We start from the raw sequence: 56,651 nt of genomic DNA, 5'->3' as shown, positions 1-56,651 counted from the left end.
TGAAGTCCTTGCCGCCGCCGAGCGTGCCCAGGGCCATCCCGCTCGTGTAGTCGACGAGGGCGACACCCGTGGTGCCCTCGATCGAGCTCATCGCTTCCTTCAGTGACGCTTCGGTGTTCGCCATGGAGGCTCGTTTCCTTTCCGTGGCCGGTCGCGGTGACCGGGTCCGTTTCCGCGTGAGTGGCATGGGTGTGGTGGGTGGTCGTGGTGCGTGCGTGTGGGGGAGGAGCGGTTACGTGGGGCGCTGCGGGAGCGTGCGGTTCTGGGTGGTGCGCGCCGGGGCGGTACGGGGCATGGGGGGCGTGCGCTCGACGCGTTCCAGGGCGGAGTCGACGAGTTCGCCGATGCGGGCGCCCGCGCGGCGGCCCTCCAGATGGAGCCTGCCGACGTTGATGCGGTCCTCGGCCAGCAGGGTCAGGACGGCGGAGGAGCCGGCGGCGTAGGTGGCGATGTAGCCGCTCTCGCCGCGGACCAGGAGTTCCCGGAAGCCGCCGCGGCCGGTGGCCTCCGTCATCCGGATCGCGACGCCGAGCGCGGCGGCGGTGAGGGCGGCGACGCCCTCGGCCTCGATGCCCGGGGTGTCGTGGGCCAGGACCAGGCCGTCGGTGGAGGCGGCCAGCGCCCCGGAGAGCAGGGGGACCCGGGCCCGTAACCGCTGCAGCTCGTCGAGGACACTCCGCGTCTCGGCCTCGGGAACCATCAGCTGTCTCCTCCCGGCACGCTGTCTGAGCGCGCGTATCACAGGGCCTCCAATGCGTCTCGGAGCCGGCGCAGCAGGGCGATGTCGGGGTCGGCCGTCACCTCGGGGAGCGTGATCCGGCCGGCCGTCGTGGCGGTGGCGGGCAGCGGCTGTTCGCGGACCGCCTCCACCAGGCCGGCCGCGGCGAGCCGCCGCAGGTCGACCAGGATGTGGAACGCCGAACGGCCCAGGGCCTGGGCGATGTCGGAGGCCGTACGGACGCCGTCGGCCAGCTCCAGGACCGCGCGCTGGCGGTACGGCACGGGGCCGGCGCCCGGGTGGGCCGGTCTCCGCAGGACGGGGGCGCCGTCGCAGGCGGCGTCGGGCCAGATCCGGTCCAGCAGCTCCCGCCGGCGCAGGGTCTCGCGCTGGACGGCGGCCACCGGGACCGGCCGCACCGGTCCGATCCAGTGGGACACCCCGTAGCGGAAGCGGGCGGGGGTGCCGGTCGGGGCGAGGGCGAAGAACGCGGCGTCGTACAGCGCGCCCAGGTGGCACAGCTCCAGCGCGCCGCCGGGCACATGGCCGCTGTCGACGAGATAGCGGCCGACCCGCTGTCCGGCCCCGGCCTGCGCCACCGCGTCCCACCAGCCCTCGTGGCGCAGGGTGCCGCCGGTGGTGAGGAGCACGTCGATGCCGGGGGTGGCGGGGCTCTCAGCGTGGACCACCTGGCCCTCCGCGAGGTAGAGCGTGCCGCGGTCGCGCATCAGGGCGCCGGTGGCCCGTTCGGCGGCGAGGCGCTGGAGCATCGGGGAGAGGACCGGGAGCCGGTCCGTCTCGGCGCCGGGGTCGGCGGCTATCGCGCTCACGCCAGCACCAGCCGCTCGGCCAGCTCGCCCAGGCGTAACCGGGCGAGCGCGAGATTGCCCTCGGAGCGGTTCAGCCAGAGGTGGAGGAAGACGCTGCTGTCGAAAGCCGTCTCGACGAAGCGGAGCATGTGGTAACCGTCTTGGGTGGTCACGATGACGTCCTCGACGGCGGTGCCCGGCGCTTCCCCGGAGCCGTCGGCGGAGCCTCCTGCCACCAGGCGGGCGAAGGCGGGCTGTTCGGCGGTCATCCGGGCGACCTCCGCGGTCTCGGCCGCCGTCGCCTCGTGGTCGCCGTTGGGGGACTCGCCGATGGTGCCGAGCGCGAGGCCGCTCGTCCAGTCGACCACCGAGGCGCCACGGGCACCGGGCAGCCTCATGACTTCGAGCAGGCACTCGTCGATTCCGGGCACGCGGATTCCCCTCCCGACGCGGCGTACGGCTGTGACCCTGAGGCTACGCAACGTGCTCACGGCAGGTGGAGGTTCTGGCATTTTCCTTTGGTACATGCTCCGCAGGGTGTAAAGGAGCGGCTGAAACGCATTGGCCGGGAAGTGGGGTGACGGATCTTCGGCCCACCAGGGCCCTGCCCGGCGCGGGCGGCAGGACGTGCTCGTCCGCGCTGCCGTAGCAGAACGGGGAGGCCGCCCATCGGATCGATCAAGGCCGGGTCGGTGACCCCGAACAGGGCGATCGGGCCGAAGGCATTCGGCGGAAAATCGACGCCGCCCGCCTGGGCCGCCTCCATTAGCGGACTGCTGGATTCCGCCGGGGTGCGGGAGTCGGTCGGGGCCGAGGGGGGCAGGGGCGCCGGGGTGGCCAGGGTGTGGATCGTGCCGGGGTGCCGGGGTGCCGGGGTGCCGGGGCGGCCAGGATCTGGATCGTGCCGGGGTGGAGAGGCCGAAGGCGCCGGGGTGGAGGGTGAGGCGGGAGCGCTCGGTGGTGCCTCATGGGCGGGCTGCGGCGGCACCCGGGCGGCTTTCCCCGACGTGGCGCGGGCCGCACCTGTTGACTACGACTATTCAGCGCCTCAGGATGTGAATATCTAGTCATCGTCGCGAGGAGGCACCGCCATGTCAGGACCCCGCCCCGTACGAGCGCCGCGCGGCAGCGCCCTCAGCGCCCTGGGATGGCAGCAGGAAGCCGCCCTGCGCATGCTCCAGAACAACCTGGACCCCGAGGTCGCCGAGCACCCCGACAAGCTCGTCGTCTACGGCGGTACGGGCAAGGCGGCCCGTGACTGGCGCTCGTTCGACGCGATGGTCCGCACCCTGCAGACGCTCAAGCAGGACGAGACGATGCTCGTCCAGTCCGGGCGGCCGGTCGGTGTCATGCAGACCCACGAGTGGGCGCCGCGCGTCCTCATCGCCAACTCCAACCTGGTGGGCGACTGGGCCAACTGGGAGGAGTTCCGCCGCCTGGAGCAGCTGGGCCTGACGATGTACGGCCAGATGACCGCCGGGTCCTGGATCTACATCGGCACCCAGGGCATCCTCCAGGGCACCTACGAGACCTTCGCCGCCGTCGCCGCCAAGAAGTTCGGCGGCACGCTGGCCGGGACGATCACCCTGACCGCCGGGCTCGGCGGCATGGGCGGCGCCCAGCCGCTCGCCGTCACCATGAACGACGGCGTCGCCATCTGTATCGACTGCGACCCGCGCGCCATCGACCGCCGCATCGAACACCGCTACCTGGACGTGAAGGCCGACAGCCTGGAGCACGCCCTCCAGCTCGCCGTCGAGGCCCGCGACGCCCGCCGCCCCCTCTCCATCGGCCTCCTCGGCAACGCGGCGGAGCTGCTGCCCCGGATGCTCGCCGAGGGCGCGCCGGTCGACATCGTCACCGACCAGACCAGCGCCCACGACCCGCTGGCCTACCTCCCGCTCGGCGTCGACTTCGACGACATGGCCACCCTCGCCGCCGAGAAGCCCGCCGACTTCACCCAGCGCGCCCGCGAGTCGATGGCCCGTCACGTCGAGGCCATGGTCGGCTTCATGGACGCCGGGGCCGAGGTCTTCGACTACGGCAACTCCATCCGCGGCGAGGCCCGGCTCGCCGGGTACGACCGTGCCTTCGACTTCCCCGGCTTCGTCCCCGCCTACATCCGCCCCCTCTTCTGCGAGGGCAAGGGCCCCTTCCGCTGGGCCGCCCTCTCCGGCGAGGCGTCCGACATCCACAAGACGGACAAGGCGATCCTGGACCTCTTCCCGGAGAACGAGTCCCTGCACCGCTGGATCACCATGGCCGGCGAACGGGTCCACTTCCAGGGCCTGCCCGCCCGCATCTGCTGGCTCGGCTACGGCGAGCGCGACAAGGCCGGCGAGCGCTTCAACGACATGGTCGCGAGCGGCGAACTGGCCGCCCCGCTCGCCATCGGCCGCGACCACCTGGACTGCGGCTCGGTCGCCTCCCCGTACCGCGAGACCGAGGCCATGCTCGACGGCTCCGACGCCATCGCGGACTGGCCGCTGCTCAACGCCATGGTCAACGTCGCCTCCGGCGCCTCCTGGGTCTCCCTCCACCACGGCGGCGGCGTCGGCATGGGCCGCTCCATCCACGCGGGCCAGGTCACCGTCGCGGACGGCACGGAGCTCGCGGGCGAGAAGATCCGCCGCGTCCTGACGAACGACCCCGGCATGGGCGTCATCCGCCATGTCGACGCGGGCTACGACATCGCGGAGTCGGTCGCCGCGGAGAAGGGCGTACGCGTCCCGATGACGGAGGACCACTGATGCCGACGGGCACGCCGGGGGACCTGCCCGGGACCGGCGGTACGTCGCGGGGCACGGCCGCCCCGCCGGACGGCAGGGGCCAGGGCACGCCCCGGAGCACCACGCAGGGCGCTCCCGCCCCGGGTACGCCGTCGAGTGCCCCCGCCTCCCCGACGGCGCACCCGGGCACATCGTCGAGTGCCCCCGCCTCCCTGGGGACGCACCCCGGCACACCGTCGGGTGCGGCCGGGCCCGGCCCGGCGGCGGGCTCGTCCCGGGGGGCCGCCGTGCCCTCCGGGGGGCCGGCGCCCCAGTGGCGTACGGGCGACTCCTTCCTCTCCATGTGGCGCGAGCTGGCCCCCGTCGGCCGCCACCCCGGCAGCGGCGGCTACCGCCGCTACGCCTGGTCGGCGGCGGACCTGGAGTGCCGGGCCTGGTTCCGGGCGCAGGCCGAGGCGCGCGGGCTCACCTACGAGACCGACCGCAACGGCAACCAGTGGGCCTGGCTCGGTGACCCCCTGGCCGGGGACGCCGTCGTCACCGGCTCGCACCTGGACTCCGTCCCCGACGGCGGTGCCTTCGACGGGCCGCTGGGCGTGGTCTCCTCCTTCGCCGCGCTCGACGAACTCCGCTCCCGGGGCGTGGCGTTCACCCGCCCCCTCGCCGTCACCAACTTCGGTGACGAGGAGGGCGCCCGCTTCGGCCTCGCCTGCGTCGGGTCCCGGCTCGCCGCCGGACAGCTCACCGTCGCCGACGCCCACCGCCTCGAGGACGCCGACGGGGTCGCCCTGCCCGCCGCCATGGAGAGCGCCGGATACGACCCCGGGACCATCGGCCCCGACCCCGAACGGCTCGCCCGGATCGGCGCGTTCGTCGAACTCCACGTCGAGCAGGGCCGCGCCCTCGACCTGACCGGCGACCCCGTCGGCATCGCCTCCGCCATCTGGCCGCACGGCCGCTGGCGGTTCGACTTCCGGGGCGAGGCCAACCACGCGGGCACCACCCGCCTCGTCGACCGCCGCGACCCCATGCTCACGTACGCCGAGACCGTGCTCGCCGCCCGCCGCGAGGCCGAACTCACCGGCGCCCTCGCCACCTTCGGCAAGATCGCCGTCGAGCCCAACGGCGTCAACGCCATCCCCTCCCTCGTCCGGGGCTGGCTCGACTCCCGCGCCGCCGACCAGGCCACCCTGGACGCCGTCGTCACCGGCATCGAGCGCGCCGCCCGGGAGTACGCCGACCGGGCCGGGATCGATCTCGACGTCGTACGGGAGTCGTTCACGCCCGTGGTCGAGTTCGAGCACGCCCTGCGGGACGAGCTGGCCAAGATCCTGCGGGGGAGCGGCGACACGGGGCGCCCCGTCCCCGTGCTCGGCACCGGCGCGGGCCACGACGCGGGTATTTTGTCCGCCTCGGTGCCCACCGCCATGCTCTTCGTACGGAACCCCACCGGCATCTCGCACTCCCCGGCCGAACACGCCGCCGAGGACGACTGCGTGGCCGGGGTGCGGGCACTCGCCGACGTACTGGAAGGTCTCGCGTGCAGCTGACGAACCGGACCGCCGAGACGGCACAGGCCGCGGAGAGGGCACAGGCCGCCGAGCCGGCAGGCACCGCGGAAAGGGCAGGCACCGCGGAGAGGGCAGGCACCGCGGAGAGGGCAGGCACCGCGGAGGCGCCGCGGAGCGCGGAGGCGGCCGGGACGGCCGACGGGCCCGTCACCGCGACGTACTGGGCGGACCACGCCTGGCTCGGGACCCATGTGGAGCCCGATGTGACCGTGGAGGTCGCCGGAGGCCGGATCGCCGGGGTCAGGACCGGGGTGCGGACGCCCCCGCCCGGCGCCACCGTGCTGCGCGGCCTGACCCTCCCCGGCCTCGCCAACACCCACTCCCACGCCTTCCACCGGGCCCTGCGCGCCACCGTCCAGGTGGGCACCGGGACCTTCTGGACCTGGCGCGAGCTGATGTACCAGGTGGCCGCCCGGCTCACCCCGGACAGCTACTTCGACCTGGCCCGTGCCGCGTACGCCGAAATGGCCCTGGCCGGGATCACCGCCGTCGGGGAGTTCCACTATCTGCACCACGCGCCCGGCGGAACGCCCTACGCCGACCCCAATGCCATGGGGGAGGCCCTCGTCGCCGCGGCGGCCGAGGCGGGCATCCGGATCACCCTGCTGGACACCGCCTACCTCGCGGCCGGCTTCGGCGAGCCCCCCAACCGGCACCAGCTCCGCTTCTCCGACACCACCGCCGACGCCTGGGCCGAGCGCGCCTCCCTCCTCAAGGGCGGCGGCCACGCCCTGATCGGCGCCGCCATCCACTCCGTCCGGGCGGTCCCGGCCGACCAACTGGCCACCGTGGCGCGGTGGGCCGAGGAGCGGGAGGCCCCCCTCCACGTCCACCTCTCCGAACAGCTCGCGGAGAACGACGCCTGCCTGGCCGCCCACGGCCGCACCCCGACCCGGCTGCTGGCCGACCACGGGGTGCTGGGCCCCCGCACCACGGGCGTCCACAACACGCACCTCACCCAGGAGGACATCGCGCTGCTCGGCGCCTCCTCCACCGGCACCTGCATGTGCCCGACCACCGAACGCGACCTGGCGGACGGCATCGGGCCCGCCGTGGCCCTCCAGAAGGCGGGTTCGCCGCTCTCCCTGGGCAGCGACAGCCACGCCGTCGTCGACCTCTTCGAGGAGGCGCGCGCGATGGAGCTGAACGAGCGGCTGCGCACCCACACCCGGGGCCACTGGACGGCCGCCGCCCTGCTCCGGGCCGCCTCCGCCGACGGGCACGCCGCACTCGGCCGCCCCGACGCGGGCGTCCTGGAACCGGGCGCCCCCGCCGACCTGACGACCATCGCCCTGGACTCCGTCAGAACGGCGGGACCGGTGCCCCGGCTGGCAGCGGAGACCGCCGTATTCGCCGCCTCCGCCGCCGATGTGCGGCACACGGTCGTGGCAGGGCGTCATATCGTCCGCGACGGCCGCCACACGCTGGTCGAGGACGTGCCCGGAGCCCTCGCGGCAGCCGTGTCCGCCCTGCACGGCTGACCGGCGGCCGTCGCACGCCCCTCACCCGAGCCCTCCCGGAACGCAAGGAGAACACTCTCCAGATGACGACCACCGCCGTCACCCACATCGCCAGCCTGGTCACCAATGACCCCTCCCTCGGCAACGGGACCCCCCTGGGCCTGATCCAGGACGCGGCCGTCGTCATCGACGGCGACCGCATCGTCTGGACCGGTGAATCAAGCAAAGCACCCGCCACTGACAACGTCCTCGACGCGGCGGGCCGGGCCATGATCCCGGGCTTCGTCGACTCCCACTCCCACCTGGTCTTCGCGGGCGACCGCACCCAGGAGTTCAACGCCCGGATGTCCGGGCAGCCCTACACCGCGGGCGGCATCCGCACCACGGTCGCCGCCACCCGCGAGGCCTCCGACGAGCAGCTCTCCGACAACGTCGCCCACTACCTCGCGGAGGCCCTGCGGCAGGGCACCACCACCCTGGAGACCAAGTCCGGCTACGGCCTCTCGGTCGAGGACGAGGCCCGCGCCCTGCGCATCGCCTCCCGCCACACCGACGAGGTCACCTACCTCGGCGCCCACGTCGTCCCCCCGGACTACGCCGACGACCCGGCCGGCTACGTCGACCTGGTCACCGGCCCGATGCTGGACGCCTGCGCCCCGCACGCCCGCTGGGTCGACGTCTTCTGCGAGCGCGGCGCCTTCGACGGCGACCAGGCCCGCGCCATCCTCACCGCGGGCCGCGCCAAGGGGCTCCACCCCCGTATCCACGCCAACCAGCTGACGTACGGCCCCGGCGTCCAGCTCGCCGTGGAGCTCGACGCCGCATCGGCCGACCACTGCACCCATCTCACCGACGCCGATGTCGACGCGCTGGGCCAGGGGGACACGGTCGCCACCCTCCTCCCCGGAGCCGAGTTCTCCACCCGCGCCACCTGGCCCGACGCCCGCCGCCTGCTCGACGCGGGGGCCACGGTCGCGCTCTCCACGGACTGCAATCCCGGCTCGTCGTTCACCTCGTCCATGCCGTTCTGCATCGCCCTGGCCGTACGGGACATGGGGATGACCCCCGACGAGGCCCTCTGGTCCGCCACCGCGGGCGGCGCCGCCGCCCTCCGCCGCACCGACATCGGCCGCATCACCCCCGGCGCCCGTGCCGACCTGGTGCTCCTGGACGCCCCCAGCCACGTCCACCTCGCCTACCGCCCGGGTGTCCCGCTGGTCAGCGCGGTGTGGCGGGGCGGGGCGCGGGTGGAGTAGCCGGTACGCACGGAAGGGCCCGCCCCGGTACGCCGTCGTGCGACGTACGTACCGGGGCGGGCCCTTCCGCCGGGAGCGCGGGCCGCTACTCCTCCACGGTCAGCCCCTTGCGGAGCTTGACCAGCGTCCGGGAGAGCAGGCGGGAGACGTGCATCTGGGAGATGCCCAGCTCCTCCCCGATCTCCGACTGCGTCATGTTGCTGACGAAGCGGAGCGAGAGGATCATGCGGTCCCGCGAGGGCAGCGCGGCGATCAGCGGCTTCAGGGACTCGACGTACTCGATGCCCTCGAGCCCATGGTCCTCGTAGCCGATGCGGTCCGCGAGGGCGCCCTCGCCGTCGCCCTCCTCGGGCTTGGCGTCCAGCGAGCTGGCGGTGTACGCGTTGCTCGCGGACATGCCCTCGACGACCTCGTCCGGGGTGATGCCCAGGCGCTCGGACAGCTCCGCCACGGTGGGCGCGCGGTCCAGCTGCTGGGAGAGTTCGTCCCCGGCCTTGGCCAGGTCGAGCCGGAGTTCCTGGAGCCGGCGCGGAACGCGCACGGACCAGCTGGTGTCACGGAAGAATCGTTTGATCTCACCGACGATGGTCGGCATGGCGAACGTCGGGAACTCGACACCGCGGCTCAGCTCGAACCGGTCGATCGCCTTGATCAGACCGATGGTGCCGACCTGGACGATGTCCTCCATCGGCTCGCTCCGCGAGCGGAACCGGGAGGCGGCGAACTTGACGAGCGCGAGGTTCAGCTCGACGAGGGTGTTGCGGACGTACGCGTACTCGTGTGTGCCCTCTTCGAGGGTTTCGAGGCGCTCGAAGAGCGTCTTCGACAGGGCCCTGGCGTCCATGGCCCCCACTTCGGCGTAGGGCGGGATCTCGGGAAGTCCTTCGAGCCCCGTGAAGCCATCGAACTCCTCGCCGTGAGATTCGGGGGTGGTGCTGGTGGTGCCGGCGCGCGGGCCCGGGAGGGCGCTCGCGGCGGGGGAGTCGGAATTGGTCGGTCCCTGAGGACATGCCGACGACGCGTCGCGGGTACGCGCTTCGTCGAGCCGGGGTGACATGGTTCTCCTCCATCGTTCTCGGCATATGGCTGCCGATGCCCATACGTGTTCCTGCGGTGAAGCGGCGCCTCCGAAGCCGGTCGTGATTTCAGGTGTCCCTCTACCCTTACCCGGTTACCGCTGACAGTTACAAGCGCCAATTCACCGCATATGTCCGGTTTGTTGAGGTCTCCGACTACCGCGCGGCCTACGGAACGCGTACTGTTTTACGCAGGTCGGCGGCGACTCTGCATATGGCCGCACGGGCAGTGAGGCGCACAGTGACGGACGGCGAAGAGGTACGGGGCATGGACCGCGGGACGGTCGGCAGTGCGAACCGGGGTCGGCTTCAGGTCGAGGCCCGGACCGAGGGGCGCAGCGAGGTCGTGACGCCGGTGGGTGAGCTGGATCACCACACCGCCGATCTGCTGCGGGAGCCCCTGGAGAGCGCGGTCGAGCAGGGGCGGTCACGCCTGGTGGTCGACTGCTCACGGCTCGACTTCTGCGACTCCACCGGACTGAACGTGCTGCTCGGCGCCCGCCTCAAGGCGGAGGCGGCCGGGGGCGGCGTTCACCTGACCGGCATGCTGCCGGTGGTGGCGAGAGTCTTCGAGATCACCGGCGCCGATGCGGTCTTCACCGTCCACGCCACCCTCGAAGACGCCCTGAACACCTAGATCGGGTGCGGCGCGCCCCGCGCTGTGCCCGATGATGGCCGTGTTACGCGATCCACTGCCTGAAGTGGGTGTTGTAGCGGAGCGGCCGGGCAGGAGACACCCCGTCGGCATCCCCTGGGGATCAGGGATCCGGCAGACTCGGTAACTGATCATTTCTGTTCAATGCGACATGGCGACATGGCGAACGACATGGCGAATCGGTGAGGTGAAGCGCTGATGAGCACCACCCGGCAGCATCCGCCGGGCGACCTCGGTCGCGAGCCGGAGGGAGCGGGCGCAGTCTCGCCCGCCCCGGCCGAGCGGCAGTGGCGCACGCTCTCACTCGGGCAGGCCAGCGGGATCGTCCCGATGGCCCGTGACTTCGCCCGGCAGGCCCTGCACGACTGGGGGTGGCTCCCGGCGTCCAGCGCGGACCGCCGGGCCGCCGCCGAGGACGTCCTGCTGGTGGTCTCCGAGCTGGTGACCAACGCCTGCCTGCACGCGGGGGGCCCCGAGGAGTTGCGGATCGGCTGTACGCCCAAGGCGCTGCGCGTCGAGGTCGTCGACCGGGGAGCCGGCCAGCCCGCACCCCGTACCCCGCACCGCGTCGGCCGCCCCGGCGGGCACGGCATGTTCATCGTGCAGCGCCTCTGCCTGGACTGGGGCGTGCAGCGTACGGCGGACCGGCCGGGCAAGACCGTCTGGGCGGAGCTGGCCGCCCCCGCGTGACCCCGGAGCGACCGTGCCCCCGGAGCGACCGTGACCGTGGAGTGCGGGTGACCGCAGAGCGCACGTGATCGCGGGGTGACCCCGTACAACCGCATACGCCGAAGAGCGCGCCGATCCGGCGCGCTCTTTGTCTTCCCTCCATCAGGCCCCGGGCGTACCTTGAGCGACCGATCTGATGTGCCGTCAGCACAGCGTGCCCGCACCGGCCGTGGCGCGCGGCGGCGTCCGGCATGAGGGGAACACGAGGTGTCGAACCAGAAGCGGACAGCTCTCGCGCTGACGGCCGCACTCACGACCGCGCTGGCGGGCTCGGTGGTCGTGATGGCCGCGCCCGCCGCCCACGCCGAGGTCGTGGACGTCAACTACCAGTGCGAGACGCCCATCGGGCCCAAAGGAGCCGTCTCTCCCATCGATATCAAGAGCACCGCGAGCGGTGGCGGATACAAGCTGACCATGTCCTTCCGGAAGGGCGTCTCCTCCAGCCCGGTCGAGCTGGGCAAGGGCGCCATGAATCCGAGCGCCGTGATCGAGGTGGGCGGTGCTGAGACGGGGAAGGTCCAGGTCTCGGGCCCGGCGAACGAAGAGGCCATTCCGGCCAACACCCCCATCAAGATCAGTGACTTGTCGGGGACGTACACGCCCAGGAAGAGCGGCAAGGTCACCTTCACCGCCGGCGTGCTCACGATCAAGGCGCTCGGCACGGTGACGACCTGTACGCCGAAGAACAGCCCCGGGCCCTCCCTGACGCTCGACGTCGAAGGAGCGGGGGGCGGCTCGGGAGGGCCGACCGGTTCGGGAGGCTCGGGAGGGGCGTCGAGCGGAGGCGGATCGACCGGTTCGGCGGGTGCCACGGGCGGGGGCGAGCTGCCCAGGACCGGGCCGCTCGACTCGGTGGCGGCGCTCGGCACCCTCGGGGGGACGGTCCTGCTCACCGGGGCGGCCGGGGTGCTCTGGCTGACCCGGCGAGGGCAGCGCCCCACGGGCTGAAGGCCGGACACGCCAGCGCGAGGGAGCCGCCCATGCCGTCCGCACCGCCTCTTCTTTCCCCGCCGTCTCCGCCGTCTCCGCCGTCTCCGGCGTCTCCGCCGTCTCCGCCGTCCCCGGCGTCCGTCCTGCCGGTCCGGTTCGGAGCGTCGCCCGGGCCGTCCGGGCCGCCGCCTTTCCCGTACGGGCCGTACGGACGGTCCGGACGTGGGGCCGCCGCCGTGCTGCCGATGGTGCTCGCCGTCCTTCTGCTGGCGCTGCTCCCCGCCCCCGCCGCGGCGGCCGGGGAGGACCCCGGCTGGACGGTCCGGCCTGCGGGCGGCGGGAGCGCCGGGCGGGAGACGCGGCCGTACGTGTATCTGGAGGGCGTCCCCGACTCGGTGCTCCAGGACCGGATCTCGGTCACCAACCCCGCCCGTACCCCGCTGACCGTACGGCTGCGGGGCGACGGCCGGGCCGGGCCGTGGCTCCGGTTCGGGGCGCGGACGGTGACCGTCCCGGCCCGGACCCGCGCCGACGTGCCGTTCGCCCTCGCCCTGCCGGGCAACGCGACCCCGGGCGACCTCGCGGGCGCGATCGTGGCGACGGCGGGCGGGGGGACGGAGGGGCGTGTGCAGGTACGGGTACGGGTCGGCGGCCCCACCCTGGCGGCGCTCACCGTGGAGGATGTCGAGGTGTCGGGCGGGACCGTCCGGTACGCCCTGGTCAACCGGGGCAACACGCCGCTGAGGCCGCGGCTGGCCGTGCGCGCGGACGGGGTGTTCGGGGTGCTGCTGGACCGTCCGGAGCGGCCGCTGCCCCTGGAGCTGGCCCCCGGCCGCCGGGTGGAGCTGACCGAACCCTGGCCGGACGCCCCGGCACTGGACTCCGTCACCGTACGGCTCCGGGTCACCGCGGCGGGCGGGGCACGGGGCGAGGGGACGGTCTCGGCGGCGTACGTCCCGGTGGCGCCGGTCGCCGGGGGCGGGCTGCTGCTGCTCGGCGCGCTGGCGGTGCTCGGCACGGTGGCGCACCGACGGCGCCACAGCCGAGGCGGGCAGCGAGCCCCGGACCCGGTTCCGGCGGCCCCGGCCCTTGCCGCTCCTGCCGCTGCGCCTTCGGCCGCCCTCACCCCGTCCGCCCCGGCTTCTGCCGCTGTGCCCTCGGCTGCCCCGGCTTCTGCCGCCCCTGCGGCCGCGCCTTCGGCCGCCCCGCTCCGGGCTGCTCCGGCTCCTGCCACTGTGCCCCCGGCCGCCCCGCTCCGGGCTGCTCCGGCTCCTGCCACTGTGCCCCCGGCCGCCCCGCTCCGGGCTGCTCCGGCTCCTGCCACTGTGCCCCCGGCCCTTGCCGCTCCTGCCGCTGCGCCCCCGGCCGCCCCCACCCTCGCCGCTCCTGCCGCCCCTGCGTCCGCGCCTTCGGCCACCCCGCCACCTGCCGCCCCGGCCACTCCGCCCCCGCCCTCCCCGGCCCCCGTCGGCGCGCCTACGGCAGGCCGGCCGCCCCGCGTCCCCGGCCCCCTCGCGAGAACAGGAGCGGAATCGTGAAGCGGCGGCACCAACTCCTGCGCCAACGCCGACGGCCGGGCCGTCACCACGGACAGGAAGGGGGCGTTCGGCAAGAAGCTGCCGGTGGCCGAGCCGCCCGAACCCTGCCCCTGTGTGGTGCACGTCGCCACGGTGACCGGTGAACAGGCAGTGGTCGACGCGGTGTTCACGGTGGCGGGCCACCCCACGGCCGAGCTGCCGCCCCCGGCCGACGAGGGGCGGCTCGCGGTCCTGTCCCCTCCCCGCCTGGCGGGCGAGAGCTCGCTGCTCACCTGGTTCGGGGCCCCGCCCGTACGGCAGTTGGTGGTCACCGTCGGCAATCCGGGGACCGCGCCCGTGAAGGACCCCGTCTTCGAGATCGGCACCGCGCACGGCGTCTTCGCCCCGCAGTGGGAGGAGCGCCAGTGGCGCGGCACGGTCGCCCCCGGGGGCCGGGCCCAGGTCAGGCTGCCGGTCGAACTCTCCGCCGGCGCCCACGGCGACTACCAGGTCTCCCTGCGGTACGGGACGAAGCTGCTGGCCGAGCAGCCGTGGCGGGTGAGCCGACCGTGGGGCGTCACGCTCTTCTGGGTGCTGCTCTGCCTGGTCGTCCCGGCCGCCGTCTTCCGTATCGGCATGGCCGTCGTGGACAAGGTCCGCCCCCGCCCCGCCGGCACCCCGCCGCGCCACGCCCACCGCACCCCCGCACGGCCCACGGGCACGGGCACCGGCACGGCCGCCCTGCCGTGGTTCACCCAGGACTCCGCACCGGCACAGCACCGGCGTTCCGCACCGTCGGAGAAACGACCCCCACCCACGACGAAGGGACACGTGTGGACACGCAACGGAGGATGAGCGCGGCGGCACTCGCGCTGGTGCTCGGCGGCGCGGGCATCGTCCTGGCCGCGAGCCCGGCGCAGGCAGCCGAGGTCAGTTACGCGACGGAGTGCGTTCCGCCGCCCATCTCGGGACTGCCGCCGGTCCAGGGCACCACCAAGGTGCTGCTGACCGCACCGGCCGAGGCGAAGGTCGGGGACGAGATCGAGGTCGTCTGGAAGACGGTCGAGGCCGCGTCGAGGAACCCGGACGTGCTGGACCTGGGCAAGGACACGGTGAAGCCCACCGGGACCATCACGCTGGGCGGCGCGGCGAGCGGGGAGCTGAAGCTGGAGGGGCCCCGGCAGAATCCGCCCATCCCGAAGAACAGTCCCATGCTGCTGCCCGACATGACGGCCACGTTGAAGCTGGAGAGGGCCGGGGAGATCACGCTGACCCCGGGCGCGTACGCCATCAACGTCTCCAGGCCGATCTCCACGGACACCAGGTGCGCCCCGAAGGAGACGGTCCGGCCGGGCGCCACGATCAAGGTGACGGACGGGGGCTCCGGCACGGGCGGCACCACGTCCGGAGGCGCCGACTCCGGCGGTACGAACACGGGCGGTACGACGTCGGGCGGTACGGACGCAGGAGGCGCCACGGCCTCCGGCGGCACCACCTCCGGCGCCACGACCTCCGGAGGGAACACCTCAGGCGGCACGACCACCGGCGGCACCACCTCCGGCGGTACGGCGGCAGGCGGTACGGACTCGGGCGGTAGCACCGGCGGCTCCGGAGGCGGTACCGACTTCCCCGGCAAGGAGGTCTCCGTCGCCTACGCCTGCAAGACCCCCATCGGTGACAAGGACGCCACCTCCCCGGTCCGTATCGGCGCCAGGAAGAACGGGGGCTCGTACGACCTCACGGTGAAGTTCGGCAAGTCCGTGATGGACAGCCCGATCGACATCCCGGCCGAGCAGGTCAAACCGTCCATGGCGGTCAGGCTCGGCGGGGCGGACCAGGGCACGGTCACGGTCGAGGGGCCGCTGAACAAGGAGGTCATCAAGACCGGCGCCCCGATCGAGATCCCGGACCTCACCGGCACGTACAAGCCCGGCGCGAGCGGGAAGTCGACGCTCAGCCCGGGGGTCCTCACGGTGATGGCCGCCGGTACGACGACGACCTGCACCCCGCCCGCCGATGTGGCCGTCTCCCTGGAGCTGGACACCTCGGCCCAGCCGGGCGGCGCGTCCGGCGGCTCCGGCTCCGACGGCGGAGCGGCGGCTTCCGGCGGGACCGGCGGTACGGGCTCCGGAGGCACGGACTCCGGCGGCGGCCTCGCGGCCACCGGGGCCGAGAACGACGGCGCCCTCCGCGCGCTCGGCCTGGTCGCGGGCACGGCGATCCTGCTGGGCGGCGCGGTCTTCACGTTCACCCCGTGGCGCAGGCTGCGCGGCACGCGCTGAGCACCCGACAGATCCGGCACCCGGCCAGGGCCGAGCCCACCGAACGGGCTCGACCGGACCGGCGCCCCCGGCACGCGCGGAGGGCCGTCGCACCGGAACGTTCCGGTGCGACGGCCCTCCGCCGTACGGTCCTACGAGGCGGACCTCAGGAAGCTCAGTGGACGTCGCCCATGAGCTTCTTGACCTTGTTGCGGTACATGAAGATCGCGATACCGGCGCCCACCGCGAGCGTCGCCTCCAGGGCGACCACCCCGGTGCCGTTGAGCCCCACACCGGCCAGCGAGAGCAGACCCGTGGTGCAGTCACCGGCGGTGACGGCGAGGAACCAGACACCCATCATCTGGCTCGCGTACTTCGCCGGAGCCATCTTCGTGGTGACCGACAGGCCGACCGGCGAGAGCGTCAGCTCCGCGACGGTCTGGATGAAGTAGATCGCGACCATCCACATCGCGGCGGCCTTGTGACCGTCACCCGCGATGGTCAGCGGCATCAGGAAGACGAAGAACGAGGCACCGACCAGCACCAGACCGGAGCTGAACTTCACGATCGTGCTCGGCTCCTTGCCACGCCGGTTCAGCGCCAGCCAGACGGCGGCGAAGACCGGGGCGAGCGCCATGATCAGGACCGGGTTGACCGACTGGTACCAGGAGACCGGGAAGTCCCAGCCGAAGACGCTGTTGTCGGCCGAGGACTCGGCGAAGATCGCGAGCGTCGAGCCGCCCTGGTCGTAGATCATCCAGAAGATGGCGGCGGCCACGAAGAACCAGATGTAGCCGGACATCTTCGACTGCTCGGCCTCGCTCAGCTCCTTGTCGCGCTTGATGCGCGTCAGGACCATCACGGGGATGACGAGACCGGCGATGGTGATCGGGACCAGCAGCCAGTTCAGCGTGTAGACGCCGGTGACGACCGTGCCGATGTAGAAGACGGCCGCGATGCCCAGCCAGATCATCGACTTGCGCAGGGTGGAGGCGCGCTCGTCCTTGGAGAGCGGCTTCGGGACGATCAGGCTGCGCTCGTTCAGGTGGCGGGTGCCGATGAGGAACTGGAGCACACCGAGACCCATACCGAGGGCCGCGAGGGCGAAGCCGAGGTGCCAGTTGACGTTCTCACCGACGGTGCCGATCACCAGGGGCGCCGCGAAGGCACCCATGTTGATGCCCATGTAGAAGATCGTGAAGCCGCCGTCGCGGCGCGGGTCGTCCGGGCCGTCGTAGAGGTGGCCGACCATCGTCGAGATGTTGGACTTCAGCAGACCCGATCCGATGGCCACGAGGCCCAGGCCGGCGAAGAACGTGCCCTCCCAGGGCAGGGCCAGGACCAGGTGGCCCGCCATGATGACCCCGCCGGCGATGGCGACGGTCTTGCGCGGGCCCCAGACCCGGTCGCCGAACCAGCCGCCGGGCATGGCGAGCAGGTACACCAGCGACAGGTAGACCGAGTAGATCGCGGTCGCCGTGGCGGGGTTCATGTCGAGCCCGCCGGGCGCGATCAGGTAGAGCGGGAGCAGTGCCCTCATGCCGTAATAGCTGAAGCGCTCCCACATCTCCGTCATGAAGAGTGTGGCCAGGCCGCGAGGGTGGCCGAAGAAGGTCTTCTCGCCGGAACTGGCCGAGTCCTTCGTCAGGCTGGACGCCATGGTCGATCCTTGCTGGTCGGGACGCGCGCGCCTCGTGAGCGGTGCGCGCCCGGTGGGGGGTAGCCGGCACCGGCGCGGGCACACCCCGTCCCAACGCCTGAGGAGGACTCGCCCCGGGGCCGGGCTCCGGTCGGAGCGTTCGGCGGCGGGGCGGGGGAGTACCGCGTCGGGATCCACACCCGTCGCGCGTCCTCACGCTCCGGGCCCGGCTCACAGGTCATTCACTCGATTACGGGCCGGCGCGAACCGGTCCAGCACACAGAAGGGACCCTTGGCGCTCATGGCGGCCCAAAGGTCCTTGCGTAGTGCATCAGGCGTCGGGACACCATACGACACGACACAGCACCATATGGAAGGACTTGAGACATGGATCACAGGTAAGGCTGGAACCAGGCTCCCACATTCCAAGGTTCCCGTCCGGGATATGGCGCTGACCCGCAGGCTCCGGTCCGGGCCTCACCCTGTACGTCCCGGCCGGACTACCATCAGTCCATGACCCGTGTACTGCTCGCCGAGGACGACGCGTCCATCTCGGAGCCGCTGGCCCGCGCACTGCGTCGGGAGGGTTACGAGGTCGAGGTCCGCCAGGACGGCCCTACGGCGCTCGACGCCGGACTCCAGGGCGGCATCGACCTCGTGGTCCTCGATCTGGGACTGCCCGGGATGGACGGCCTCGAAGTCGCCCGCCGCCTCCGTGCCGACGGCCACACCGTGCCGATCCTGGTGCTGACGGCCCGCGCTGACGAGGTCGACACGGTGGTCGGCCTGGACGCCGGCGCCGACGACTACGTGACCAAGCCCTTCCGCCTCGCCGAGCTGCTCGCCCGGGTCCGGGCCCTGCTCCGGCGCGGTGCCGCCGAGCCCGTCGCACAGCCCGCCACCCACGGCGTCAGGATCGACGTCGAGTCGCACCGGGCCTGGATGGGCGAGGAGGAACTCCAGCTCACCGCCAAGGAGTTCGACCTGCTGCGGGTCCTGGTCCGGGACGCCGGCCGGGTCGTCACGCGCGACCAGCTGATGCGCGAGGTCTGGGACACGACCTGGTGGTCCTCGACCAAGACGCTGGACATGCACATCTCCTGGCTCCGCAAGAAGCTCGGCGACGACGCGGCCAATCCGCGCTACATCGCCACGGTCCGGGGCGTCGGCTTCCGGTTCGAGAAGAGCTGACGTACGAAGCCCTCATGCACTTCGATGACGCGGGACGACTCGATGACGCGGGACGACGATGCGCCGCCGGCTGATCAACTCCACGCTCGCCGTGGTCCTCGTGGTCATCGCCGTCTTCGGCGTCTCCCTCGTCATCGTGGAGACGCGCACCATCAGCGCCAGCGCCCAGGAGAGCGTCGAGTCCGAGGCGCTGCGGCTGATCAGCGTGGTGGACAGCAGGCTGCTGGGCGACGAGGTGATCAACGCCGGGGTGCTCTCCGAGCAGATCGACCCCACCCGGTTCGCCCTGATCGAGATCCCCGGCCGCGAGCCCATCGCCGTGGGGGAGCGCCCCACCGGCAGCGTCCTGCGCGCCACCGAGACCGGTGAGCAGGGCGAGAAGGTCACCATCGAGGAGTCCCGCTCGGCCGTCACCCGCGAGGTCGGCCGCACGCTCCTGATCATCGGCGCGGTGGCGCTCCTCGCGATCATCTCGGCCGTGCTCCTGGCCGTACGCCAGGCCAACCGGCTCGCCTCCCCGCTCACCGACCTCGCCGAGACCGCCGAACGCCTCGGCTCCGGCGACCCCCGCCCGCGCCACAAGCGGTACGGGGTGCCCGAGCTGGACCGGGTCGCGGACGTCCTGGACGCCTCCGCCGAGCGGATCGCCCGGATGCTCACCGCCGAGCGGCGGCTCGCGGCGGACGCCTCGCACCAGCTCCGTACGCCGCTCACCGCGCTCTCCATGCGGCTGGAGGAGATCTCGGTGACCGACGACCCGGAGACGGTCAAGGAGGAGGCGAACATCGCCCTCACCCAGGTCGAGCGCCTCACCGACGTCGTCGAGCGGCTGCTGACCAACTCCCGCGACCCGCGTACGGGCTCCGCCGTCGTCTTCGACCTGGACGAGGTGATCAAGCAGCAGATCGAGGAGTGGCGCCCCGCCTACCGCTCCACCGGCCGCGCCCTGGTCTGCTCGGGCAAGCACGGGCTGCGGGCGGTCGGCACCCCGGGCGCGGTCGCCCAGGTCCTCGCGGCGCTGATCGAGAACTCGCTCATGCACGGCGGCGGCACCGTCGCCCTGCGCACCCGGGTCACCGGCAACCAGGTCGTGATCGAGGTGACCGACGAGGGCCCCGGCGTCCCGGCCGAGCTGGGCGCCCGGATCTTCGAGCGGACGATCAGCGGCCGCAACTCCACCGGCATCGGCCTGGCCGTCGCCCGGGACCTCGCGGAGGCGGACGGCGGCAGGCTGGAGCTGCTCCAGCAGCACCCGGCGGTCTTCGCGCTCTTCCTCAGCCGCATCCCGCTGGACCGCAAGGACCCCGAACGCCCGGTGCGCTGAGCGCCTTCCCGGGTCCGGGGCTCAGTTCCGTACGGGAGCGCGCTCTACCGTCTCCGCCGGCCGTCGCTGCTCCAGAAACCGCTCCGTGCCGGGCACGGCCTCCTCGTCGGCCGGGGGCGGCGCCGGAAGCGTCTTGAAGACCCAGGTCCGGTAGGACCAGAAGCGGAAGAGGGTGGCGATCCCGATGCCGAGGATCTTGAAGAAGTTGCTCTGGACCGGGCTGTTCCAGTCGAAGCCGTACGTCGCCAGATACAGCACGCCGTTCTCGATCACCGCACCCGCCGCGCTGAACAGCACGAACAGCGACAGCTCACGGGTCCGGCCGGTCTTGTCGCGCTCCCGGTAGGTCCAGTAGCGGAAGCCCACGTAGTTGCAGAGGATCGCGACGAAGGTCGCCAGCACGCTCGCCCGGACGACCTGGAGGTCGGTGGTGTGCCGGAGCAGGTTGAAGACGGCGATGTTGACCAGCAGCCCCACCGCACCGACCGCGCCGAACTTGGCGACCTCCCGGGCCAGCAGATCAAGCCGGGTCCGCAGTGCGCCCCGTTCGCTCATGGTGATCGCCCAGTCCGTCCGTTCGATGGCGTCGACGGTTCCGTCAACCCGGCCATGCTATCCAGCCCTCCCGGGTGATGGACCGGCGATGTCCGCGAGCCCGCCGGGCACGGCACCCGGACGGCGTCCGGGCGCCCCCGGCGCGCCCGATACCCTGGGGGTGTGACGTTCCCGGTAGTCGGCATGGTCGGCGGCGGTCAGCTCGCCCGCATGACCCACGAGGCGGGTATCCCCCTCGGCCTGAAATTCAAGCTCCTCAGTGACACGCCCCAGGACTCGGCGGCCCAGGTGGTCAGCGAGGTCGTCATCGGCGACTATCGCGACCTGGACACGCTCCGTGCCTTCGCCCAGGGCTGCGACGTGATCACCTTCGACCACGAGCACGTGCCCACCGAGCACCTGCGGGCCCTGGAGGCGGACGGCATCCCCGTGCGCCCCGGCCCCGATGCCCTGGTGCACGCGCAGGACAAGGGGGTGATGCGCGCCAGGCTCACGGAGATCGGCGCGCCCTGCCCCCGCCACCGCATCGTGAGCGACCCGGCCGACGCCGCCGCGTTCGCCGAGGAGGTCGGGGGCTTCCCCGTCGTCCTCAAGACCGTGCGCGGCGGGTACGACGGCAAGGGCGTGTGGGTGGTCCGCTCCGAGGCGGACGCGGCCGACCCGTTCCGCGCCGGGGTCCCGGTCCTCGCGGAGGAGAAGGTCGACTTCGTACGGGAGCTGGCGGCGAACATCGTCCGCTCGCCGCACGGCCAGGCCGTGGCCTACCCGGTGGTCGAGTCGATCCAGGTCGACGGGGTCTGCGACACGGTGATCGCCCCCGCCCCCGATCTCTCGGAGGAGCTGGCGGGCGAGGCCCAGCAGCTGGCGCTCCGTATCGCCGCGGAGCTGGGGGTCGTCGGCCACCTCGCGGTGGAGCTGTTCGAGACCCGCGACGGCCGCATCCTGGTCAACGAGCTGGCCATGCGCCCGCACAACTCGGGCCACTGGACCATGGACGGCGCGATCACCTCGCAGTTCGCCAACCACGTCCGGGCGGTCCTCGACCTCCCCCTCGGCGACCCGCGCCCGCGCGCCCCCTGGACGGTCATGTGCAACGTCCTGGGCGGCGACTTCCCGGACATGTACCAGGCGTACCTGCACTGCATGGCCCGCGACCCGCAGCTCAAGATCCACATGTACGGAAAGGACGTGAAGCCCGGCCGCAAGGTCGGCCACGTCAACACCTACGGCGACGACCTGGCGGACGTGCGGGAGCGCGCCCGGCACGCGGCCGACTACCTGCGAGGAACGATCACCGAATGACTTCCCCCGGCACCGGATCCCCCGCCCCCCTCGTCGGCATCGTCATGGGCTCCGACTCCGACTGGCCCGTCATGGAGGCCGCCGCCAAGGCGCTCGACGAGTTCGAGATCCCGTACGAGGTCGACGTCGTCTCCGCCCACCGCATGCCGCGCGAGATGATCGCGTACGGCGAGGAGGCGGCGGACCGCGGGCTGAAGGCCGTCATCGCGGGCGCGGGCGGCGCGGCCCACCTGCCCGGGATGCTCGCCTCGGTCACCCCGCTGCCGGTCATCGGCGTCCCGGTGCCGCTGAAGTACCTGGACGGCATGGACAGCCTGCTCTCCATCGTCCAGATGCCCGCCGGGGTCCCCGTCGCGACCGTCTCGGTCGGCGGCGCGCGCAACGCGGGCCTGCTCGCCGCCCGCATCCTGGCCACCCGGGACCCCGCGCTCCAGGACCGGATGCGGGAGTTCCAGCAGGAGCTGAACGCCCAGGCGACGGAGAAGGGCAAGCGCCTGCGCTCCAAGGTCCAGGGCTCCGACTCCTTCGGCTTCGGAAAGTAGGGGGCGGCCCCATGGACCACCTCGCCCGCGCCCACGAACTGCTCGCCGCCCACCCCGTCGTGGACGGCCACAACGACCTCCCCTGGGCCCTGCGCGAGCAGGTCGGCTACGACCTGGACGCCCGGGACATCGCCGCCGACCAGCGCGGCCTGCTCCACACCGACCTGGCCCGGCTGCGCGCGGGCGGGGTCGGCGGCCAGTTCTGGTCGGTGTACGTCCGCACCGACCTGACCGGCGACGCGGCGGTCAGCGCCACGCTGGAGCAGATCGACGTCGTCGCCGAGCTGATCGCCCGCTACCCCACCCACCTGCGGCGCGCGCTCACCGCCGACGACCTGGAGAAGGCCCGCGCCGAGGGCCGGATCGCCTCCCTGATGGGTGCCGAGGGCGGCCACTCCATCAACAACTCGCTGGGCACCCTGCGCGCCCTGTACGAGCTGGGCGTCCGCTACATGACGCTCACCCACAACGACAACATCGACTGGGCCGACAGCGCCACCGATCTGCGCCGCCTCGGCGGCCTCTCCGCCTTCGGCCACGAGGTCGTCCGCGAGATGAACCGCGTCGGCATGCTGGTCGACCTCAGCCACGTGGCGGACGGCGTCATGCGCGACGCGATCGCCACCAGCACCGCGCCGGTGATCTTCTCGCACTCCTCGGCCCGGTCCGTCTGCGACCACCCGCGCAACATCCCCGACGACGTGCTGGCCTCCCTCCCGGCCAACGGCGGCGTCGCGATGGCGACCTTCGTGCCGAAGTTCGTGCTGCCCGAGGCGGTCGCCTGGACCCTGGCCGCCGACCGCAACATGCGCGACCACGGGCTGCACCACCTGGACACCACCCCGCAGGCGATGCGCATCCACGAGGACTTCGAGGCCGCCCACCCGCGTCCCGAGGCCACGGTCGCCACCATCGCCGACCACCTGGACCACATGCGGGCGGTCGCGGGCATCGACCACATCGGCATCGGCGGCGACTACGACGGCACGGCGTTCACCCCGCGCGGCCTGGAGGACGTCTCCGGCTATCCGAACCTGATCGCGGAGCTGCTGCGGCGCGGCTGGTCCGAGGGCGACCTCGCCAAGCTGACCTGGCAGAACGCCGTACGGGTCCTGCGCGACGCGGAGGCCGTGGCCCGCGACGAGCAGAGCACCCGGGGCCCCTCGCACGCGACGATCGAGGAGCTGGACGGGGGACGGCTGCGGTAGGTCCGCGCCGCGCCCTGCGGGACGTTCCCCGATGCTTCCGGCGACACGGTGAATTCGGGCAATCATCCCCGTATCTGACGCAACCTCATGTTAGGGATAGCTGGCAGGAATCCCCTCAAGGAATCCCTAACAGGAGGTACGCAACGATGCGCACGAATCTTCTCCGTGTCACGACCGCGCTCGGTGCCGCGGCCGTCCTCACCCTCGGCGGCGCGGGCGTGGCCAGCGCCGGTGGCGTGGGCAGCTCGGGCATCGGGAACTCCGGCGTCGGGAGTGCGGGCGCCTTCAACGGCGGCGCCGGCAACGCGGGCATCGGCAACTGGGGCCTGGGCAACGCGGGCATCCACAACGTGGGCGTCGGCAACGCGGGCGGCTTCAACGGCGGCGTCGGCAACGCCGGTCTCGGCAACTGGGGTTGGGGCAACGCCGGTATCGGCAACACGGGCGTCGGCAGCCACGGCCACGGCAACTCGGGCCTCGGCAGCTCCGGCATCGGCAACACCGGCGTGGGCAGCTCCGGCATCGGCAACTGAACCGCGCGTCACCCCCGGCGGAAGCCGGGCGGCACCCCTGGGCCGGCCACCCGCTCCACCGGTGGCCGGCCCAGGTGCGTCCGGGCGGGGCAGCCCCCGAGGCTCCGGGCGGGGCAGCCCCCGAGGCAGGGCGCCCACCACCCACCCCCTAGGAGCCCCCTCCCACCCCCGCGGACGGCCCTCCCGGCCCTGTGAACGGCTCTCCCGCCCCCGCGGACGGCTCTCCCGCCCTCGCGAAAGGCTCTCCCGGCGCCGCGAACGGCCCTCCCGGCGCGAAGGCGTACGCCCCGAAGCGCTCGCCCATGCGGCGGTGGGCGGCGGCGTCCGGATGCAGCCGGTCGGGCAGCGGCAGCTCCGCGAAGTCGGCCTCCCCGTAGAGCACGCGGCCGTCCAGGTAGTGCAGGGCCGGGTCCTCGGCCGCCCGCTCCGCCACGATCCGGGCCAGCTCCTCCCGTACGACCCGGAGGGTCAGCTTCCCGAGCGCCGCCTCCGCCGGGTCGCCCAGGGCCGCGAACTCCACCCGCCCGTCCCGGATGTCCGGCGCGGCCGGGCCCGGGGTCTCCTCCTGGGCCGGGCAGAGGATGGGCGAGACCACCAGCAGGGGCGTGGCGGGGTGCCCCTCGCGGATGGTGTCGAGGAAGCCGTGGACGGCCGGGCCGAAGGCGCGCAGCCGCATCAGATCCCGGTTGACCACGTTGATGCCGAGTTTGACGCTGATCAGCTCGGCCGGGGTGTCCCGCAGCGTGCGCGCGGTGAACGGATCGAGCAGGGCGCTGCCGCCGAGCCCCAGATTGACCAGCTCCACGCCTCCCACGGCGGCGGCCAGGGCGGGCCAGGCGGTGGCGGAGCTGTCGGCGGCGGCCCCGTGGCTGATGGAGCTGCCGTGGTGCAGCCACACGCGCCGCCCGTCCGGCGCCACCGCGGCGACCGGGGCGTCGGTGCGCAGGCCGAACAGTTCGGCGGTCTCGGTGTACGGGAGCCAGATCTCGACGGTCTTCTCCCGCCCGGGCAGCCCGTCGAACCGGACCCGGCAGACCGGCCCGCGTACGGTCTCCCGGCCCCCCTCCGCCAGATCGACGGTCACCCGGTCGCCCCCGCTCGCGGTGGCCCGCCCGGCCGGCTCCCCGTCGACATGGAGGTCGTACGCGCCGTCCGGCGGGGCCGGGACGCCCCGGTAGCCGACGACCGTGCGCAGCACCTCCAGCTCGACGGCGGTGGCCCGGGTCCGGAACACCACCCGCACCCCGGCGGGCTGGGACTCGGCCTGTGCCACCTGCTCGTCGCCGCCGGACTGGGCGCGGGCCCGGGCGGGCAGCCGGTGGGGGAGGAGGCCGCCGCGCGCGGTGCGCTCCAGGTCGAGGGCGCCGCGCAGCAGGTCGCCGGTGACGGGGGTGGTGACCCAGGGGGCCGGCAGGGGCGCGGTGGCGGGATCGGGGCCGTACGAGTCGTCCATGCCCTCAGCCTTTCCACGGACGCCATGATCACCACGTATCCGGCACACCGCGCACCCCGGTGCGGCAGGCCTCAGTCGGCGCAGAGGCAGAACGGATGCCCGGCCGGGTCCGCGTAGACCCGGAAGGAGCGCTTCCGGTCCTCCGTGTCCAGCGGCCGGGCCCCCAGCGCCAGCACCTCGCGCTCCGCCGCGTCCAGGTCCTGCACGGTCAGGTCCAGGTGGAACTGCTGGGAGCCGTCGGCGCGGGGCCACTGCGGAGGTGCGAAGCCGGGGGCGGCCTGGAAGGCGAGCGGGGTGCCCGGGGCGCCGGTGAGGTCGACCCAGCGACCCCCTTCGTCCTCGACGGTGCCGCCGATCAGGGCGGCGTAGAAGCGGGCGAGCGCGACGGGGTCGGGGCAGTCCAGGACGACGGCGCCGAGCGTGGCGATGGGCATGAGGCATACCTCCCGGTGGGCACCGCGTTGTCGCGGCACGGGGAGAGGCCTACCCCGTACCGGCGCAGAGGTGCGCGGGCGCTCAGGCTTTCGGCCGCCCCATCGCCCGGTACGTCCACCCGGCCTCGCGCCACACGGAGCTGTCCAGGGCGTTGCGCCCGTCCAGGATGATCCGCCGGGAGACCGCCTCGCCCAGCGCCGCCGGGTCCAGCTCGCGGAACTCGCGCCACTCCGTCAGGTGCAGCACCACGTCCGCGCCGCGCACGGCCTCCAGCGCGGAGTCCGCGTAACCGAGCGTCGGGAAGAGGCGGCGGGCGTTGTCCATGCCCTTCGGGTCGAAGACGGTGACCTGGCCGCCCTGGAGGTGGATCTGCCCGGCGACGTTGAGGGCGGGGGAGTCGCGTACGTCGTCGGAGTCCGGCTTGAAGGCGGCGCCGAGGACGCCGACCCGCTTGCCGAGGAACGAGCCGCCGCCCACGGCCTCCCGGGCCAGCTCGACCATGTGGCCGCGGCGGCGCATGTTGATGGAGTCGACCTCGCGGAGGAAGGTGAGGGCCTGGTCGGCGCCCAGCTCACCGGCGCGCGCCATGAAGGCCCGGATGTCCTTGGGCAGACAGCCGCCGCCGAAGCCGATCCCGGCCCGCAGGAACTTCTTCCCGATGCGGTCGTCGTGGCCGATGGCCTCCGCCAGCTTCACGACGTCCCCGTCGGCGGCCTCGCAGACCTCGGCCATGGCATTGATGAAAGAGATCTTGGTGGCGAGGAAGGAGTTGGCGGAGGTCTTCACCAGCTCGGCGGTGGGGAAGTCGGTGACGACGAAGGGCGAGCCCTCGGCGACCGGCACGGCGTACACCTCGCGCAGCAGCTTCTCGGCCCCCTCGCTCTCCACGCCGACGACGATCCGGTCCGGGTGCAGGGTGTCGTCGACGGCGAAGCCCTCGCGCAGGAACTCCGGGTTCCAGGCCAGCTCGGCGTCGGCGCCGACGGGGGCCAGCTCCGCGAGGCGGGCGGCGAGGCGGGCGGCGGAGCCGACGGGGACGGTCGACTTGCCGACGACCAGGGTGGGCCGGGTGAGGTGCGGGGCGAGGGAGGTGAAGGCGCTGTCGACGTAGCTCATGTCACAGGCGTACTCGCCGTGCTTCTGCGGGGTGTTCACGCAGACGAAGTGCACGTCCCCGAAGTCCGCGACCTCCTCCCAGGAGGTGGTGAAGCGCAGCCGCCCGGTGGAGCCCGCGATCCCGGCGACATGGCGCTGGAGCATCTCCTCCAGCCCGGGTTCGTACATCGGCACCCGCCCGGCGGAGAGCAGCTCGATCTTCTCCGGCACGACGTCGAGCCCCAGGACCTCGAAGCCCAGCTCGGCCATGGCCGCGGCATGGGTGGCGCCGAGATAGCCGGTGCCGATCACGGTGATCCTGAGGGCCATGGGGTGCTCCTGGGAGGTACGGGCGGACGTGCGGACCGAGCATAGTCGGGGACCCGGAGGCCGGATCTCACCGCTCGATATGCCCGGTACCTCCCCCATGCCCCACCCCTGTCGGCAAGCTCACGTGCTCGTCACGTATGCCGCCGGGCGGTCGGCCCACTAAAATTGAGTTACTTAACGGTAGTTAGCATCTGGGGAGTGAGCGTCTTGGCGGGTTCGACCGATTTCGACCTGTACCGTCCGGCCGAGGAGCACGACATGCTCCGCGAGACGATCCGCGCGCTCGCCGAGTCGAAGATCGCCCCCTTCGCCGCCGCGGTCGACGAGGAGAGCCGCTTCCCGCAGGAGGCGCTGGACGCCCTGGTCTCGTCGGACCTCGCCGCCGTCCACGTCCCGGAGGAGTACGGCGGGGCCGGCGCGGACGCGCTCGCCACGGTCATCGTGATCGAGGAGGTGGCCCGCGTCTGCGCTTCCTCCTCCCTGATCCCGGCCGTGAACAAGCTCGGCTCGCTCCCGGTGATCCTCTCGGGCTCCGAGGAGCTGAAGGCCAAGTACCTGGGCCCGCTCGCCAAGGGCGACGCGATGTTCTCGTACGCCCTCTCCGAGCCGGACGCCGGCTCCGACGCGGCGGGCATGAAGACGAAGGCCGTGCGCGACGGCGACTTCTGGGTCCTCAACGGCGTGAAGCGCTGGATCACCAACGCGGGCGTCTCCGAGTACTACACGGTCATGGCGGTCACCGACCCGACCAAGCGCTCCAAGGGCATCTCGGCGTTCGTCGTGGAGAAGTCCGACGAGGGCGTCTCCTTCGGCGCCCCGGAGAAGAAGCTCGGCATCAAGGGCTCCCCGACCCGCGAGGTCTACCTCGACAACGTGCGCATCCCCGCGGACCGCATGATCGGCGAGGAGGGCACGGGCTTCGCCACCGCGATGAAGACCCTGGACCACACCCGCATCACGATCGCGGCCCAGGCCCTCGGCATCGCCCAGGGCGCGCTGGACTACGCCAAGGGCTATGTCCAGGAGCGCAAGCAGTTCGGCAAGCCGATCGCCGACTTCCAGGGCATCCAGTTCATGCTCGCGGACATGGCGATGAAGATCGAGGCGGCCCGCCAGCTCACGTACGCGGCCGCCGCCAAGTCGGAGCGGGGCGACGCCGACCTGACCTTCCAGGGCGCGGCCGCCAAGTGCTTCGCCTCGGACGTCGCGATGGAGGTCACCACGGACGCCGTCCAGCTGCTCGGCGGCTATGGCTACACGCGGGACTACCCGGTGGAGCGCATGATGCGTGACGCCAAGATCACCCAGATCTACGAGGGCACGAACCAGGTCCAGCGCATCGTGATGGCGCGCAACCTGCCGTAACGGCCTTCTGTGCGGTGGGCCGGAAACGGCTCCCGACGCGACAAGCCCCCGGAATGACTCCGGGGGCTTTGTCGTTGCCGGCGGAGGAACGGGCTTATTTCCGCGACAGCGGGGCTGAAATTCATCTTGTTGTTCAGCTTCTTTCGCCTGTCGATGTCGGACTTCACGATGCCCTCACAAATGGTGCGACATCATTCGGGCCACTTCTCCTCCTCGGTCGACCGGATCCGGGCCCCGATTCTCGATCGCTCAAATATTTGGCCGATTTTCGAATTCGTGACGCTCGGATCTATTCCGCTTCCGCCCTTCCCGTCGGGGGCCTGAAGCCCTGCCTGGGCCCGTGGCAGCCACGATGTGCCTTCCGCTTGGCGATCGAGGAGGCAATGCACTTGCGCCACTGCCGGTATGGCGAGATGGGTCGGCAGAATTCGCCTTGACAGGCCGATCGGGTGGTTGACAGGGTTTGGGTGCGAAGATCATCGGTGGCCGGAACGGGATGGAGCCGACCGTGCGGGCATATGGCCGCACGCAGGTGCGCGTACCGGTGAAGACGGGGGAGAGGCAGCAGTGAAGTTGGAGCCGTCATTATTATTCGACGTGGCCACGTGGATTCCCGATGGCCGGGAAAGCGTTGGCGAGATGGTTTCCGCCGGACGCCTGACGGCCGGTGACGCCGAGGACCTGGCACTCACGGAGGTGCCGGTCTCGGAAGACCTCTCGGCGCCCGAGATGGCTGTCCGGGCCGCCGCCCGCGTGCTCGACGGCACCGGGTGGGACCCCACCCGTATCGGACTCGTCGCGCACGGGTGGACGTATCACCAGGGGCACGACTTCTGGTCGCCGGCCCACTACATCGCCTGTCGCGTCGGTGCGCGCGCTCGTCGACGCGCTCGCCCGGGGCACGGCCCGACTCGCTGACGGCAGGCCGCTGGTGCTGGTGGGCCGGTCCACGGGCGGCTGGATCGCGCACGCGGTCGCCCCAGCGGTTGGCTGAACAGGGCACGGCCCCGCGGTCCGTCGTTCTGATCGACACCCTGGACTGCCCGCTGGACATCAGCGATCTCTCGATGGTCGCCGACCGGATGCTGGACGAGCACAGCAGCCAGTGGCTCGACGACGACCGGCTCGTGGCGATGGGCGGCTGCATCCAGCTCTTCGAGGGGCAGACTCCGCGGAAGCTGTCCGTGCCGCCCCTGCTCGTACGGGCCGAGGAGCGCACCGGTACGCACGACCGGCCGCGCTGGGCGCTCGCGGACACCACGGTGGACGTACCGGGTGACCACTTCACTGTGCCGGCGGAGCACGCGGGCACGACCGCGCACGCCGTCACCCGCTGGCTGGACCCGGTCCTGGCCGATGGCGCGGACCCGGACGGAGCACGGTCATGACCGCGCCGATCGCCACCCTCGAACGGGTGGAGAGCCATCTCCCGGACCGCCGGGTCGCCATCGAGACCCTGGCGGGGCCTCTCGGCTTGAGCCGGGCCAAGATGTCGCTGTTCCGCAAGGTCCACGGCCTGCACACCTTGCACCACGACCCCGGGGCATCGCTGTTCGACCTGCTCCTGCCGGCCGCCCGACAGGTCGTCGAGAGCCTGGAGCAGCCGCACCGGATCCGCTTCCTGATCTACGTGCACGCCATCCACGAGGTCGCGCCCGCCGGGTTCGACGCGGCGGCCGTCCTGCGCGACGCCCTGGGACCCGGCCACGCGGAGGCGTTCGCGCTGAGCCAGCAGAACTGCGCCGGAGGGCTCGGAGCCGTCGAGGTCGCGACCCGGCTCCTCGCCGACGGCGCACCGGCCGACCGGGCCCTGATGCGCGGGGCGGTGCGCGAGGCGGGCCTCGCCCTGGACGACATCGACCTGGTCGTCCCGTGCAACGTCAACATGCTGGCCTGGCGCAACACCATCGCCGAGCTGGGCGTCACCGCGGACCGGGTGTTCCTGGAGAACATCCCCCGCTACAGCCACTGTTTCGCCGCCGACCCGTTCGTCGACTGCACGACCCTGCGGACCGCGGGGCGCCTCGTCGACGGCCGGCGCGACCTGATGGCCGGCGTCGGCGCGGGCGCGACCGTCACCGCTCTGGCACTGACCCACCGGGGAGGTGCGCGGTGACAGCCACCGAGCGGAGCCGCACCGGCCTGCCCCACGAACCTGGAGAGTCCGCGATGAAGGCGTCCGTCACGACCCTGGAGGCCGTGGAATCCTTTGCACCGGAGCGGATCGTGCCCATCGGCCAACTGGCCGACCGGCTCGGTCTGCGCCGGACGGAGCTCCGTCTCTTCGAGCGCGTCCACGGGCTCAAGGAGATCCGTTTCGACCCGGACCTCGACCTGTTCGACGTGGTGCTGCCGGCGGCCCGCCGCATCACGGCGAACCCGCTGGTGCGCGCTCGGCTCACGTACGCCGTCTACGCGCACACCACACAGGCGGTGGCACCGGCCCACATCGACCCCGCCCAGGAGATCAAGGGCCGGCTGGGACTCTCCGGCGCCGAGGCCTTCGCCCTCAGCCGACAGAACTGCGCCAGCGGCATCGCGGCCGGGGACACCGTCGCGGAACTGCTCAGAGCCGAGGCGTCCGGCGAACCGGCCCTGGTCTGCCGTGCCACCGGCACCGCGGTCGTTCCGCCGGCCGCCGCACGCCGCAGCGCCACACCCACCCGAATCCTGGCCGGGACCTCACCCTCCCGCGTCTGACCAGGTACCCAGAAGACGACCGAAGGACTGTTCCTCATGACCACCCCCACATCGGCTCCGGCCCTGCCGGGCCGTGTGCTGGCCGTTGCCGTGTGCAGCGCGTTCCTCGTCGGCCTCGACTCGATGATCACGGTTCCGCTGATTCCCGAGATCGCGGCCGACACGAACACCGCCGCCCGTGCGGGCGGTCTGTTCGTCAGCGCCTACGCACTGCTCTTCGCCTTGGTGGCACCGCTGTGCGGCGCGATGTCGGACCGCCTGGGCAGGCGGCGGATCCTCTGCACCGGCCTGGTGATCTTCGCCTTGGCCAACGTGCTCACCGGCCTCGGCGGCGACTTCACCGTCATCCTGATCAGCCGTGCCGTGGCCGGACTCGGCTCGGCCATGATCATGCCGAGTGTCTACGCCATGATCGCCGAGAACTTCCCGTTCGAGAAGCGCGGCAAGATCATGGGCATCGTCGTGGCCGGACTGCTGAGCTCCACCGTGCTCGGCGTCCCGCTCGGCGCCTACCTCGCCTACCTGATGAACTGGCGCGCCGCGTTCGTCGCCGTCGCGTTCGTCGCCGCCGCCGTCTACCTGATGGTCCTGGTACGTCTCCCGGCCATGGCCCCCAAGGACCCGCAGGAGCGGGCGGGCAACCCACTGGCGAGCTACCTTGGCATGATCCGACGCGCCGTCACCACCCCCGCCCTGCTGTGCGTCCTGGGCTCGACGCTGCTGTGGAGCGCCGCCCTGTACGGCATGTTCTCCAACATCGGCGTCTTCTTCTCCGAACGCTTCGACTTCAACGAGGCCCAGACCGGATTCGCGATCATGGGGTCGGGAGCGGGCAGCATGGCCGGTGCCCTCCTCGGCGGCCGGATCGCCGACCGGCTGGGCAAGCGCCGGGTCCTGGTCGCCGCCGCGCTGGTCGCCGCGGCGGGGGTCAGCGCCGTACCGCTGATCGGCGAGCACCTCGTCCCCGTGCTCATCGTGTTCATCCTGTGGGGCACCGCCGTCGGCGTCGGCCAGCCGGTCCTCAACACCCTGGTGAGCGAGTTGCGCCCGGAGACGCGCGGCACCGCCCTGGCCCTCAACGGCTCGGCCCAGTACGCCGGAATGATGCTGGCCACCAGCATCGCGGCTGCCCTCCTCCAGAGCAGCTTCTCCTTCACCACGATCGGCATTCTCTGCGGGGTCTGCGCCCTGGCCGTCCTGCCCCTGCTGGTCGGTGTACGGGTCACCGCACCGCAGAAGGCTCCGGTCCAGCCCGCCCCCGGGACGGAGGCCTCCGCATGAGCGCCCCCGCCGTACCGGAGACGGACCACGGGAAGATCCTCTTCGAGAGGTTCGTCGGCCTGTGGAACGGCGAGGTCGACTTCGCGGACACCCCGGAGTTCATCGCCGACGCGTTCACGGTGCACAGTGCCGAACTCGCCCGCTACCTGGGCTTCCCCGACTCCAACCGGATCACCACCCGGGACGGTCTGCTCGACTGGGTCCGCGCCGTGCGCGGGCTCCTGCACGACGTGCGGTTCACCACCGACCCCGGCCCCATCCGGGACGGCGACCACGTGGCCGGCGGCTACATCGCCACCGGTACGTACGCCGGCGGAGCCCCCACCGCGACCGTCGACCCCGGCACCCCGGTCCGCTGGCGACGACCGTCCTGCGAGGGGCACGCATCGGCTGACCACCCCGTCCCGTCAGCGGACGACCTCGAAGACGTTCTTCTGGATGCCGTTGGCGTACGCCTCGTGCTCGACCAGCTTCAGCTTCTGCCGGTCCTTGTCCGTCGTGCTGAACAGCCGCTTGCCCGCGCCGAGCAGGACCGGGAAGACCAGCAGGTGGTACCGGTCGATCAGGTCGGCGTCCGCGAGGTCCCGGTTCAGCCCGGTGCTGCCGTGGACGATGATCGGGCCGCCCTCGGTCTCCTTCAGCGCGGCGACCTCGTCGAGTGACCGCAGGATGGTGGTCTCGCCCCAGTCGGACACCAGGTCGCCGTCGGTCAGCTTGGTGGAGACGACGTACTTCGGCATCGCCTTGTACCCGGTGAACTCCTCCATGCCCGGCCACACCGGGCTGAACGCCTCGTAGCTGGCCCGGCCCATCATCAGGGCCGCGGCCTCGTCCTGCTCCCGGGCCTTGAGCTCGTACGCCTCCGGCAGGAACGCGATGTCCTTGAACGTCCACCCCGAGTTCCGGTAGCCGGGCTCGCCGCCCGGGGCCTCCATGACACCGTCGAGCGAAACGAAGGCGGTGCTGATCAGGGTGCGCATCAGGTCTCCTGAGGATGTCGTGGCGGGCTTGGTGCGGCGCCCGGCGTCGCTTCTCACTCTTACGGATGTACTGACCGCGTGCCAGGCGGGAACTCATCGCTCCCGCACCCGCGAACCGCCGGACGGCTTCCCGCCCACGGGCCGGTAGCCTCCCTCCCCATGACCGAACTCGACAGGCTGACCGCCCTCTTCAGCGCCCTGGGGGCGGACGCCGACGCCCGGGACTGGGCGGAGTCCGAGGCCGAGGAGGGGCTGCCGCAGCTCGCCCGCTACCGGCTCCTGCGGGCGGTGTGGCAGGACGTCGACGCCTGGGGCACGGCCGCCCCGCAGTGGGTGGACGCCTACCGAGCCGACGGGGCGGCGGCCGACGCCGTCGATCGCGCCCTCGCGGCCGGGCTCACCCCCGAGGACCTCGGCACGCTGGCCCGCGAGGTCGCCAGGGAGACGGCGTTCGGGGTGCTGTACGCCCTGGCGGACCCGGCGGACGGCTCGCTCCCCGCCGAGGTCGAGGCGCAACTGCCCGGCTGGCGGCTGGCGGAGCTGAACGCGGCGGGCGCACCGACCGGCCGCCATCTCGACGCCCTGCACGAGGACTTCGCCGAACTCGAACCGAAGGGAATCGCCCCGTGATCGACGTATCCGATGACACCGCCCCCGCGATCACCCCCGTCGACCGCGCGGAGCGCCGCATCCGGTCCGGCAAGGCCGAGGCGTACGCCGGCACCCGCGCCCGCCTCCGTGCTCATGGCCCGGCTCCCCGCTTCCTCCCGTACGCCTGCGGCCGGTGAGGCGCCCGCCTCTGGAGCGGAAACGCGGAAACCCTGACACCGGCACCCCCCTTCGGCACACTGGGTGCATGGATGATCACCCATCGAAGTCGCCCGACCATCTCACGATCCGCGTCACGCGACGCGACGATCCGGTCTCCGAGGTCACCGAGGCGGACGCCTTCGCCTCGGTCCGCAAGTATCCGAACATCGTCGTCCGGGGGCCGCTGTTCGGCCTCGCCGAGCAGCGGCGCGGGGAGCGGCCGCGCTGGCGGCTGCTGGGTGAACTCGACACCGGCTTCCCGCAGATGGCCCGGGACGAGCTGAACTCGTACCTCTGGAACAAGGCCAAGGACGAGGCCGGGGACCGGGCCGAGCGGCGCTCGCTGCTGGAGGCCGTGACCCTCCTGGAGACCAGGCCGGTCAACGAGGTGACCGCGGCCGGGGTGCGCTACCGCGTCGTGCGGGCCGACGAGTTCGCCCGGATCGGGGGCGGGCGCCTGGAGCCGCCCCGGGCCACCGACCCGGACGAGGACGGCTGGGACCTGGACGCCCCAGAGACCTCCCGCACCAAGGGCTTCGTGGTCGACCACGCGGCGGCCGTCGGGCTGACCGAGGGGATGGACCGGGTCGGGCTGCTCCACCTCTCGTACACCGCGAGCCGCTTCCCCGACGACGTACGGGCCGATTCCCAGCGGGCGTTGACCACCCACCCGGGCGTCGTGCTCCTGCCGCCCACGTTCCGGGTGGTGGAGCGGAACGAGCAGTCCTGGTCGATGGTGACCGGGCAGCACGCCACCCCGCAGGGCGCCCGGCGCGCCCTCGTCGACCACCTCACCCGGCCCATGCCGGAGCTTCCCGACCTGCCGGGCATGCCCGAGCTGCCCGAGTGGATGAAGGTGGACGAGAAGGAGGCCGCCGTCAACGAGCGGGCCGCGAAGAAGTTCACCGCCCGCCGCCGGCCCAACGAACTCGTCGTGCGGGGCAAGCGGTTCGACGTCGTCCGGGTCGAGCGCGTGATGCGCATCGGGCCGGACGGACCGGAGACACCGCGCCCGTCCGACACGGACGACTACGGCCCCTCCCAGATCCACCCCCGTATGGACGAGCACGGGACCATCACCTACGGGTCGAGCGCGGAGGCGTCGTCGTAGGGAAGGTCCCGTCTCGCAGAAGGTCCGGTGTCCCAGGGGGAGGTGGCGGAGGGTCAGTTGCCCTTGACCGTCACCTTCTCGTCGTTCTTCAGCTGCTCCACGAGCTGCTTCACCTTCGCCTTGTCCCAGACCAGGTTGCCGCCGTTGCTGCCCGAGATCGGCATGTTCATCGACGTGCCGTCGCCGCCCGTGACGCCCTTCATCGCGAAGAACATCTGGCTCAGCGACCAGAGCGACATGTCCTTGTCCACGATCAGCGTGTCCAGGCCCGCGCCCATCGTCGGGTAGAGCTTGAACGGGTTGAGGATCGTGGACGGGGTCGCCGTCTGGCTCGCCAGCGCCGCGAGGAACTTCTGCTGGTTCTTCGTACGGTCCAGGTCGCTGCCCGCGAAGGCGTACCGGGTGCGGACGAAGGCCAGGGACTGCTCACCGTTGAGCGTCTGCTTCCCGGCCTGGAAGTCGGCGCCGGACTTCTTGTCCTTGAACGCCTTCGGGATGTCCATCTCGACCCCGCCGATCGCGTCCACGATCTGCGCGAAGCCGCCGAAGCCGATCTCGACGTAGTGGTCGATGCGCAGCCCGGTGTTGAACTCGACGGTACGGACCAGGAGTTCGGGGCCGTCCTCGGCGTACGCGGCGTTCAGCTTCACCTGGCGGCCGGTACCGGGGAACAGCTTGCCGGACTCGGACCCCTTGAAGGAGGGGATCTCCACCTGGGAGTCGCGCGGCAGCGAGATCAGCGTCGGGCCGTTGGAACCCCGGTGCAGGATCATCATCGAGTCGGTGCGCTTGCCCTCGGCGGAGCCGGTGCGCAGCCGCTTCTTCTCCTCGGCCGACATGCCCTCACGGCTGTCGGAGCCGACGATCAGATAGTTCGTGCCCTCGCCCTCGCTCGGGCGCTCGATGACCTTGGCGAGGTCGACCTCGCGCTTCAGCTTGGAGTCGGCCCAGAAGTACGTCGAGACGGAGACCACGAGGAACACGACCACCAGGGTCAGCGCGCCGAGCTTGATCCGGCGGCCCCAGTTCGGCGCCGGGCGGCTCGGCCGGTAGCCCCCGTCACCGCCGCCTCCGCGACCGCCGCCCCCGGGGCCCCGGCCTCCGCCCCCGTACACCTGGCCGGTGTTGTAACCGCTGTCGTAGCCGGAGTCCGGGCTGTGGCCGCCGGAGCCCGGGTAGCGGTCGTCGTACCCCTGGCCCTGCGGGGGTACGTGAGGCCTCTGCGGCGGTACGGACGGCCTCTGCGGCGGGGCCGGGCGGCGCTGGATGTGGGGCATCGCCCGGGCGCTCTCGGGCTGGGGGCTGGCGCTGCCCCGGCCGTAGCGCTCGTTGGGGTCGCCGGTCCGTCGATCGGGCCAATCGTTCATCCGAACAGTGTGCCGTCCCGGCCCACAGGTATTACAGGGTGTAAGGGAAATCGCACCAGGGCTGTTGCGAAGCTGATGCATTCCGCGCGGGCGGGGACCGCCTGCCGTACGCGGTGGACGGGCCGCGCATAAGGTGGACTGTATGACAGATCAGGCCACCCGCCCCGAGGAAGAGATTCCGGGCAAGCCCACCGCGGCGTCCCGGACGACCCTCAGCCACATCATGACCGGCAGCGACACCAACCTCCTCGGTACGGTGCACGGTGGCGTGATCATGAAGCTCGTCGACGACGCGGCGGGCGCCGTGGCCGGACGCCACTCCGGCGGGCCCGCGGTGACCGCGTCGATGGACGAGATGGTCTTCCTGGAGCCGGTCCGGGTCGGTGACCTCGTTCACGTACGCGCCCAGGTGAACTGGACCGGCCGCTCCTCCATGGAGGTCGGCGTCCGTGTGATGGCCGAGCGGTGGAACGAGTCCACCCCCGCCCAGCAGGTCGGCAGCGCCTACCTGGTCTTCGCCGCCGTCGACGCGGACGGCAAGCCGCGCCGGGTACCGCCGGTGGTCCCCGAGACCGAGCGCGACAAGCGGCGCTACCAGGAGGCGCAGATCCGGCGCACCCACCGCCTCGCCCGCCGCCGGGCGATCAAGGAACTGCGCGAGAGGCGCGCGGCCGACGGCATCGACGACTGAGCCCGCCCGCCGGGGGACGGAGTCCAGACCGCGAAGAGCTGAGACCTCGCGTCCCGGCGCCACACGTCCAGGCGTCACATGTCCCGGTGCCTCGGCTCGCGTCCCGGCCCGTTACGGCCCCGCGCACCGCCATCCGTCCCCGGCGCCCCACGATCCGGGCCCCGCCCGCGCCGCCCGGCCCGCCCGCACCATCCCGCAGACCCGCGCCACGCCGCAGACCCGCGCTGCCCCGCCCGCCCGGCACGCCCTACGGGCAGACCGCCTCGTCCCCCGTCACCGTGGAGAACTGGCCCGACTGCTTGGTCTCCGCCCGGACCGGCCGCACCTTCGTGAAGTCCGAGCCGGCCGTCACCTCCATCACCGCGCCCTGCCCCTTCACGGCCTTCAGCTCGCTCCCGGGCAACGCCGTGGCCAGCGACTTCGCCGAGCGGTCCCAGCGCGGGTCGTACGTCACCAGCGTCCGCTCCAGGTTCCGCAGCTCGCCGTTGAGCGGGGCGTTCGTCGTGTTGAAGCCGGTGGCGCGCAGGCCCGCGTCCACGTCCTTGCCGAGGCCGTCCTTCGGGGTGCCGTTGTAGACCTGCACCCGGATCTCCGCCGGGGCCACCTCCACCAGCGTCGCGGCGGGCGGCTTCGGGGCGCCCGCCGCGGGCTTCGGCTTCGCCGGGGCCAGCGGCCGGTCCTCGCGCAGCGCCTGGAACAGCTTCTTCGACTTCGCCTCGTCCCACTGGACCGTCGAGCCGATGCCCTTCACCGGGAAGCTCGGGTTCCCGACCGGTACGGAGGCGAACTCCGACGACGCCGGGCTGAAGTCCTTCATCGCCTTGCCGAGCGCCAGCATCTCCTCCGTACCGAACCCCTCGTCCGCCCGGACCGACCCCAGCACGGATGCCGAGACCTGCTGGAACTTCACCGGGTTCAGCAGCACCCCGTTGCCCGTCGCCTGCTTGATCAGGGCCGCCATGAACTTCTGCTGGCGCTGCATCCGGCCCAGGTCGGAGCCGACGTCGACATGGCGGGAGCGGACGTACTGGAGCGCCTGGCCCCCGTCGAGCCGGTGCGTGCCCGCGGGCAGGTCCAGCCCGGTGTACGAGTCCTTCATCGGGCGGGCCGTGCAGATCTGCACCCCGCCCACCGCGTCCACCGTCTTCATGAAGCTGGTGAAGTCGACCTCCAGATAGTGGTCGATCTTGACGCCCGTCATGTGCTCGACCGTCCGCACGGTCAGCGTCGGCCCGCCCTCCGCGTACGCCGCGTTCAGCTTCACCGGGTGGCTGGAGTGCTTCTCACCGGTCGTACGGTCCGTGTGGGGCGGGATCTCGGCGTAGCTGTCCCGGGGGAGGCTCACGACGCTCGCCCGCTGCTTGTCGGCCGAGAGGTGCACCAGCATGATCGTGTCGGTGCAGTGGCAGGGGGCGCCGCCGAGCTTGTACTTCCGCTTCTCCTCCTTGGTGATGGTGTCCCGGCCGTCGGTGCCCACCAGCAGCAGATTGGTGCCGTGCCCGGACTGCGGGCGGTTCTTCATGTCCTTGAACGGGTCGACCCGCCCGATCCCGCCCTCCAGGTTGCTCACCACGGCGTGGCCGATGCCGCCCGCGCCCAGCACCAGCACGGAGAGCCCGGTGGCCACCCGCATGCCCCAGCGCGGCCGCTCGTCCTGCTTCCGGGACCGGCCCGGCCGCGCGCCCTGCGGGGGGCGGCGACGCGGGGGAGTGGCGCGGGGGCGCTGCGGGCGTTGCGGGGGACGGGGGGCGGTCACGGGCGGGGACACCTCCGGGTGGTCACGGTGGGGAGACACCTCCGTGGCGCGAGGGGACCATCGCACGTTAGGCCCATACGATCTCCGCCCCGGCCCACGACCCGGCGGCGCGCACCGGTGTCCCCCGTTCGCGGTAACGCGACGGCCGGAAACCGCCGCCTCCTGACCGGCCGGCACCCACACGCACCCGCACGCGCACGCGCCCGGCTGCCCATGCCCGCCGGCTCCCGGTGCCTGCCCGGGCCCGCTTTCCGTGCGTACGCGTACGGCGGCCCGCTCCCCGTACGTACGGTCCGCTAGCAGGTCACCAGGTGTAGTTCGGGTCGACCTGCATGCAGCCCTTCTCCTCGCCGTTGAGCGCGCCCGCCGACTCCGGGGTCTTCTCCTTGCCCTTGGAGACCGGGTAGGGGCCGTCCTCGCGCCAGTCGGCGCCCACGGCGAGCGAGATGCCCGAGACCTCGGTCGACCTCTTCACCTGCGAGATCGGGATGCCGAGCGCCTTGGCGACCGCCTGGGCGTCGCCCTCCAGGTCCGCGCTCGGGTAGAGGATCCCGGTCCGCGCCGACTTCGTCACGTTGTCCGAGTCGACGGTGGTCCGCACGAACCCCGCCTCCTTCAGCTGGTCGGCCACGCCACCCGCCCGTCCGGAGACCGGGCCGAGGGTGTCGGTGGCGGTCCCGTTCCGTACGGCGACGGCGATCTCGCCCACCGGGGCGGACGGGTCCTTCGGCTCCTCCGGCTTCCGCTTCGAGGCCTTGCCGTCCAGCGGCATGTCCTCGCGGACCATCCGGAACAGCTGCTCCGCGTCGCCCGCCTTCGGGTAGACCCGGCCCGCGTTGACCCCGGTGCCGTACACGTTCGGCATCGTCGACATCGTGATGCGCTTCGTCGGGACCTTCTTCAGCTCCTCGGCCAGGTCGTAGAGCTTCTTGACCGTGTCGAGCCCCTTGTCGACCGTCAGCGCGTTGGTCGCCGCCTCGGCCAGGCTCATCAGCTTGCCCGGGTCGGTGAGCTTGGTGCCCTTGCGCAGCTCCCGCACCATCGCGTTCATGTACTGGTGCTGGGCCTTGGCCCGCGCGAGGTCGCTGCCGTCCTCGAAGCCGTACCGGGTGCGCAGCCACTGGAGGGCCTGCTCGCCCTTGACGTACGTGGTCCCCTTCTCCAGCTTCAGCCCGGAGCCGCCGCGGCCGTCCGCCCCGCGGGAGTAGACGTTGTCGGTCACACAGACCGGGACGCCGCCGATCGCGTCGGCCATCGAGACCACACCCGCGAAGTCGATCATCATGAAGTGGTCGATGCGGATGCCGGTGAGCTCGTACCAGGTGGCCACCGTGCACCCCGGACCACCGCGTCCCAGGCTCTGGTTGGTCTGGACGTCCCGCGTGCTGGCCGGGAAGACCTCGCCGTCCGGGGCCGTGCACTTGGGCATCTTGAGCATGGTGTCGCGCGGCATGCTGACCACGGAGAGGTTGGAGCGGTCCGCGGAGAGGTGGAGCAGCATCTGCACGTCGGCCAGCGGGGGAGCGCCGAAGGTCTCCTTGGCGCCGCCCAGCTTCTGGTTGGCCTCGGAGTCCCGGGCGTCGGAGCCGATGAGCAGGATGTTCAGCGGGGTCTGCCCGGCGGCGTTGGCCTTGTGGTCGGCCATCCGCTTGTCGCCGAGGGTCAGATCCTCTTTCCTGATGTTGCCGTTGAGGTGCTCGTAGTAGAGGTAGCCGGCCCCACCGGCGCCGAGTATGAGCAGGGCGAGCACGGCGGAACTCCAGCGCAGCACGCGCCGCTTGGCGCTCTTGGGGGCGCGGCGGGTGCTCCGACCGCTCCGGCCCCGGTCGCTCCTGCCGCGCGCGCCGGAGCGCCGCCCCGGGCCGTCGGCGGCGGCCTGCACGGCGGACGCGCCGCTCGCGCTCCCGTCGCCGTCCTCGCTCTCGCCCTCGTAGGGACTCTCGTCCCCATCGGGCCGGTCCGCGTGGCGTACGCGCGACCGTGTCCCCTCCCCGGGCATACTGCTCCGTCCCACCGGACCCCCCATGCTGTTCAGATTCCCGCCGCGGTGCGGTGACCCGGAGTCACTTGGCGCATACCGCCTTGTCGGCGCTTGCCTTCTCGATGCCCTCCGGCGCCTTCGCCGGTCCGGTGATGGGGATGCCCGCGCCCTTGAAGTCCGCCCCCAGGGTCAGCACCATCGCCTCCAGCTCACCGGCGTCGGCGGTGCCCGGCTTCATGGCCGCGGCGGGCAGCCCCATCATCTCGGCCAGCGCACGGGCCTGGTCGGCCTGGTTGGGCGCGTACTCCAGCGTCGTCTTGCCGGCCTTCTCCGGGGCGTTGGCCTTGTTCGTCGACTTGAGCACGCCCTGCTGGTTCTGCAGCCAGGTGACGGTCGCGCCCGCGGCGCCGGCGATCTCGCCGCCGTTGAGGACATCGACGCGTACGTCGGCGGGCGCGGCCTTCGGGCCCTTGAGCAGGGCGGCCTGCGCGCTCTTGGCGGCCTTCTCCTTCTGCTTCACCTCGGTGAGCGAGGTGTCGGAGCGCATCATCGCGAAGAGCTGCTCCGCCTGCGTGGGATGCGGGACGACAGTGGCCCGGACGGCCTCGGCCGGGTTGTCGATCACCGGCAGGGTCACGAAGGTGATGTTCTTGGCGTCGACCTTGCCGATCTCCTGCGCCAGGGTCATCAGCTTCTTGGCGCTGCCGATGCCCTGGTCGACGGTGAGGGCGTTGGTCGCCGCGTCGGCCAGCTTGAAGAGCTTGGTCGGGTTGGTGAGCGTGTCGCTCGACTTCATCTCGCGGATCATCGAACCCAGGAACTGCTGCTGGACCTTGATCCGGTCGAGGTCGCTCTCGTTGCCGAAGCTGTGCCGGGTGCGGAGCAGGGCCAGCGCGTCCTCGCCCGCCACGACGGACTCGCCCGCGGGCAGCTTCAGATGGGACTTGGGGTCGTCGACCGGCTTGGCCATGCAGACCTTGACGCCGCCGACCGCCGTCGTCAGCTCCTTGACCGCGTTGAAGTCGACCATCATGAAGTGGTCGGGCTTTATCCCGGTGATGGCCTCGACCGTCTGCATGGTGCAGCCGGGGTTGCGGCCCTCCTGGCCGAGGCTGACGTTGAAGCGGACGCCCGGGGTGCCCGGGATCGTCTTCGTCGACCCGTCCGGCTGCTTGGTCTCGCAGTCGGGGATGTCGGTCATCAGGTCGCGCGGGATGCTCAGCGCGGTCGCGTTCGTGCGGTCCTCGGAGACGTGGAAGAGGATGTTGGTGTCGGCGTGGCCCTCGCTGCCCTTGTCGCCGTACCCCTCGTTGCCCTTGCCGGTGCGCTTGTCGGTGCCGATGATCAGGATGTTCATCGGGCCCTCGCTGAGGACGTCCTTGTTGCCCGCGTCGCCGATGTCGATGGTGCTGATGTTGCCGTTGAACCGCTCGTACAGGACGTACGCGCCCACCCCGGCGGCGACCACGACGAACGCCGTCACCCCGCCCGTCCACATGAGCGCCTTCTTGCGGCGCGCCTTGGGGGCCTTGCGCTTGCGGCGGCCCGCGCCCCCGGCCGCCGAGGCGTCCGCGCCGCGACCGCCGCCCTGGGAGGCCCGGCGGCTGCGCTGTCCGGGCACCTCGCGGCGCCCGGACCCCTCGCGGCCCCCGGATTCCGCACGGCTCCCGGACTCCTCACGGCGTCCGGAGCCTTCACGGAGTCCGGCGTCCCCGGAGGCGGAGCCGTCGCGCTGGGAACCGATCCGGGTGTCGCCGCGATGGCCGGAATCCGCGCCGGTGGCCGTACGCGCCGCGACCGGCGACTCCCCTGCGGAATGGTCCAGTCGCAGTTCGTAATGGCCGGTCTGCGGGTTGAGGACCCACTGGTCGGCGGGGTCGATATCGTCCGCCCGCCCACGGCTTTGCGCATCCACGGTTGCTCGAGTCCTCCGTCGGTGCCACGCGAGGCGCCATCCCCCGGCAAGGCGCTCGTTCCTTCGCTCCGGCAGTGCGCGACCAGGTGGCCGGAAGCACCGGATCGCGTCACACTATCCGCCCGGTCTGTGAAGGAGCGACGGGCGTGACCCACACCACGCCCCTTACAACCGGGCATTCCTCCCATTACACGTCGATTGTCTTGTCTGTCTTGGGAATTGCTTTACTGCTCACACAAATCGTCGGCCGCGCTCGAACCCGAATAGGTGGGTGTCGGGGTCGGACTTTCGGAGGCGGCCGCGTCCGGCTCTCCGTCGCCGCCCGCGCCCGTCTCCGTCTCCGTCCCCTTCTCGGCGTCCTTGAGTTCGTCCGCCGGGACCACGGCCACGGGCTTGTCCTCGCGGAGTTGCTTGAAGAGCTCCCCCGCGTCCGGTTCGACCAGTTCATCCCGGTTGGGGTTGTTCCGGTACGGCTGCCGGGGCACGGTCAGGAACTGCACCTGGTCGGTCGGCACGTCCCGCATGCTCCGGACCAGGTCGTACAGGTCCCGCAGCGAGTCGAGGCCCGGGTCGGTGGTCAGCGACTTGGTCGCCGCGTCCAGGACCGGGTAGAGCCGCGTCGGGTTGAGCAGGACGCCGTTGCTCTGCATCTTGTTCACCAGGGCACCGAGGAACCTCTGCTGGCGCTCCATCCGCTCGGTGTCGCTGCCGTCCCCGAGGGTCTTGCGCGCCCGTACGTAACCGAGCGCCTCCTCGCCGTTCAGCGTCTGCCGGCCGGCGGGCAGCTCCAGGTGCGCGTCCTTGTCGTTGATCGGCTCCTTGAGGCAGATCTCGACCCCGTCCACGGCGTCGACCATGTCCTTGAACCCGTTGAAGTCGACGACCATGTGGTGGTCGATCCGGATGCCGGTCAGCCGCTCCACCGTACGGATCGTGCAGGCGGTCCCGCCCAGTTCGAACGCCGAGTTGAACTGCCCGAACCGCTCCCGGGTCTCCTTGTCGTCCCCGGTGCGGCAGGCGGGGATCTCGACCATCAGGTCGCGCGGCAGGGAGACGGCGGTGGCGCTCTTCCGGTCCGCCGCGAGGTGCAGCAGGATCGTGGTGTCCGACCGCTGGCTGCCGCCGTCGTCCCGGCCGTACCTGCTGTTGTCCCCGGCCCGGCTGTCCGACCCGATGAGCAGGATGTTCTGGGCGTCCATGGCGACCGGGGTGGGCCGCTCCTTCTCATACACCTTCAGCTCGGCGGCGGCGCCGGTGTCGGTGGTGATGTTGCCGTCGAGCTTGTTGTAGATCCACCAGCCGGCCCCGGCGGAGACCAGCACGAGGAACGACGCCCCGAGGGCGGCCCACCGCAGCCAGGGCCGCTTCCGCCGTGACGCGGAACCGTCCTTGGGGTGATCGGCCCAGGTCTGTACGCCGGTGCTCCCGGCGCCCGCGGGGGCGGCGGGGGAGGCCTCGGCGTCGGGGCCGGGCCGGGGCCCGGGGTCGGCCCCGGGCTCAGGCCCGGCCATGGTTTCCACCTCGGGCTCGGGCTCGGCGTCGACCCCGGCCTTCGGTTCGCCTTCCGGCCCGGACCCGGTCCCGGCCTTCGGGTCGGCCCCGGCCTCGGGCTTGGCGTCGGCCCCGGCCTTCTCGTCGGACCCGGCCTCGGCTCTGGTCGCGGCTCCGGGCTCTTCCTTCGCGGGGCCGGTGGTGTCCGGCTCGGTGTCCGGGGTGGCCTCGGGGCCCTCCTGCGACCTGCCCTGCGGCGTTTCCCCGGCCGGGTGGTCCGGGTCGGCCGGCGTGCCAGCGCTGTCGGTCACGTCTGCGTCCATCCTTCACGTTCGGCGGCGTGAGGACCGCCGGTCGCAGGAGTAGACGGCTGAACCTCACGCTTGGTTGTGCACTGCCGGAGAGTGGTCTGTACCGCAGATCATCTACCCCCGGTGCCGCTCGTCACCGGGGGCTCGGCCCGCTGTGGGCCGGACGGGTGGATCCGGGATCCCGGACCGCCCGTCAGACCGCCGTGCCGGTGACCCGCTCGCTCTCGACCCGCTTCGCCAGCCCGTCCGCGCCGAGCTGCCCGAGATGACGGCAGAGGACCACGGACCCGCCGGCGGCCAGGGGCGCGAAGAGCCCGGTGCTCAGCCCCTCCCACGTGTCGTACGGGTGCCCGGTCAGCAGCCGTGACCCCGGTACGAGCCCGCGGGCCCCGGCGTCCGCACGGGCCCGGGCGACGAGCCCGGCGCCGGTCAGCTCCTCCCCGCCCACGGCCAGCGCGGGCGCGTCCGGGTCCACCGGCGCGAACGGCGCGAAGCGGTCGCCCTGGCTCGGCACCTCCACCGCGTAGTCCGCGAACCCCTCGGGCGCCTGCGGGAACCGGCCGCCCAGCGGGCGCAGCGCCAGCGCCACCCGCTCCCCGCGGCAGGCGCGGGCCCGCTCCAGGGTGTCGGGCCCGCTCACCACGAGGTCGGCGGCGGCCGGGTCGCCCTGGACGTCGGCCACGACGCCGACCGAGGCGCAGGCCAGCAGCCAGACCGCCGACTGCCAGTGCGCGGGGAGGAGGAGGGCGAGCCGGTCACCGGGCTCGGCGGCCAGGTCGCCCTGGAGCAGATTGGCGGTCTTGGCCACCCAATTGGCGAAGGTGGCCACCGACAGTTCGACGCGTTCTCCGGTGGCGTCGTCGTAGAAGGTGACCAGGGGACGGGCCGGGTCCGCGGCGAGGGCGGATCGCAGCAGGTCGGCGGCGGTGCGGTCGCTGGGGTTCATCCGCGCAAGGGTACGCGGGGCCGCTGCGCGGGGCGGGCTGAACGGGTGTCACGTACACCGGTTCGGCGGACGCGGCATCGGACACGGCATCAGGTGCGGCTCTCCGTCCGGGTAGCCGCACATGGGTGGTTATGCCCAGGATCATGCGTATGCGTGCACTCCTCGTCACCTCAGCCGGCGTCACCTGCGCCGTGGCCCTCACCCTGCCGCTCGCCGCCGCCGCGGCGGCCGTCCCCGCCCCCGACCTCCTCACCGCCTCCTCCCGACCGCCCTCCACCTCTCCCGCGTCGCCCGGTGCCGGACCGCCCGCCGTACGGGCCGGGGCGGCCGAACCGGCGGGCTCGACGCAGTCGTTGCCCCTGGCACCCCTCGCCGCGTCCTCGGACCGGGTCGCGGGGGGAGCGGCGGCCCAGGGCCTGCCGCAGCGCGACGCCCGCCCGTTCTCCCTGGTGGGTGTGGTCTGGGACGACCCGGACGCCGAACTGCACGGCACGGTCCAGGTCCGCACCCGCGCCACGGGCACCACCCGCTGGTCGGAGTGGCAGGACATCGAGACGCACAACGCCGAGCACGCCGCCGACCCCGGCAGCGCCGAGCGCGAGGGGCGTACGGTGCGCGGCTCGACGGCCCCGCTCTGGGTCGGCGACTCGGACGGGGTGGAGGTACGCGTACGCCCGCAGTCCCCGCAGGAGTCGGACGGCCACGAGCACGAGCACGAGAACGCCGAGCCGTCGGAGCGCCACGGTTCCGCACTGCCGCAGGACCGGGCGGCCACTCCCGTACCGCTCCCGGAAGGGCTGCGCCTGGAACTCGTCGACCCCGGCGAGGACCCCGCGCCGGAGCCCGCCCGGTCCGCCCCCGGTGGCCGGGCGGCGGTCACCCCCGCCGTCTTCGCGGACACCCCGCCGACCGCGGCCGTCCTGCCGGATGCCCTCACCGCGGAGGTCGCCGCGGCCTCGGCCGTCAACGCGGAACTCGCGGAGCTGGGCGCGACCGCCATTCCCGCCCTCACGCGGAAGGAGACGCTGGAGTCGGTGAACGCGGCGCCCGGGGCGAAGCCGTACATCGGTCCGCGCCCGAAGATCATCACCCGGAAGGGCTGGGGCGCCGACGAGAAGCTCCGGGAGCGCAACTTCGCGTACACGAAGACGGTGAAGGCGGCCTTCGTGCACCACAGCGCGACCGGCAACAACTACACCTGCAAGCAGGCCCCCTCGGTGCTGCGCAGCATCTACCGCTACCACGTGCAGAGCAGCGGCTGGCGGGACTTCGGCTACAACTTCGCCGTCGACAAGTGCGGGAACATCTACGAGGGCCGGGCCGGAGGCGTCTCGAAGGCGGTCCTCGGAGCGCACACCCTGGGCTTCAACACCAACACCATGGGCATCGCTGTTCTCGGCTCCTACGGGGGTACCAACCCGCCCGCCGCCGCCGTCACGGCCGTCTCCAAGCTCACGGCCTGGAAGCTCGGGCTGTTCGGCGCCAACCCCAAGGGGAAGGTGACGCTCGTCTCGGGCGGCAGCAACAAGTACAAGGCGGGCGCGAAGGTGAGCATGAACGTGATCTCGGGTCATCGGGACGGATTCGCAACCGAATGCCCCGGAGCGCGTCTTTACAAGAAGCTCGGCACGGCTCGGACCAGTTCCGCCAAACTGCAGGGCCGCTGACCGGTTCATGTCGCACCGGTCTGCTTAGACTGGCCAGCCATATATCCGGGCCAGGCCCCAGCAGGAAGCAGAGACGGTGCTGTGACAGAGGCAAAAGAAGCGATCCTCCTGGTGGGTGGCAAGGGCACCCGACTGCGCCCGCTCACGGTGCACACCCCCAAGCCGATGGTCCCGGCGGCGGGGGTCCCGTTCCTGACCCACCAGCTGGCGCGGGCCAGGGCGGCCGGGGTCGAGCACATCGTGCTCGCCACGTCCTACCTGGCGGAGGTCTTCGAGCCGTACTTCGGCGACGGCTCCTCGCTCGGTCTGCACATCGAGTACGTCACCGAGCGGGAGCCGCTCGGCACCGGCGGCGCCATACGCAACGTCGCGGCCAAGCTCTCCTCCGGCCCCGACGAACCGGTTCTGATCTTCAACGGCGACATCCTCACCGGGCTCGACATCCGGGCCCTGGTCGCCTCGCACAACGGCTCCGGGGCGGACGTCTCGCTCCACCTGACCCGGGTCGAGGACCCGCGCGCCTTCGGCCTCGTCCCCACCGACGCGACGGGCCGGGTCACGGCCTTCCTGGAGAAGCCGCAGACGCCCGAGGAGATCGTCACCGACCAGATCAACGCCGGGGCGTACATCTTCCGGCGCTCGGTCATCGACACCATCCCCGAAGGCCGTCCGGTCTCCGTCGAGCGCGAGACCTTCCCCGGACTGCTCGCCTCCGGAGCCCACCTCCAGGGCATGGTCGACTCCACCTACTGGCTCGACCTCGGCACCCCGCAGGCCTTCGTACGCGGCTCCGCCGACCTGGTCCTGGGCCGCGCCCCCTCCCCGGCCGTCCCGGGCCGCTGCGGCGACCGCCTGGTCCTGGAGACGGCCACGGTGGCCGCCGACGCCAAGCTCACCGGCGGCACGGTGATCGGCGCCGGTGCGGTGATCGGCGCGGGCGCGCGGATCGACGGTTCGACGGTCCTGGCGGACGCGGTGGTCGAGGAGGGCGCGGTCGTCACGGACTCGCTCATCGGGGCCGGCGCCCGGATCGGCAGCCGTACGGTGCTGAGCGGCGCGGTCATCGGGGACGGCGCCCACGTGGGCGCCGACAACGAACTGCGCGACGGGGTGCGGATCTGGTGCGGGGCGACCCTCCCGGACGCCGCGATCCGCTTCTCCTCGGACCAGTAGCGCGGACCGGACTTCTTTTGGGCCAGTAGGGACCAGCAGCCGGGCCGGTGACCGGCGGTCGGACCAGCAGCCGGGCCGGTGGCCGGGGCAGCGGCCGGGCCGGCGTGGCGACTCCAGCCCGTACGTCCCGCGCCCCCACGTCCACGCGCCCGTACGCTCAAGAGGAACACCTCCAGCACCAGAGACCCCGAGGCCCCACCCGTGGCAGGACGATTCGCCCCCCGCACCGCACGCCCGGCCCTGCCCCACCAGGCGGCTCCGGCCGCACGGCGGCGTACCGGGGCGCCGCAGACCGGAGCACTGCCGTCCGGGCCCGCGGCGGCGGGGCGCACCGAGGCAGCGGTGCCCGGGGCCGAGGGGGGCGCCCGAGCACCGTCTCCCGGGGTCGAGGGGCGCGCCGAACCGTCTCTGACCCGGGAGTGGACACCGCCGGGCCCGCTCGACCTGCGCCTGGTGCTCGGCCCGCTGCGCCGGGGCCCGGCCGACCCGACGTTCCGGATGACCCCGGACGGCGCGTTCTGGCGGGCCGCGCGGACGCCGGAGGGCCCGGGGACCCTGCGGGTGGCGGCCCGCGGAGACCGGGTCGGGGCCGAGGCGTGGGGCCCGGGCGCGGAGTGGCTGCTCGCCGGCCTCCCCGCCCTCCTGGGCGCCGACGACGACCCGGACGCCTTCACCCCGCACCACCACCTGCTCGCCGTGACCGAGCGCCGCCGCCCGGGCCTGCGGCTGCTGCGGACGGGCCTGGTGATGGAGTCGCTGATCCCCTCGGTCCTGGAGCAGAAGGTCACCACGGACGAGGCGTACCGAGCCTGGCGCCTCCTGGTCCGCCGCTACGGCACTCCGGCCCCCGGCCCCACGGCCGCGCTCGGCCTCCACGTCATGCCGGACGCCCGCACCTGGGCGATGATCCCGTCCTGGGAGTGGCACAAGGCGGGCGTGGACACCAAGCGCTCGTCGACGATCCTGCGGGCGGTACGGGTGGCCCCCCGGCTGGAGCAGGCGTCAGCGATGCCCTTCCCCCAGGCCAAGGCCCGCCTCGAACTGATCCCCGGCATCGGCCCCTGGACCTCCGCCGAAACCCTCCAGCGCTCCAACGGCGCCCCCGACGCCGTCACGGTGGGCGACTACCACCTCCCGGGCATCGTCGGCCACGCCCTGGCGGACAACCGCCACGCGACCGACGAGGAGATGCTGACCCTCCTGGCCCCCTACGAGGGCCAGCGCCACAGGGCGACACGCCTGATCCTGCTCTCGGGCCGCATCCCGGAACGCAGGGGCCCGAGGATGACCCCGGGCAACATCGCGGCGCTGTAGACCCGGGCTGCCAATCCGGCCCCTCCGCCTCACCCAGCCCGTCCGGCGTCCGAGGACAGGGCCGGGGCTCGGAAACCCCAGCCCCTCCGGCGTTTGAGGAGCGGGGTCCGGGGCGGAGCCCCGAATCTCCAGCCCGTCCGGCGCTTGAGGACAAACGGGGCCCGGGGCGGAGCCCCGGTTTCGGGAAGGGGCGGGTAGGGGACAAGCCCCGCGCAGCGGCCCCCACCGCACCCCGCCAGGCGCCTCCAACCCCCCACCCCACCTCACCGCACGGTGAGAAACGCCTCCGCGTCCCGAACCCCCCGCTCCCGAGGCACCCCCACCGCATGTCCCACCGCCACCGCCCCCAACGGATCCCACGACGAGGGCAGCGCCAGCACCTCCCGCACCACATCCCGGCAGAACATCGTCGAGGACACCCACGCCGACCCCAGCCGCTCACCGGCCAGGGCCACCAGGAAGTTCTGCACCCCGGCCCCGGCGGCCACCACGAACATCTCGCGCTCCGCCGTGTCCCGCCGCTCGTCCCCGTACGTGTGGGAGCCGTCCATCACCAGGCACGGCACCGCCAGATATGGCGCGTTGCGCAGCACGTCCCCGCGCCGCACCCGCTTCGCGATGGACTCCTCGCTCTTGCCGTCGCGCCGCAGATCCGCGATCCAGGCGTCCCGCATCGCGTCCAGCAGCCGGGTCCGCGACTCGGCGGACTCCAGCAGCACGAACCGCCAGGGTGTCGTGTGATGGGGCGCCGGAGCGGTCACGGCCGCCGCGACCGCCCGCCGCACCGCCCCGGGATCCACCGGCTCGTCGCTGAACTCGCGCACCGTACGCCGCAGGGTCACCGCTTCCCGTACGGCCTCGGACGTCCCCAGCCGGAACATGTCGTCGGCCGCCCCGCGCACGAGCGCCCGCGCACCGGAGTCGTCCTCGGAGGCGGGGGCCACGACCTGCGGCAGCCCCCGCACCACGGCGACCGGCAGCCCCGCGGCCTTGCCCTTGACCAGGTCTCCCGCGGCGGCCAGCTCGTCCGCGGTCGCCACGACCGTGGCGCTGAGGGGGTTGCCGTACGCGTCCGAACCGCCGCGCAGATCGTCGAGCACCCGCACGCCCGCCGCCCCGATGGCGACATCGGTGAGCCCGTTGCGCCAGGGCCGCCCGAAGGTGTCGGTGACGACGACGCCGACCTCGACGCCGAGGGCGTCCCGCAGCCCGTCCCGGACGGCCCGCGCGGAGGCGTCGGGGTCCTCGGGCAGCAGGAGGACGGTCCCGGCGGGGGTGTTGGAGGCGTCGACCCCGGCGGCGGCCATGACGAGCCCCTGCCGGTTCTCCACGATGCGGAGCGTGCCGCGCCGGGCCACGACCCGTACGGTCTCGGCGTCGATGGCGGCCTCACGGTCGGCGGCCCGCACGATCCGGCCCTCGGCCTTGGAGACGATCTTCGAGGTGACGAGGAGGACGTCCCCGTCGGCGAGCCCCGGCTCGGCCCCGGCGATCAGTTTGGCGAGATCGTCCCCGGCACGCACTTCGGGCAGGCCGGTCAGAGCCCACACCCGAAAGGAAGGCGCGCCGTCGGCGGGCACCGAACCGGAGGCCACCCCACCGGACGAGGCCACACCAGCAGAGGTCCCACCGGAGGTCACCCCACCGGACGAGACCGCACCGGCAGAGGTCCCACCAGAGGTCACCCCACCGGACGAGGCCACACCAGCAGAGGCGCCACCAGCGAACCCCCCACCAGAGGACCCATCACCAGCGGACCCCCCACCGGAGGACACCGCACCACCCCCCACCGCCCCGCTCACGCCCGGACCTCCTCGGCCAGTCCCAGCGCCTGCCGGGCCATCTCCGCCGTCGCGTCCACGTCCGTCATCATCAGCGGCACGGCCCGGCACCGGATCCCCGCCGCCTCGACCTCGTCCACCGCGCCCGCGTCCACCGTGTCGACCAGCCACCCGTCCAGCAGCCCCGACCCGTAGTGCCCGGCCACGGCGGCCGCCGTCGACCCGACGCCCACGGCCGCCAGCACCTTGTCCGCCATCCCGCGCACCGGCGCGTCCCCGACGATGGGGGAGAGGCCGACGACCGGTACCCCTGCCTCCGCGATCGCCTCCCGGATACCGGGCACGGCGAGGATGGTGCCGATGGAGACCACCGGGTTCGACGGCGGGAAGAGGATGACGTCGGCGGCGGCGACGGCCTCCAGGACGCCCGGCGCCGGCTTCGCCTGCTCGGCCCCGACCGGCACGATCGCCTGCGCCTCGACGGAGGCGCGCAGCTTCACCCAGTACTCCTGGAAGTGGATGGCCTTGCTCTCGCCGTCCAGCTCGACGGCGACATGCGTCTCGACCCGGTCGTCCGACATCGGCAGCAGCCGCACGCCGGGCTGCCAGCGGGCGCAGAGCGCCTCGGTGACCGCGCTGAGCGGATAGCCCGCGCCGAGCATCTGCGTACGGACGATGTGGGTGGCGAAGTCGCGGTCACCGAGACCGAACCAGCCGGGCCCCACCCCGTACGCCGCGAGCTCCTCCTTCACCTGGAAGGTCTCGTCGCTCCGCCCCCAGCCCTGCTCCTCGTCGATGCCACCGCCGAGGGTGTACATCACGGTGTCGAGGTCGGGGCAGACCTTCAGCCCGAACAGATGGATGTCGTCACCCGTGTTGCCGATGACCGTGATGTCCGCGTCGGGCGCGGCCTGCTTGAGGCCACGAAGGAAACGGGCACCACCGATGCCGCCGGCCAGAACAACAATGCGCATGCACGCAGTTTGTCAGGCGGGTACGACATCCACGGCCGTCGGGGCGCATTGCGCGGCGTGCATCGGCATCTCGGTCAGACCCGGGTGGTAGATGTGCAGACTGACGGCCGGTTCGAGCGAGTCGTTGACCACCTCGTGGACATAGCCGGGGGCGAAGGCGCGCTGCGCGCCGGCGCCCAGCGAACGGCTCCCGCGCTCGGTGTGCTCGGTCAACTCGCCTTCGAGGACCGTGAGTACACCGGCGGAGCGACCGTGGTCGTGACGTCCGCTGCCCTGCCCGGGCACCCAGCTGAGCAGCCACACCTCGTAGCCGGGGCCCGTCTGGAGACGGTGGTACCAGCGGGTGGCGGTGTCGTACCGGACGAGTCCGGCCCAGCGCGATCGGTCGGCCGCGATGGAGCGGGCGAGGCCGACGAAATCGGAGACGGTGGAGGGGTGCTCGCGGGCGGGCTGCAGGAGGTGCTGGACCTCGAGGATGTCGCCGGCGATCTGAAGGTCGCTGTCGCTGTTCATGGGGTGCGGTGGTTCCTCGGCATGGGGGGTGCGCGTGCGGGGAGTCGCGTGGAGCGTCGGCAGCCGTCGTGGGAAGGGATCCCACGGGAGCCGGACCTGCGGACTGCGTGATGCGGGGGGAGGGGCTGGATCAGAGCTGGAGCGCTACGGCATCAACAGCTGTGACAGCTGGAACAGCAACAGCGAGCCTGGACAGCGCTGCGGAACCCACGGACATGGGTGACGTGCATCGCTGCGATCGCTGACATGCAGCCAAGCAGACCGGTTGAATCGCTCCATGTCAACCCGATGGCTGGTTTGCGATGAATCTTTCACCCCTTCCGGTTGTCGTGCCAGGAGAAAGGTTTGCTCACCGCCGAGAGCGGAGACATGGCGCATCACCCATGCCGCCAAACATGGCTGATGGTCCGTGACCTGACTGTGATCTTGATCGCTACAGTGATCGAATCGCAACGCAACCGCACCCCTGATCGTCTTGACCGCGGGAAGGCGTGATGGAGTGGCGCCTGTGGCATATGTCAGGTTTTTGGTGATTTGAACACTTTCCGCATACGCTTGGTTCCGCAGAGTGAATCCCTGGGCCAATAGCAGATCCTCGCTTGACTGCCTCGGAGATACACACTTGTAATTTCACTCGTGTCGTTCGGCCGTGACCAGTCAGTAACGGCCGCATCACGGGACGCAAGAGACAGACGAGGGGCGCACATGACCGAGCTGTTCCAGCAACTGCTGGTCGAGGACGCGGACGAGGAACTCGGCTGGCAGGAGCGCGCACTGTGCGCCCAGACCGACCCCGAGTCCTTCTTTCCCGAAAAGGGCGGATCCACCCGCGAGGCCAAGAAGGTCTGTCTCGCCTGTGAGGTCCGCTCCGAATGCCTTGAGTACGCCCTCGCCAACGACGAACGCTTCGGTATCTGGGGCGGACTGTCGGAGCGGGAGCGGCGGCGCCTGAAGAAGGCGGCGATCTAGGGCCTCCGGCCCCGCACGGCCCGCGCGCCGCGGACGCGAGGTCCGCGCACCTCAGGGCTCATCCCCCCACCACCCGCAGCCCACGGGGCACCCGCAGCCCACGGCTCACACAGCCCACGGGGCACACCGCTCGCACCGCTCCTCCCGGCCCCGGCAGCCCTTTCCCGAGCAGGGCTTCCCAGGGGATTCCGGCAGGGGCCCCGGCACAACCCCGCAGAACACCCGCGGGAATCCGGCGGGACCTCCCCGGCTCCCGGCGGACTTCCGCAGGACCACACCCCCCACGGCCCGTCGCCCGTAACCCCCGTCCCCGGGGAGCGGAGCACGGGCCGTCGGCGCGTCCCGCACCCGTGCGCATCCGGCCGCTCCACCCGCTCGGGCCGTCCCCGGGTATCCGTACCGTTAGTGTGGGGCCCCGTCCGAGATGCGCCAACGCCCCGCCGGGGCGCGCGTGTACACCGATGCAGCCCCCGGGGATACGCCCCCGGACCCGGCCGGAGGGCCCGTACCTCGATGTCCGTGCACAGCCACTCGGCGGCGCCGAACGCGGCCGCCGCCGCCCCAGAGTTCCCCCGGCACGTCGTCACCGCCGTGCTCGTCTCCCACGACGGCGCCCGCTGGCTGCCCGACGTGCTGGCCGGGCTGCTCGGGCAGGAACGCCCCGTACAGAACGTCGTCGCCGCCGACACCGGCAGCGCCGACGACTCCGCCCGGCTGGTCACCGAGGCGCTCGGCGACGAGCGGGTCCTGCACCTCGCCCGCCGTACGAGCTTCGGCACCGCCGTCGACGAGGCGGCCCGCACCTTCGCGGCGCCCACCCCCGACGACCTGCCCTACCTCAAGCGCCCCGGCGGCTGGGACCCGGCCACCCGGACCTGGGTCGACGAGAACTACGACCTGCCGGAGCTGCCGCACGGCGAACCGGTCCAGTGGCTCTGGCTGCTCCACGACGACTGCGCACCCGAGCCGGACGCGCTCGCCGAGCTGCTGCGCGTCGTGGACAACGACAAGCACGCCACCGTCGTCGGCCCCAAGCTGCGCGGCTGGTACGACCGCAAGCAGCTCCTCGAGGTCGGCGTCTCCATCGCCAACAGCGGCCGCCGCTGGACCGGCCTGGACCGCCGCGAGCAGGACCAGGGCCAGCACGACCAGGTCCGTACCGTCCTCTCCGTCTCCTCCGCCGGCATGCTCATCCGCCGCGACGTCTACGAGGAGCTGGGCGGCTTCGACCGCAGCCTCCCCCTGATGCGCGACGACGTCGACCTCTGCTGGCGCGCCCACCTCGCCGGCCACCGGGTCCTCGTCGCCCCCGACGCCGTGCTGCGCCACGCCGAGGCCTCCGCCCGCGAGCGCCGCCCCATCGACTGCGCCGGCCGCTCCGTCGTCGGCCCGCACCGCGTCGACAAGGCGGGCGCGGTCTACACGATGCTCGTCAACGCCCGCGCGGCCGCCCTGCCCTGGGTGCTGCTCCGGCTCGTCGTCGGCACCCTCCTGCGCACCCTCGCCTACCTCGTCGGCAAGGTCCCCGGCCAGGCGCTCGACGAGGTCACCGGCCTCCTCAGCACCCTGCTCCGGCCCGGCCGCATCCTCGCCGCCCGCCGCGAACGCGGAAAGGGCGCGGTCGACGCGGCCGAACTGCGCGCGCTCTTCCCGCCGCCGGGCGCCACCGTCCGGGCCACCGTCGAACAGGTCGCGGGCAACTTCGGCAGCAAGGGCGAGCCCGAGTCCAGCGGCTCCCGGCACGGCGCCGTCGAGTCCGGGCCCGGCGGCGACGACGCGGACTACCTGGAGGTCGACCAGTTCGCCCGGCTCAAGCGGATCGGCCGCAAGCCCGGCCCGGTCCTCTTCGCCCTGCTCCTCCTGGTCTCCCTCATCGCCTGCCGCAACCTGCTCACCGGCGGCTCCCTCGCGGGCGGCGCCCTGCTGCCCGTCCCCGAGACGGCCGGTCAGCTGTGGGGCCGGTACGCCGACGCCTGGCACACCGTCGCCACCGGAGGCACCCAGTCCGCCCCGCCCTATCTGGCGCTGCTCGCGGTCCTCTCCGTCCTCTTCCTCGGCTCGACCGGCTTCACCGTCACCGTGCTGCTGGTCTGCTCGGTCCCGCTGGCCGGACTCACCGCCTACTTCGCCACCCGGCCGCTGCTCCCCTCGCGGCTGCTGCGCGCCTGGGCGAGCGTCGCGTACGCCTTCCTGCCCGCCGCGACCGGCGCCCTGGCCACCGGCCGTATCGGCACCGC

At 72.4% G+C, this 56,651-nt stretch carries 49 protein-coding genes and 2 pseudogenes (2 of these 51 only partly in view); 31 read left to right on the top strand and 20 right to left on the bottom strand.

Annotated elements, in window-relative coordinates:
* The 4 genes from ACQ9ZG_RS12105 to ACQ9ZG_RS12090 all read right to left on the bottom strand — a co-directional run.
* Nucleotides 1–124, bottom strand: partial view of a hypothetical protein gene (locus ACQ9ZG_RS12105; protein ID WP_018492857.1) — the 5' end (the start) only. Its footprint begins 251 nt before the window's first position; 124 of the gene's 375 nt are visible here — the first part of the coding sequence; the start codon lies at nt 122–124; the stop codon falls past the left edge of the window.
* A gap of 108 nt (nt 125–232) precedes the next feature.
* A complete protein-coding gene (locus ACQ9ZG_RS12100) occupies nt 233–700 on the bottom strand; it encodes a roadblock/LC7 domain-containing protein (protein WP_084995050.1) in 468 nt (155 codons plus the stop codon).
* Between the two features lie 38 nt (nt 701–738).
* Nucleotides 739–1,548, bottom strand: a complete 810-nt coding sequence (locus ACQ9ZG_RS12095; RefSeq protein ID WP_028417641.1) for a helix-turn-helix domain-containing protein — start codon at nt 1,546–1,548, stop codon at nt 739–741.
* Nucleotides 1,545–1,958: a hypothetical protein gene (locus ACQ9ZG_RS12090; RefSeq protein ID WP_018492860.1), complete on the bottom strand. Its 414-nt coding sequence runs from the start codon at nt 1,956–1,958 to the stop codon at nt 1,545–1,547. Before ACQ9ZG_RS12090 ends, ACQ9ZG_RS12095 begins: the two co-directional genes overlap by 4 nt.
* Before the next feature lie 660 nt (nt 1,959–2,618).
* Here ACQ9ZG_RS12090 and hutU point away from each other — a divergent pair.
* From hutU to hutI, 4 genes are all read left to right on the top strand, one after another.
* Nucleotides 2,619–4,277 (top strand): urocanate hydratase, encoded by a 1,659-nt coding sequence (hutU, locus tag ACQ9ZG_RS12085; protein WP_109917105.1) that lies wholly within the window; start codon nt 2,619–2,621, stop codon nt 4,275–4,277.
* A 320-nt stretch (nt 4,278–4,597) separates the two neighbouring features.
* On the top strand, nt 4,598–5,806 hold the full coding sequence (locus ACQ9ZG_RS12080; RefSeq protein WP_499281593.1) for an allantoate amidohydrolase: 1,209 nt from the start codon (nt 4,598–4,600) through the stop codon (nt 5,804–5,806).
* Nucleotides 5,807–6,018: 212 nt separating this feature from the next.
* On the top strand, nt 6,019–7,308 hold the full coding sequence (locus ACQ9ZG_RS12075) for a formimidoylglutamate deiminase (protein ID WP_232790362.1): 1,290 nt from the start codon (nt 6,019–6,021) through the stop codon (nt 7,306–7,308).
* A 62-nt stretch (nt 7,309–7,370) separates the two neighbouring features.
* Nucleotides 7,371–8,543, top strand: coding sequence for an imidazolonepropionase (gene hutI / locus ACQ9ZG_RS12070; RefSeq protein ID WP_109915289.1), 1,173 nt, complete (start codon nt 7,371–7,373; stop codon nt 8,541–8,543).
* A gap of 85 nt (nt 8,544–8,628) precedes the next feature.
* On the opposite strand, the gene ACQ9ZG_RS12065 is transcribed toward hutI, so the two are convergent.
* Nucleotides 8,629–9,600, bottom strand: a complete 972-nt coding sequence (locus ACQ9ZG_RS12065; RefSeq protein ID WP_109915290.1) for an RNA polymerase sigma factor SigF — start codon at nt 9,598–9,600, stop codon at nt 8,629–8,631.
* 287 nt (nt 9,601–9,887) lie between these two features.
* Between ACQ9ZG_RS12065 and ACQ9ZG_RS12060 the strand changes: the two genes are divergently transcribed.
* The 6 genes and pseudogenes from ACQ9ZG_RS12060 to ACQ9ZG_RS12035 all read left to right on the top strand — a co-directional run bounded on the left by ACQ9ZG_RS12060 (nt 9,888) and on the right by ACQ9ZG_RS12035 (nt 15,732).
* A complete protein-coding gene (locus ACQ9ZG_RS12060) occupies nt 9,888–10,256 on the top strand; it encodes an STAS domain-containing protein (protein ID WP_026238381.1) in 369 nt (122 codons plus the stop codon).
* Nucleotides 10,257–10,472: 216 nt separating this feature from the next.
* The gene (locus ACQ9ZG_RS12055) at nt 10,473–10,964 is read left to right on the top strand and encodes an ATP-binding protein (protein ID WP_028417647.1); all 492 of its coding nucleotides are present in this window, start codon (nt 10,473–10,475) and stop codon (nt 10,962–10,964) included.
* Between the two features lie 246 nt (nt 10,965–11,210).
* On the top strand, nt 11,211–11,951 hold the full coding sequence (locus tag ACQ9ZG_RS12050) for a peptidase (protein WP_109915291.1): 741 nt from the start codon (nt 11,211–11,213) through the stop codon (nt 11,949–11,951).
* Nucleotides 11,952–12,178: 227 nt separating this feature from the next.
* Nucleotides 12,179–13,108: pseudogene (locus ACQ9ZG_RS12045) on the top strand (hypothetical protein); the annotation flags it as partial.
* 366 nt (nt 13,109–13,474) lie between these two features.
* A pseudogene (locus ACQ9ZG_RS12040) lies at nt 13,475–14,305 on the top strand (hypothetical protein); the annotation flags it as partial.
* Nucleotides 14,302–15,732, top strand: coding sequence for a hypothetical protein (locus ACQ9ZG_RS12035; protein ID WP_499280457.1), 1,431 nt, complete (start codon nt 14,302–14,304; stop codon nt 15,730–15,732). The pseudogene ACQ9ZG_RS12040 and the gene ACQ9ZG_RS12035, both read left to right, overlap by 4 nt.
* Nucleotides 15,733–15,886: 154 nt before the next feature.
* On the opposite strand, the gene ACQ9ZG_RS12030 is transcribed toward ACQ9ZG_RS12035, so the two are convergent.
* Entirely contained in the window at nt 15,887–17,371 is a 1,485-nt protein-coding gene (locus ACQ9ZG_RS12030; RefSeq protein WP_028417651.1) for an oligopeptide:H+ symporter, read from the bottom strand.
* Nucleotides 17,372–17,863: 492 nt separating this feature from the next.
* Here ACQ9ZG_RS12030 and ACQ9ZG_RS12025 point away from each other — a divergent pair, with 492 nt between their 5' ends.
* On the top strand, nt 17,864–18,541 hold the full coding sequence (locus tag ACQ9ZG_RS12025) for a response regulator transcription factor (RefSeq protein WP_018492873.1): 678 nt from the start codon (nt 17,864–17,866) through the stop codon (nt 18,539–18,541).
* 58 nt (nt 18,542–18,599) lie between these two features.
* The gene (locus ACQ9ZG_RS12020; protein WP_028417652.1) at nt 18,600–19,865 is read left to right on the top strand and encodes a sensor histidine kinase; all 1,266 of its coding nucleotides are present in this window, start codon (nt 18,600–18,602) and stop codon (nt 19,863–19,865) included.
* Nucleotides 19,866–19,886: 21 nt separating this feature from the next.
* Here ACQ9ZG_RS12020 and ACQ9ZG_RS12015 read toward each other — a convergent pair whose 3' ends face one another.
* Entirely contained in the window at nt 19,887–20,420 is a 534-nt protein-coding gene (locus tag ACQ9ZG_RS12015) for a GtrA family protein (RefSeq protein ID WP_028417653.1), read from the bottom strand.
* A gap of 162 nt (nt 20,421–20,582) precedes the next feature.
* Here ACQ9ZG_RS12015 and ACQ9ZG_RS12010 point away from each other — a divergent pair, with 162 nt between their 5' ends.
* The 4 genes from ACQ9ZG_RS12010 to ACQ9ZG_RS11995 all read left to right on the top strand — a co-directional run bounded on the left by ACQ9ZG_RS12010 (nt 20,583) and on the right by ACQ9ZG_RS11995 (nt 24,005).
* Complete coding sequence (locus ACQ9ZG_RS12010; protein ID WP_109915105.1) at nt 20,583–21,722, top strand: 5-(carboxyamino)imidazole ribonucleotide synthase; 1,140 nt, start codon at nt 20,583–20,585, stop codon at nt 21,720–21,722.
* Nucleotides 21,719–22,264 carry a 5-(carboxyamino)imidazole ribonucleotide mutase gene (purE, locus tag ACQ9ZG_RS12005; protein ID WP_109915104.1) on the top strand — a complete coding sequence of 182 codons (546 nt, stop codon included), beginning with the start codon at nt 21,719–21,721 and terminating at the stop codon, nt 22,262–22,264. Before ACQ9ZG_RS12010 ends, purE begins: the two co-directional genes overlap by 4 nt.
* Before the next feature lie 11 nt (nt 22,265–22,275).
* On the top strand, nt 22,276–23,472 hold the full coding sequence (locus ACQ9ZG_RS12000) for a dipeptidase (RefSeq protein ID WP_109915103.1): 1,197 nt from the start codon (nt 22,276–22,278) through the stop codon (nt 23,470–23,472).
* A 146-nt stretch (nt 23,473–23,618) separates the two neighbouring features.
* A complete protein-coding gene (locus ACQ9ZG_RS11995; protein ID WP_018492879.1) occupies nt 23,619–24,005 on the top strand; it encodes a pentapeptide repeat-containing protein in 387 nt (128 codons plus the stop codon).
* Nucleotides 24,006–24,153: 148 nt separating this feature from the next.
* On the opposite strand, the gene ACQ9ZG_RS11990 is transcribed toward ACQ9ZG_RS11995, so the two are convergent.
* The 3 genes from ACQ9ZG_RS11990 to ACQ9ZG_RS11980 form a co-directional block, all read right to left on the bottom strand.
* Nucleotides 24,154–25,458 (bottom strand): GDSL-type esterase/lipase family protein, encoded by a 1,305-nt coding sequence (locus ACQ9ZG_RS11990; protein ID WP_499280455.1) that lies wholly within the window; start codon nt 25,456–25,458, stop codon nt 24,154–24,156.
* 71 nt (nt 25,459–25,529) lie between these two features.
* On the bottom strand, nt 25,530–25,892 hold the full coding sequence (locus ACQ9ZG_RS11985) for a VOC family protein (RefSeq protein ID WP_109917433.1): 363 nt from the start codon (nt 25,890–25,892) through the stop codon (nt 25,530–25,532).
* An 82-nt stretch (nt 25,893–25,974) separates the two neighbouring features.
* Complete coding sequence (locus ACQ9ZG_RS11980) at nt 25,975–27,318, bottom strand: UDP-glucose dehydrogenase family protein (RefSeq protein WP_028417659.1); 1,344 nt, start codon at nt 27,316–27,318, stop codon at nt 25,975–25,977.
* Nucleotides 27,319–27,525: 207 nt separating this feature from the next.
* On the opposite strand from ACQ9ZG_RS11980, the gene ACQ9ZG_RS11975 reads away from it, so the two are divergent.
* From ACQ9ZG_RS11975 to ACQ9ZG_RS11950, 6 genes are all read left to right on the top strand, one after another.
* The gene (locus ACQ9ZG_RS11975; RefSeq protein ID WP_010059900.1) at nt 27,526–28,683 is read left to right on the top strand and encodes an acyl-CoA dehydrogenase; all 1,158 of its coding nucleotides are present in this window, start codon (nt 27,526–27,528) and stop codon (nt 28,681–28,683) included.
* 567 nt (nt 28,684–29,250) lie between these two features.
* On the top strand, nt 29,251–29,601 hold the full coding sequence (locus tag ACQ9ZG_RS11970) for a hypothetical protein (protein ID WP_258312455.1): 351 nt from the start codon (nt 29,251–29,253) through the stop codon (nt 29,599–29,601).
* A gap of 68 nt (nt 29,602–29,669) precedes the next feature.
* A complete protein-coding gene (locus ACQ9ZG_RS11965; protein ID WP_258312454.1) occupies nt 29,670–30,071 on the top strand; it encodes an alpha/beta hydrolase family protein in 402 nt (133 codons plus the stop codon).
* Entirely contained in the window at nt 30,068–30,799 is a 732-nt protein-coding gene (locus ACQ9ZG_RS11960; protein WP_109917432.1) for a 3-oxoacyl-[acyl-carrier-protein] synthase III C-terminal domain-containing protein, read from the top strand. The genes ACQ9ZG_RS11965 and ACQ9ZG_RS11960 overlap by 4 nt, the downstream gene beginning before the upstream one ends.
* The gene (locus tag ACQ9ZG_RS11955; protein ID WP_258312453.1) at nt 30,796–31,383 is read left to right on the top strand and encodes a hypothetical protein; all 588 of its coding nucleotides are present in this window, start codon (nt 30,796–30,798) and stop codon (nt 31,381–31,383) included. The genes ACQ9ZG_RS11960 and ACQ9ZG_RS11955 overlap by 4 nt, the downstream gene beginning before the upstream one ends.
* A 36-nt stretch (nt 31,384–31,419) precedes the next feature.
* Nucleotides 31,420–32,664, top strand: coding sequence for an MFS transporter (locus ACQ9ZG_RS11950; RefSeq protein WP_018492894.1), 1,245 nt, complete (start codon nt 31,420–31,422; stop codon nt 32,662–32,664).
* A gap of 407 nt (nt 32,665–33,071) precedes the next feature.
* Here the strand turns inward: ACQ9ZG_RS11950 and ACQ9ZG_RS11945 are convergent, their stop codons facing one another.
* Nucleotides 33,072–33,644 carry a dihydrofolate reductase family protein gene (locus ACQ9ZG_RS11945; RefSeq protein ID WP_109917430.1) on the bottom strand — a complete coding sequence of 191 codons (573 nt, stop codon included), beginning with the start codon at nt 33,642–33,644 and terminating at the stop codon, nt 33,072–33,074.
* A gap of 159 nt (nt 33,645–33,803) precedes the next feature.
* Between ACQ9ZG_RS11945 and ACQ9ZG_RS11940 the strand changes: the two genes are divergently transcribed.
* The 3 genes from ACQ9ZG_RS11940 to ACQ9ZG_RS11930 all read left to right on the top strand — a co-directional run bounded on the left by ACQ9ZG_RS11940 (nt 33,804) and on the right by ACQ9ZG_RS11930 (nt 35,565).
* The gene (locus ACQ9ZG_RS11940; RefSeq protein ID WP_109917429.1) at nt 33,804–34,274 is read left to right on the top strand and encodes a hypothetical protein; all 471 of its coding nucleotides are present in this window, start codon (nt 33,804–33,806) and stop codon (nt 34,272–34,274) included.
* Entirely contained in the window at nt 34,271–34,432 is a 162-nt protein-coding gene (locus ACQ9ZG_RS11935; protein ID WP_181398410.1) for a hypothetical protein, read from the top strand. The genes ACQ9ZG_RS11940 and ACQ9ZG_RS11935 overlap by 4 nt, the downstream gene beginning before the upstream one ends.
* Before the next feature lie 68 nt (nt 34,433–34,500).
* Complete coding sequence (locus ACQ9ZG_RS11930) at nt 34,501–35,565, top strand: DUF5954 family protein (RefSeq protein ID WP_018492900.1); 1,065 nt, start codon at nt 34,501–34,503, stop codon at nt 35,563–35,565.
* A gap of 53 nt (nt 35,566–35,618) precedes the next feature.
* Here ACQ9ZG_RS11930 and ACQ9ZG_RS11925 read toward each other — a convergent pair whose 3' ends face one another.
* On the bottom strand, nt 35,619–36,932 hold the full coding sequence (locus tag ACQ9ZG_RS11925; RefSeq protein ID WP_078562597.1) for an LCP family protein: 1,314 nt from the start codon (nt 36,930–36,932) through the stop codon (nt 35,619–35,621).
* A 142-nt stretch (nt 36,933–37,074) separates the two neighbouring features.
* Here ACQ9ZG_RS11925 and ACQ9ZG_RS11920 point away from each other — a divergent pair, with 142 nt between their 5' ends.
* Nucleotides 37,075–37,623 carry an acyl-CoA thioesterase gene (locus tag ACQ9ZG_RS11920; protein WP_109917428.1) on the top strand — a complete coding sequence of 183 codons (549 nt, stop codon included), beginning with the start codon at nt 37,075–37,077 and terminating at the stop codon, nt 37,621–37,623.
* A gap of 247 nt (nt 37,624–37,870) precedes the next feature.
* Here the strand turns inward: ACQ9ZG_RS11920 and ACQ9ZG_RS11915 are convergent, their stop codons facing one another.
* From ACQ9ZG_RS11915 to ACQ9ZG_RS11895, 5 genes are all read right to left on the bottom strand, one after another.
* Nucleotides 37,871–39,379 (bottom strand): LCP family protein, encoded by a 1,509-nt coding sequence (locus ACQ9ZG_RS11915; RefSeq protein ID WP_443069664.1) that lies wholly within the window; start codon nt 39,377–39,379, stop codon nt 37,871–37,873.
* Between the two features lie 304 nt (nt 39,380–39,683).
* Complete coding sequence (locus ACQ9ZG_RS11910; RefSeq protein ID WP_499280452.1) at nt 39,684–41,378, bottom strand: LCP family protein; 1,695 nt, start codon at nt 41,376–41,378, stop codon at nt 39,684–39,686.
* Between the two features lie 64 nt (nt 41,379–41,442).
* The gene (locus tag ACQ9ZG_RS11905; protein ID WP_499280450.1) at nt 41,443–43,275 is read right to left on the bottom strand and encodes an LCP family protein; all 1,833 of its coding nucleotides are present in this window, start codon (nt 43,273–43,275) and stop codon (nt 41,443–41,445) included.
* A gap of 224 nt (nt 43,276–43,499) precedes the next feature.
* Nucleotides 43,500–45,089 carry an LCP family glycopolymer transferase gene (locus ACQ9ZG_RS11900; protein ID WP_499280449.1) on the bottom strand — a complete coding sequence of 530 codons (1,590 nt, stop codon included), beginning with the start codon at nt 45,087–45,089 and terminating at the stop codon, nt 43,500–43,502.
* Between the two features lie 181 nt (nt 45,090–45,270).
* Nucleotides 45,271–46,023, bottom strand: coding sequence for a TIGR03089 family protein (locus tag ACQ9ZG_RS11895; protein WP_028417682.1), 753 nt, complete (start codon nt 46,021–46,023; stop codon nt 45,271–45,273).
* A gap of 149 nt (nt 46,024–46,172) precedes the next feature.
* Here ACQ9ZG_RS11895 and ACQ9ZG_RS11890 point away from each other — a divergent pair, with 149 nt between their 5' ends.
* The 3 genes from ACQ9ZG_RS11890 to ACQ9ZG_RS11880 all read left to right on the top strand — a co-directional run bounded on the left by ACQ9ZG_RS11890 (nt 46,173) and on the right by ACQ9ZG_RS11880 (nt 50,177).
* A complete protein-coding gene (locus ACQ9ZG_RS11890; RefSeq protein WP_499280448.1) occupies nt 46,173–47,690 on the top strand; it encodes a peptidoglycan recognition protein family protein in 1,518 nt (505 codons plus the stop codon).
* An 81-nt stretch (nt 47,691–47,771) separates the two neighbouring features.
* A complete protein-coding gene (gene manB, locus ACQ9ZG_RS11885; RefSeq protein ID WP_084995106.1) occupies nt 47,772–48,863 on the top strand; it encodes a mannose-1-phosphate guanylyltransferase in 1,092 nt (363 codons plus the stop codon).
* Between the two features lie 201 nt (nt 48,864–49,064).
* Entirely contained in the window at nt 49,065–50,177 is a 1,113-nt protein-coding gene (locus tag ACQ9ZG_RS11880; protein ID WP_499280447.1) for a DNA-3-methyladenine glycosylase family protein, read from the top strand.
* A 263-nt stretch (nt 50,178–50,440) separates the two neighbouring features.
* Here the strand turns inward: ACQ9ZG_RS11880 and ACQ9ZG_RS11875 are convergent, their stop codons facing one another.
* From ACQ9ZG_RS11875 to ACQ9ZG_RS11865, 3 genes are all read right to left on the bottom strand, one after another.
* Nucleotides 50,441–51,790: a coenzyme F420-0:L-glutamate ligase gene (locus ACQ9ZG_RS11875; protein WP_375138318.1), complete on the bottom strand. Its 1,350-nt coding sequence runs from the start codon at nt 51,788–51,790 to the stop codon at nt 50,441–50,443.
* A gap of 185 nt (nt 51,791–51,975) precedes the next feature.
* Nucleotides 51,976–52,932, bottom strand: a complete 957-nt coding sequence (gene cofD / locus ACQ9ZG_RS11870; protein WP_084995116.1) for a 2-phospho-L-lactate transferase — start codon at nt 52,930–52,932, stop codon at nt 51,976–51,978.
* Between the two features lie 12 nt (nt 52,933–52,944).
* Complete coding sequence (locus ACQ9ZG_RS11865; protein WP_028417688.1) at nt 52,945–53,445, bottom strand: cysteine dioxygenase; 501 nt, start codon at nt 53,443–53,445, stop codon at nt 52,945–52,947.
* 705 nt (nt 53,446–54,150) lie between these two features.
* Here ACQ9ZG_RS11865 and ACQ9ZG_RS11860 point away from each other — a divergent pair.
* The gene (locus tag ACQ9ZG_RS11860; RefSeq protein ID WP_014046372.1) at nt 54,151–54,414 is read left to right on the top strand and encodes a WhiB family transcriptional regulator; all 264 of its coding nucleotides are present in this window, start codon (nt 54,151–54,153) and stop codon (nt 54,412–54,414) included.
* Nucleotides 54,415–54,927: 513 nt separating this feature from the next.
* Nucleotides 54,928–56,651 carry the 5' end (the start) of a glycosyltransferase family 2 protein gene (locus ACQ9ZG_RS11855; RefSeq protein ID WP_499280446.1) on the top strand. It continues 2,206 nt past the right edge of the window, so the window shows 1,724 of its 3,930 coding nt (coding positions 1–1,724); it begins with the start codon at nt 54,928–54,930; its stop codon lies off the right edge, out of view.

The organism is Streptomyces araujoniae, from assembly GCF_050871195.1.
GTDB lineage: Bacteria > Actinomycetota > Actinomycetes > Streptomycetales > Streptomycetaceae > Streptomyces > Streptomyces bacillaris.
The sequence above is the reverse complement of the archived record's forward strand: the minus strand, read 5'-3'. Positions and strand labels throughout refer to the sequence as shown.

Bases quoted from the DNA above. Each gene is read 5' to 3' on its own strand.
- ACQ9ZG_RS12100 (WP_084995050.1), bottom strand. From the start codon at position 700: ATGGTTCCCGAGGCCGAGACGCGGAGTGTCCTCGACGAGCTGCAGCGG.
- hutU (WP_109917105.1), top strand. From the start codon at position 2,619: ATGTCAGGACCCCGCCCCGTACGAGCGCCGCGCGGCAGCGCCCTCAGC.
- ACQ9ZG_RS12080 (WP_499281593.1), top strand. From the start codon at position 4,598: ATGTGGCGCGAGCTGGCCCCCGTCGGCCGCCACCCCGGCAGCGGCGGC.
- hutI (WP_109915289.1), top strand. From the start codon at position 7,371: ATGACGACCACCGCCGTCACCCACATCGCCAGCCTGGTCACCAATGAC.
- ACQ9ZG_RS12065 (WP_109915290.1), bottom strand. From the start codon at position 9,600: ATGTCACCCCGGCTCGACGAAGCGCGTACCCGCGACGCGTCGTCGGCA.
- ACQ9ZG_RS12060 (WP_026238381.1), top strand. From the start codon at position 9,888: ATGGACCGCGGGACGGTCGGCAGTGCGAACCGGGGTCGGCTTCAGGTC.
- ACQ9ZG_RS12055 (WP_028417647.1), top strand. From the start codon at position 10,473: ATGAGCACCACCCGGCAGCATCCGCCGGGCGACCTCGGTCGCGAGCCG.
- ACQ9ZG_RS12035 (WP_499280457.1), top strand. From the start codon at position 14,302: ATGAGCGCGGCGGCACTCGCGCTGGTGCTCGGCGGCGCGGGCATCGTC.
- ACQ9ZG_RS12030 (WP_028417651.1), bottom strand. From the start codon at position 17,371: ATGGCGTCCAGCCTGACGAAGGACTCGGCCAGTTCCGGCGAGAAGACC.
- ACQ9ZG_RS12025 (WP_018492873.1), top strand. From the start codon at position 17,864: ATGACCCGTGTACTGCTCGCCGAGGACGACGCGTCCATCTCGGAGCCG.
- ACQ9ZG_RS12020 (WP_028417652.1), top strand. From the start codon at position 18,600: ATGCGCCGCCGGCTGATCAACTCCACGCTCGCCGTGGTCCTCGTGGTC.
- ACQ9ZG_RS12015 (WP_028417653.1), bottom strand. From the start codon at position 20,420: ATGAGCGAACGGGGCGCACTGCGGACCCGGCTTGATCTGCTGGCCCGG.
- purE (WP_109915104.1), top strand. From the start codon at position 21,719: ATGACTTCCCCCGGCACCGGATCCCCCGCCCCCCTCGTCGGCATCGTC.
- ACQ9ZG_RS12000 (WP_109915103.1), top strand. From the start codon at position 22,276: ATGGACCACCTCGCCCGCGCCCACGAACTGCTCGCCGCCCACCCCGTC.
- ACQ9ZG_RS11995 (WP_018492879.1), top strand. From the start codon at position 23,619: ATGCGCACGAATCTTCTCCGTGTCACGACCGCGCTCGGTGCCGCGGCC.
- ACQ9ZG_RS11990 (WP_499280455.1), bottom strand. From the start codon at position 25,458: ATGGACGACTCGTACGGCCCCGATCCCGCCACCGCGCCCCTGCCGGCC.
- ACQ9ZG_RS11985 (WP_109917433.1), bottom strand. From the start codon at position 25,892: ATGCCCATCGCCACGCTCGGCGCCGTCGTCCTGGACTGCCCCGACCCC.
- ACQ9ZG_RS11980 (WP_028417659.1), bottom strand. From the start codon at position 27,318: ATGGCCCTCAGGATCACCGTGATCGGCACCGGCTATCTCGGCGCCACC.
- ACQ9ZG_RS11960 (WP_109917432.1), top strand. From the start codon at position 30,068: ATGACCGCGCCGATCGCCACCCTCGAACGGGTGGAGAGCCATCTCCCG.
- ACQ9ZG_RS11950 (WP_018492894.1), top strand. From the start codon at position 31,420: ATGACCACCCCCACATCGGCTCCGGCCCTGCCGGGCCGTGTGCTGGCC.
- ACQ9ZG_RS11945 (WP_109917430.1), bottom strand. From the start codon at position 33,644: ATGCGCACCCTGATCAGCACCGCCTTCGTTTCGCTCGACGGTGTCATG.
- ACQ9ZG_RS11940 (WP_109917429.1), top strand. From the start codon at position 33,804: ATGACCGAACTCGACAGGCTGACCGCCCTCTTCAGCGCCCTGGGGGCG.
- ACQ9ZG_RS11930 (WP_018492900.1), top strand. From the start codon at position 34,501: ATGGATGATCACCCATCGAAGTCGCCCGACCATCTCACGATCCGCGTC.
- ACQ9ZG_RS11925 (WP_078562597.1), bottom strand. From the start codon at position 36,932: ATGAACGATTGGCCCGATCGACGGACCGGCGACCCCAACGAGCGCTAC.
- ACQ9ZG_RS11920 (WP_109917428.1), top strand. From the start codon at position 37,075: ATGACAGATCAGGCCACCCGCCCCGAGGAAGAGATTCCGGGCAAGCCC.
- ACQ9ZG_RS11910 (WP_499280452.1), bottom strand. From the start codon at position 41,378: ATGCCCGGGGAGGGGACACGGTCGCGCGTACGCCACGCGGACCGGCCC.
- ACQ9ZG_RS11900 (WP_499280449.1), bottom strand. From the start codon at position 45,089: ATGGACGCAGACGTGACCGACAGCGCTGGCACGCCGGCCGACCCGGAC.
- ACQ9ZG_RS11895 (WP_028417682.1), bottom strand. From the start codon at position 46,023: ATGAACCCCAGCGACCGCACCGCCGCCGACCTGCTGCGATCCGCCCTC.
- ACQ9ZG_RS11890 (WP_499280448.1), top strand. From the start codon at position 46,173: ATGCGTGCACTCCTCGTCACCTCAGCCGGCGTCACCTGCGCCGTGGCC.
- cofD (WP_084995116.1), bottom strand. From the start codon at position 52,932: ATGCGCATTGTTGTTCTGGCCGGCGGCATCGGTGGTGCCCGTTTCCTT.
- ACQ9ZG_RS11865 (WP_028417688.1), bottom strand. From the start codon at position 53,445: ATGAACAGCGACAGCGACCTTCAGATCGCCGGCGACATCCTCGAGGTC.
- ACQ9ZG_RS11860 (WP_014046372.1), top strand. From the start codon at position 54,151: ATGACCGAGCTGTTCCAGCAACTGCTGGTCGAGGACGCGGACGAGGAA.